This is a genomic window from Lysinibacillus sp. NPDC098008 (assembly GCF_044760715.1).
Classification (GTDB): domain Bacteria; phylum Bacillota; class Bacilli; order Bacillales_A; family Planococcaceae; genus Lysinibacillus.
In genome coordinates this window covers 57,672-101,438 of sequence record NZ_JBIWBA010000014.1, presented here as the reverse complement: position 1 = coordinate 101,438, position 43,767 = coordinate 57,672, and the positions used below count along the sequence as shown (strand labels likewise).

Genomic DNA, 43,767 nt, shown 5'->3' with positions numbered 1-43,767 from the left:
GTCACACCCGTTCCCATCCCGAACACGGAAGTTAAGCTCTTTCGCGCCGATGGTAGTTGGGGGCTTCCCCCTGTGAGAGTAGGACGTCGCTAGGCAATCTATAAAAAGTCATGGAATATATTCCATGACTTTTTTGTATGTAAAATTCTATCTCCTTGTAACTATCGTTACGTTACACTATCACTATGTTTTTACATAAAAAAATTTGCTCTGCCTGAAGATTAAGATATTAGTAGAGCTCAAATAGTTTTCCAATTCTATTAAAGTCTGCTCCTCTCTACAGATATATACAACTATAGCTTGATATAGCAACCTCTACTTGCAGTCAATAGTCAGCTATTATAAGGGCTGGCTACCGAACCCTGTTTTCAATGTTCATCCCCTCCTTGTAAAGTGGTACTATTTATAATATTGCTTAACCAGAAGATAATGATAAAAACTGTTTTCCATAACCCGTCTTAAAAAACGCTTGGTAGTTTCAAATGCTTATAAGAAACATTATCCCTTTTATAACTTGGCTTTACAATTACATATAAATAGCACAATGAGCGTCTTTTCACTTTTATTACCTGCTTCTTAAGTAACTTTATTTAATAAAACCTCAGTTCAGAATTTAATAGTATGAAAAACCTTATTATGGCTCTTTACACCCTAGTTTTATAAAGTAATAAAAAAATGATATGATAAACAAAATGTTACAATTGTCTATAACAAATGCTAATAAATAGAAATAAAAGGGGTTTTATAATGGAGGATTAAAAATGAGGCATAATATTTTTGCAAGTATATCGATTTTGTGTCTTTTATTAATAATCTTTATGTTTGGCCATGATTCGACAAAGTGGTATGGAGCTTTTTTTAAGTTGCTTTATGAACTAAGCGGGTTTATGCCATTTATTTTAAGTATAATTGGTATTATCAGTGCATTATTCGGCATTAATGGTGATTTTCGTAAGATACTTGTTGTGCTACATTTACTATTATTGTTCATTTTGTTAGGTATCTATTTTATAGCTTGACTAAAATTGGCAGCTTTTTCAAAGCATAATGAAGTTCAAATGATTAAGGTTGAAAGGAAGTCAAAATTGGGAAAAAAACAAATTTGGTATGAAGTGCAAGAACATGAATCCATTGATGAATGTTTAGCAAGAATGCGTAAGGATGGGTATATAGCGGTTGGTAGAAAGGAAGAGCCAATTTTTCATCTAGTAAATAATGAGCCGACATATTTACGCCAAAAAATTCAATTTAAAGCTATGCTCATTCAGGATATGGAGTAAATATAAATAAAATCCGAATGTTTTATATTAACATTAAAAAAATGTTCGTATTTTTGCATTGACGATAAGGGAATCCCTTGTTAAAATGTGAGAAGGAAAAACAAATAAATCCCACATATATGCTAGAGGATTGGCTCTAGTGTTTCTACCCGGCACCGTAAATGCTGGACTATGCGGGAAAGCGCTTTTGGAATGCTACAAGAGGATCGATGTATAGATTTATACATGGATATATTCTTGTCTTTATAAGTCCTCAAGTAAGCTGCTTTCGCGTGTATGGTAGAGAGTAGTTTAGTTGGGGATTTTTTTGTCAAGGAAGAGAAAAATTGCAGGCGCTATGAGAGAATAGAGGCTTGCACAATAATTGATCATTTTTCTATCGTTTAAAAGGAGCGACAATTTATGAATCCGAAAATCGGTGTCATTATGGGGAGTTCAAGTGACTGGGAAACAATGAAACATGCATGTGATATATTAGATGAATTACAAGTACCATATGAAAAAAAGGTTGTATCTGCACATCGTACACCTGATTTAATGTTTGAGTATGCTGAAACAGCACGCGAACGAGGTATACAGGTGATTATTGCAGGAGCAGGTGGAGCTGCACATTTACCAGGAATGGTAGCAGCGAAAACAACATTGCCAGTTATTGGTGTACCTGTTCAATCACGTGCACTAAATGGACTTGATTCATTATTATCTATTGTTCAAATGCCTGGTGGTGTGCCTGTAGCAACTGTAGCCATTGGTAAAGCTGGGTCAACAAATGCAGGATTACTTGCAGTGCAAATTTTGTCGACAACTGATACGGAGCTTGCTACTAAATTGGATGCTAGACGTGAGGCAACAAAACAGCAAGTAGTAGAAAGCTCAGGTGACTTAGTGTGACAAAAATAATTTACCCTGGACAAACGATTGGAATTATAGGCGGAGGGCAGCTTGGTCGAATGATGGCACTTGCTGCAAAGGAATCCGGCTTTAAAATTGCGGTGCTTGAACCAGCAATGGACTCACCGTGTGGGCAGGTAGCTGATATTCGTATTGTAGCACCTTACGATGATGAAGCTGCATTGGAAGAGCTTGCAGAAGTGAGTGATGTGATCACATATGAATTTGAAAATATCGATTATGAAGGTTTAAAACGATTATCACAAATTGCGTATGTTCCTCAAGGAGCTGAGTTAGTGCGCATTACACAAAACCGTATAACAGAAAAGGATGCCATTGTGAAGGCTGGTTGTCCGGTAGCACCTTATATTGTAGCAAGAACTTATGAAGAATTAGTAGCCAATATTGATTCCATTGGGTATCCTTGTATAGTCAAAACAGCAAGAGGTGGTTACGATGGCAAAGGGCAACAGCTTTTAAAATCAGCAGCAGACCTACCTTTGGCAGAAGAATTATTTATTCATTCACAATGTATTGCAGAAGGGTTTGTACCTTTTGTAAAAGAGGTATCGGTTATTGTCCAAAGAAATGGGGACGGTGAATCATATTGTCAGCCTGTTGGAGAGAATATTCATGTGCATCATATTTTACATGAAACGATTGTACCTGCACGTATAACAGAAGATACAGCTCAAACTGCAGAGCGTGAAGCTTTAAAAATTGCAGATTACTTACATTTAGTAGGAACTTTAGCGGTAGAAATGTTTGTATTAGAAGATGGGCGCATTGTTATTAATGAATTAGCACCAAGGCCTCATAACTCAGGTCACTATTCAATAGAGGCATGTAATATTTCACAGTTCCATCAGCATATCCGTGCGGTTTGTGGTTGGCCATTACGTAAGCCACAGCTTTGGGCACCATCCATTATGGTCAATGTATTAGGACAGCATGTCGTGCCATTAAGTAACTCAATTGCTAAATATCCTGAATGGTCTATTCATCTTTATGGGAAAGCTGAGGCTAAGGTGAACCGTAAAATGGGCCATGTAACGATTATGACAAAAAACCTAGAGGAAACATTACAACAAATTGAGCATTCTGGTATTTGGTCAGAATAAGAAGGAGATACACGATGATTGAACGTTATACAAGACCCGAAATGGGCGCAATTTGGACAGAGCAAAATAAATATCAAGCTTGGCTAGAAGTAGAAATTTTAGCGTGTGAGGCTTGGGCAGAGTTAGGCGAAATCCCAAAAGAGGACGTTGCTAAAATTCGTGAAAATGCTTCATTTGATGTAAATCGTATTTTAGAAATTGAACAAGAAACACGTCATGATGTTGTAGCTTTTACACGTGCCGTTTCTGAAACGCTTGGTGAAGAGCGTAAATGGGTACATTATGGTTTAACATCTACAGACGTAGTGGACACTGCGCTTTCTTATTTAATCAAACAAGCTAATACGATTTTACGTAAGGATATAGTAAATTTTATTGATATTATTGCTGCAAAGGCAAAGGAACATAAATATACAGTTATGATGGGGCGTACGCATGGTGTACATGCAGAGCCAACAACTTTCGGCTTAAAGCTTGGCTTATGGTATGAGGAAATGAAGCGTAACCTTGAACGCTTTGATGCGGCTGCTCAAGTAATTGAAACAGGGAAAATGTCTGGGGCTGTTGGTACATATGCCAATATCGATCCTCGTGTTGAACAATATGTATGCGATAAATTAGGGCTTACAGCATCACCAATTTCAACGCAAACTTTACAGCGTGATCGCCATGCACAATATTTAGGTGCATTAGCCTTAATTGCAACATCTATTGAAAAATTCGCAACAGAAATTCGTGGCTTACAAAAATCAGAAACACGTGAAGTAGAGGAAGCCTTTGCAAAGGGGCAAAAAGGGTCATCAGCAATGCCGCATAAACGTAATCCAATCGGCTCTGAAAATATGGTCGGTATGTCGCGTTTAATGCGTGGTTATATGGTGACAGCGTATGAAAATGTCGCTTTATGGCATGAACGTGATATTTCACACTCATCGGCAGAGCGTGTTATTTTACCTGATGCAACGATTACTCTTAACTATATGTTAAATCGCTTCGGTAATATTGTGAAAAACTTAACAGTATTCCCTGATAATATGAAACGTAATATGGATCGCACATTTGGTCTTATTTATTCTCAACGCATTTTACTAGCATTGATTGATAAGGGCTTAGTACGTGAGGAAGCATATGATACAGTACAGCCTTTAGCAATGCAGGCATGGGACGAGCAAGTTCAGTTCCGTACATTAGTGGATGCTAGCGAAAAAATCACGTCCTATTTAACAAAAGAAGAGCTGGATGAGTGCTTTGATTACAACTATCACTTACAGCATGTAGATATGATTTTTGAACGATTAGGACTGAACTAATATTCGTGAAAAGTTTCAGAGTTGAATCGTAGAGATACGGTTCAATTCTGAACATTACTACAGGTGGATTTCATAATATCAGGGGGAAAACGACATGACGAAAGGTCAACTTTTGTATGAAGGTAAAGCAAAAAGATTGTATACAACAGAGGAGCCAAATGTGCTGCTTGTTGAATATAAGGATAGTGCAACAGCGTTTAATGGTGAAAAGAAAGAGGAAATTGAAGGTAAGGGTGTATTAAATAATCGCATTACTTCATTAATTTTCGAAAAATTACAAGCTAACGGAATTGCGTCACATTTCGTAAAACAACTATCAGATACACAGCAGCTTGTAAAAAAAGTAGAGATTATCCCAATTGAAGTGGTCGTTCGTAATATAGCAGCAGGGAGCTTGGCAACACGTCTTGGTCTTGATGAAGGGGCACCGTTAAAACGACCTATCGTTGAATTTTATTATAAAGATGATACTTTAGGCGACCCATTTATTACAACAGAGCATATTGACATACTGGAGCTTGCAACACCTGCTGAAGTAACTACTATTTACGAGAAGGCACTAGCCGTTAACAAAGTTTTACAGCCAATTTTTGAAGAAGTTAATGTGACACTGATTGACTTTAAATTAGAGTTTGGTCGTGATGCAGATGGCACTGTATTATTGGCAGATGAAATTTCACCTGATACATGTCGACTTTGGGATGCAACAACAAAGCAAAAGTTAGACAAAGATGTTTTTCGTCGAAACCTTGGTAATTTAACTGAAGTTTATACTATTATACTTTCTAGACTCGGAGGCAAATAACAATGAAAAAAGTAAAAATCTATGTAACATTACGTGAGAGCATTCTTGACCCACAGGGCTCTGCAGTACAAGGTTCTTTAGCAAAGATTGGGTACGATGAAGTAGAAGATTTACGTATTGGTAAATATCTTGAATTAACATTAAAAGATACAGAACGAGATATTGATAGTCTAGTAAAAGAAATGTGTGAAAAGGTTTTAACGAACGTTGTAATCGAAGACTACCGTTATGAAATCGAGGAGGCTAATTAATCATGAAATTCGCGGTACTCGTATTCCCTGGGTCCAACTGTGATATTGATATGTATCATGCGATAAAGGACGAGCTAGGTGAAGAAGTAGAATATGTATGGCATACAGCAACAGATTTAAGTGGCTTTGATGGTATTTTAGTTCCTGGAGGTTTTTCATACGGCGATTATCTTCGCTGTGGCGCGATGGCAAACCAATCTAATATTATGGCAGAGGTTAAGAAAGCAGCAGAGGCTGGCAAACCTGTACTAGGTGTATGTAATGGTTTCCAAATTTTAACAGAATCAGGCTTGTTACCAGGGGCTTTATTACGCAATAAAAATTTAAAATTTATGTGCCGTACAGTGCAGCTAAAGGTAGAAAATAACAATACATTATTCACAAATCAATACGAGCAAGGTCAAATCATTAATATTCCAATCGCACATGGCGAGGGGAACTACTACTGTGATGAAGAAACTTTACAAGCATTAAAAGATAACAATCAAATTGTTTTCACATACTCAGGTGAAAATCCAAACGGTTCTTTAGCAGATATCGCAGGGATTATCAATGAGCGTGGCAATGTATTAGGGATGATGCCACACCCAGAGCGAGCTGTTGATGCACTGGTGGGCGGTGCAGATGGTCTAGCAGTATTCAAATCAATTGTGAAGCAGTGGAGGGAAAATCATGTCAACAACTAAGTTTGAGCCAACAGCACAGCAAATTAAGGATGAAAAGCTATACGCTGGTATGGGGATGTCAGACGAAGAATTTGCAATGGTAGAAGGAATTTTAGGGCGTCTACCTAACTGGACAGAAACAGGTCTTTTCTCAGTAATGTGGTCTGAGCACTGCTCCTACAAAAATTCAAAGCCTGTATTACGTAAATTCCCTACAAAAGGACCTCAAGTTTTACAAGGACCGGGTGAAGGTGCAGGGATTGTCGATATTGGTGATGAGCAAGCGGTTGTCTTTAAAATGGAATCACATAATCATCCATCTGCCATCGAACCTTATCAAGGGGCTGCAACAGGTGTAGGCGGGATTATTCGTGATGTCTTCTCAATGGGTGCGCGTCCAATTGCTATGCTAAACTCATTGCGCTTTGGTGAATTAAAATCAGCACGTGGTAAATATTTATTTGAGGAAGTTGTAGCAGGTATTGCAGGGTACGGTAACTGTATTGGTATTCCTACAGTAGGTGGCGAAATTCAATTCGACCCTTGCTATGAAGGTAATCCACTTGTAAATGCTATGTGTGTTGGTTTAATTGACCATAAAGATATTCAACGAGGTATTGCAGCAGGTGTTGGCAATACAGTGATGTATGTTGGTGCGAAAACAGGTCGTGATGGCATTCATGGTGCAACATTTGCCTCTGAGGAATTAACTGAGGAATCAGAAAACCAACGTCCAGCAGTACAAGTAGGCGATCCATTTATGGAGAAACTTTTACTTGAAGCATGTTTAGAAGTTGTAAAATCTGATGCGTTAGTTGGTATTCAAGATATGGGTGCAGCTGGACTAACTTCTTCTTCAGCAGAGATGGCTTCCAAGGCTGGTTCTGGTGTAGAAATGAACTTAGACTTAGTGCCTCAGCGTGAAACAGGGATGACAGCATATGAAATGATGTTGTCTGAATCTCAAGAGCGTATGCTATTAGTAGTGAAAAAGGGTCGCGAAGATGAAATTAAAGCGATTTTTGAAAAATATGATTTAGATGCTGTTGCCATTGGACGAGTAACGGATGATAAAATGCTTCGTCTTTTACACAATGGGGAAGTAGTGGCAGAAGTACCTGCTGATGCGCTAGCAGAGGATGCACCTGTCTATCATAAGCCATCCGCTGAACCTGCATATTATGCACAGTTCCAAGCAATCGAAAATGCAGAGCCAACTGTTACAGATTATAAAGAAACGTTAAATGCCCTTTTACAAGCACCAACAATTGCTTCTAAAGAATGGGTTTATGATCAGTACGATTATCAGGTACGTACATCAACAGTTGTTGCACCAGGGTCTGATGCGGCTGTACTTCGTGTACGTGGCACAAATAAGGGCTTGGCAATGACAACAGACTGTAACTCTCGCTATATCTACCTAGACCCAGAAGTGGGTGGGGCGATTGCGGTAGCAGAAGCAGCTCGTAATATCGTTGCCTCTGGTGGTACGCCACTTGCGATTACAGACTGCTTAAACTTTGGTAATCCAGAAAAACCAGAAATTTTCTGGCAAATTGAAAAATCCGCTGATGGTATTTCTGCTGCATGTATAGCATTAAATGCGCCAGTTATTGGTGGGAACGTATCACTTTATAATGAACGCTCAGGAGAAGCGGTTTACCCAACACCAACAATTGGTATGGTTGGTCTTATTGAAGACTTAGCCCATGTAACAACGCAGGAAGTAAAAGCTGCTGGGGATATTGTATTTGTCATTGGTGAAACAAATACAGAATTTGGTGGCTCAGAGCTGCAAAAGCTATTAAACGATGGTGTGATTTCAGGGAAAGCACCTGCGATTGATTTAGAGGTGGAGGCTGCGCGTCAGCAAGCACTATTAAAAGCGATTAAAGCGGGGCTTATCCAATCTGCCCATGATGTGGCTGAGGGCGGTCTTGCTGTTGCACTTGCCGAAACAACATTTAATGCAAATGGTCTTGGCATTGAGGTAACATTAACAGGCTCTGCAACAACGGCATTATTTAGTGAAAGTCAATCGCGCTTTGTTGTAACAGTAAAAGAAGAAAATGCTGCAGCGTTTGTAGAAATCGTAAAAGATGCACAGAAAATTGGTGTCGTAACAAATGATGCACTTGTGAAAATCAGCGGAGACAAAGGTGTGCTTATAGAAGGTACAGTGGAGGAATTCCGTTCTAATTGGAAAGGAGCAATCCCATGCTTGCTGAACTCAGAGGCTTAAACGAAGAATGTGGGGTGTTTGGTATTTGGGGTAACCCAAATCCAGCACACCTTAGCTACTATGGGCTTCATGCTCTTCAACACCGTGGACAAGAAGGCGCTGGTATCGTTGTTTCTGACGGACAGCACCTTCGTGCAGTGAAAGGCGAAGGATTAGTGAATGATGTTTTTAATGAAGATAAATTAAAAGCAGTGGACGGCAAAGCAGCTATTGCCCATGTTCGTTATACAACTGCTGGTGGTGGTGGCATTGAAAATGTCCAACCATTATTATTTCATTCTTCAACTGGTAGCCTTTCCATTGCTCATAACGGTAACTTAGTCAATGCGACGCATTTAAAGCAGTATTTAGAGCGTCAAGGTAGTATTTTCCATTCAAGCTCTGATACAGAAGTGTTGGCGCATCTTATTAAGAAAAGCTCGCATTCACCATTCCGTGCGAAGGTGAAAAATGCCCTATCTTTATTAAAAGGTGCCTATTCTTTCTTAATTATGACAAAGGATGAAATGCTTGTTGCACGTGACCCACATGGTTTACGCCCATTATCTCTTGGCAAGCTAGGAGATGGCTGGGTGGTAGCTTCTGAAACTTGCGCATTTGATTTAATTGGTGCAGAGTTTGTTCGCTCTGTGGAGCCAGGTGAGCTATTAATTATTAATGATGAAGGTGTTAAATCTGACCGCTTTGCAGATATGGACAAGCGTGCTATGTGTGCAATGGAATATGTTTATTTAGCACGTCCTGATTCAGATATTGATGGTATTAATGTTCATATGGCACGTAAACGTATGGGTAAACAGCTTGCGCGTGAATGTGCACATATCGAGGCAGATGTTGTAACAGGTGTGCCTGATTCAAGCATTTCTGCTGCAATTGGCTTTGCAGAGGAAAGTGGCATTCCTTATGAGCTAGGTCTTATTAAAAACCGTTATGTTGGTCGTACCTTTATTCAGCCGACACAGGAGCTACGTGAACGTGGTGTGAAAATGAAGCTGTCCCCAGTTGTTCAAGTTGTAAAGGGTAAACGTGTAATAATGGTGGACGATTCCATTGTACGTGGTACAACATCACGTCGTATTGTCAAAATGCTAAAGGATGCAGGTGCGGCAGAGGTGCATGTTGTGATTTCTTCACCACCGATGACAAACCCTTGCTATTATGGCATTGATACCTCTACACATGAAGAGCTGATTGCATCCAGTCATAATGTAGATGAAATTCGTGAAGCAATTGGTGCAGATTCTCTAACATTCCTTTCTACTGAGGGAATGGTAGAAACAATTGCACGACCATATGAAGATGACAACCGTGGACTATGTCTAGCATGTTTTACAGGCAAATATCCAACAGAGATTTTCCCGGATACCATCTTACCACATGAAAAAGAACTATTACGTTAAGAAAACAATACCACCTCTAGAATGAGGGCGATTTGGATAATAAGGAGGAACTCTGCGTGTCAAAAGCATATGAACAAGCAGGTGTAAATATTGAAGCAGGCTATGAAGCCGTGAAACGAATGAAATCTCATGTTGAACGTACAAACCGTCTAGGTGTGATGGGAGCATTTGGTGGCTTTGGTGGTATGTTTGACTTGTCAGAACTAAATCTTCAAGAACCTGTTCTTATTTCAGGGACAGATGGTGTTGGGACAAAGCTAAAGCTAGCATTTATGGTGGATAAGCACGATACAATTGGCGTGGACTGTGTAGCCATGTGTGTCAATGATATTGTAGCGCAAGGAGCAGAGCCGCTATACTTTTTAGATTATGTAGCACTTGGGAAAGCAGAGCCTGCAAAAATTGAGCAAATTGTTAAAGGTGTTGCAGATGGCTGTGTCCAATCAGGAGCTGCATTAATCGGCGGTGAAACGGCAGAAATGCCGGGGCTTTATGAGGAAGATGAATATGATTTAGCTGGCTTTGCAGTAGGCGCTTGCGAAAAGTCTGCCATTATTACAGGTGAAAATATTGTCGAAGGCGATGTGCTTATTGGTATTGCATCAAGCGGTGTGCATTCAAATGGTTATTCGTTAGTCCGTAAAATTGTTTTTGCAGATCAGCAATATGCGGTGGATGCTATTGTCGAAGGCTACGAAGATTTAGGCCCAATCGGTGAGGCGCTTCTCGTGCCAACAAAGCTATATGCTAAGCCAGTATTAGCGGCTTTAAAGGCAGCCGAAGTTCATGGCTGTGCACATGTTACAGGTGGCGGCTTCTATGAAAATCTACCACGTATGATGCCAGAAGGCTTAGCAACTGAAATTGATTTAGGCTCATGGCCAGTTTTGCGTATTTTTGAGTTTTTAAAAGATAAAGGTCAATTAGCAGATAAAGATTTATATAATGTTTTTAATATGGGGATTGGCTTTGTCATTGCTGTTGCAGCAGAGGAAGCTGAAAAGGTAATTGCGGCAGTAGAGGCAAATGGTGAAAAGGCGTATACAATTGGTCGCGTTGTAAAGGGTGATGGCGTTATCTTTAACGGTTCACATGATGGGAGTTTAGTGTAATGACTGCACCGACAAAAATCGCCGTGTTTGCGTCAGGCAGCGGCAGTAATTTTCAAGCGATTCAAGAGGCTATTGAGCGTGGTGAACTACATGCAAAAATTGAGCTTGTTGTGACAGATAAACCGGGAGCATTTGTTGTCACACGTGCTGATCATTTTGGCATTCCTGTACTTGCATTAAATCCAAAAGAATTTGCATCAAAAGCAGCCTATGAAACAGCTATTATTGAGGTTTTACATAAATATGATGTGAAATGGATTGTGCTTGCAGGGTATATGCGTTTAATTAGTGATGTACTATTAGCGGCATATCCACAGCGCATTGTCAATATTCATCCCTCTTTATTGCCAGCTTTTCCCGGGAAAGATGCCATTGGTCAGGCAATGAATCATGGTGTAAAGGTAACGGGTGTGACTGTGCATTTTGTAGATGAGGGAATGGATACAGGTCCCATTATTGCACAGGTTGCTGTACCAGTTATTGAAGGAAATCGTGAAGCAACAGAGGCAGAGATTCATAAGCAAGAGCATTTATTGTATACAAAGGCTTTGCAGCAATTATTACAGTAAGCAATGTTTTTGAGTGTGCTCAAAAAGCTTGAACTAAGATACATCAAAGGGGTTAGGTCAAGTACCTTCTTACCAACAAGACCTAACTCTACCAATCTAGCAAGTTACTTCGTGGTCAACACGATAAAAATTAGGAGGATATTGTTGTGACAAAACGTGCATTAATTAGTGTTTCCAATAAAGATGGTATTTTAGAATTTGCAAAGGAATTAGTAGCATTAGGTTATGAAATTTTATCAACTGGCGGTACAAAAAAAATGTTACAGGATAATGCTGTAGCTGTAACAGCTGTCGATGAAGTAACGAGATTTCCTGAAATTTTAGATGGTCGCGTGAAAACATTAAATCCAATGATTCATGGTGGTCTATTAGGAAAGTTTGACGATGCTTCCCATCAAGCACAAATGAATGAGCATGGTATTGAACCAATTGAAATTGTTTGTGTCAACTTATATCCATTTGTTGAAACAATTTCAAAGCCTAATGTAACTTGGGAGGATGCGATTGAAAACATCGATATCGGTGGCCCAACAATGTTACGTTCTGCTGCAAAAAACCATCAGTATGTAACGGTTATCGTAGATAGCAATGACTATGCAAATGTATTAGAGGAACTAAAAGCTAATGGTGCAACAACTATAGAAACACGTCGTAAATTAGCTGCGAAAGTTTTCCGTCACACAGCCGCTTATGATTCTTATATCTCTAATTATTTAACAGAAGAAGAGTTTCCAGAGAGCTTAACATTAACATATGAATTAAAACAAAACTTACGCTATGGTGAAAACCCACATCAGCAAGCAGCATTTTACCAAAAACGTCTTGGCTCTGACTTTTCATTGGCTTATGCTACACAGCTACATGGTAAGGAATTATCCTATAATAATATTCAGGATGGCAATGCAGCATTGCAAATCGTCAAGGAATTTGATATGCCAGCAGCGGTAGCCGTAAAGCATATGAATCCTTGTGGTGTTGGCACAGGAGATACACTCGGGGCAGCGTTTGATAAAGCATATGAAGCGGATCCAACATCTATTTTTGGTGGCATTATTGCACTAAATCGTGAGGTAGATGCGGCAACAGCAGAAAAGCTAAGCCATATTTTCCTAGAAATTATTATTGCGCCTGCTTTCTCACAAGAAGCACTAGATATTTTAACACAAAAGAAAAATATTCGTTTATTAACAATTCCATTTGAACAAGCAAAGCAAGATCAATTTAATGTTGTTTCTGTGGAAGGTGGCCTGTTAGTACAAGAGCCAGATTGTTATGGCTTTGGTGATGCAGAGATTCAAGTGGTAACAGATCGTGAACCAACAGAAGAGGAATGGGAAGCCTTAAAGCTTGGTTGGTCTGTTGTCAAACATGTGAAATCAAATGCCATTGTTGTGACAGATGCTCATATGACGCTTGGTGTAGGTGCAGGGCAAATGAACCGTGTAGGTGCAGCTAAAATTGCCTTTGAGCAAGCTGGAGAAAAAGCACAAGGAGCTGCACTTGCATCAGATGCCTTTTTCCCAATGAGCGATACGGTTGAGGCAGCAGCGGCAGCAGGCATTACAGCAATTATTCAGCCAGGCGGCTCAATAAAAGACCAAGATTCGATTGATAAAGCAAATGAATATGGCATTGCTATGGTATTTACAGGCGTACGTCATTTCAAACATTAAAATAGCAAGGTATAGACCGAGATAGTGGATCAATTATGCCTCAGCATAACTGCTGACGCTTTGCTTTCACGCAGATAAACAATGTGTCCAGATTTTTTTCGAGTGTGCTCGAAAAACTCCTTTTCAAAATCTGTGACATCCGCCGGTGCCTTTATCTTGGTTCAGTGGATGTTTAGCTATTTGTTGAACAAAGAGGAAACTAGACAGCTACCTCTATCTTAAAGAAGGATAAATACTGAACCAAGATAAAGCATCTTGGTCTTATGTACACAGAGGAGGATTTTTAAAAATGAATGTATTAGTAATTGGAAGTGGCGGTCGTGAGCATGCAATCGCTAAACAATTTAGTATTTCGCCATCCGTCAGCAAAGTATTTGTAGCACCAGGCAATGATGGAATGCGCAATGATGCAGAGGTTGTTCACATTGATACAATGGACTTTGCTGGTCTTGCACAGTTTGCCAAGGAAAATAGTATTGATTTAACATTTGTCGGTCCTGAACAGCCGCTTGCAGCAGGCATTGTTGATTTCTTTGTAGAGCGTGGCTTACGCATCTTTGGTCCAACAAAGGCAGCGGCACAAATTGAAAGCAGTAAATCCTATGCAAAAGAAGTGATGAATAAATATAATATCCCGACAGCTGCACACGAAACATTTACAGAAGCAGAGCAGGCGATTGCTTATATTAAGAAGCAGGGAGCACCAATCGTTATTAAGGCAGATGGTCTAGCAGCAGGTAAGGGTGTTGTGGTGGCGATGACAGAGCAAGAAGCGATTGATGCTGTGCAGGATATGATTGGCAACCAGCGCTTTGGTGAGTCATCATCACGTGTTGTCATTGAAGAGTTTTTAGATGGAGAAGAATTCTCCTTTATGTCATTTGTCCATAAAGGTCAAATTTATCCAATGGTTATTGCACAGGATCATAAACGTGCTTATGATGGCGATAAAGGGCCAAATACTGGTGGGATGGGCGCTTATTCACCAGTACCACAAATTGCACAAGAGGTAGTTGAACATGCATATCAAACAATTGTAGAGCCTACTGTAAATGGTATGGAGGCAGATGGTGTGTCCTTCACAGGTATTTTATATGCAGGGCTTATTTTAACGCAAAATGGTCCAAAGGTAATTGAATTTAATGCTCGCTTTGGCGATCCAGAAACACAGGTTGTATTACCACGCATGGTATCTGATTTTGGCGCATTTATGACAGCTTTAATGGATGAGCAGCCATTTGATTTACAATGGTCAGACGAGACGATGCTAGGTGTTGTTATTGCAGCAGAGGGTTATCCTGGTGATGTGGAAAAAGGACATGCATTACCAAGTCTTGAAGCACTTTCAACATCATATGCTGTATTTCATGCAGGGACAAAATTAGTAGATGGTCAATTTGTTGGTAATGGTGGCCGTGTATTGCTAGTAGGCGCAAAGGCAGCTACATTAAAAGAAGCACAAGAAAAAGTTTATGCAGGGCTTGCAACAGAAGAATGGCAGCATTTCTTCTTCCGTAAAGATATTGGCTGGCGTACATTTAAGTAGCACAAGAAAAAGTTTTGAATAATGTAGTGAAACTTATTTGTATTTCAAACGTAAGAGGTAAGAGCCGTCCCAAAAATGGATTGGGACGGCTCTCTTTTGACTTAAGAAGGATTTTGAGCTTTATTCGTTGATGAATTGCTACTGTTTGAGGAATTTTGTGTTGAAGTGCTGGTGTTACCTTCTTTTGCAGCAGTTGTTTGTGCGTTGGATGAGTTACCAGCAATAGCCGAGGAGAAATCCTTCATGAGCTGATTAATCTGTTCAGAGGACATAGAATTTTGTCCATTGAACATACTTTGCATAGAGCTGTTCATGGCATTTTGCATATTGGAGCTTAAAATTGCCTTTGTTGGGCAGTATTTAAAGAGCCCCTCAGCCATTTTCATAGCACCTAATGCAATCATTAATCGACCTCTTGTACAATCAGGATTTCGTGACACTTTAGCGATACCAAATGCTGTTAGGCTTGTCCCCATGGCAAAGCGGCAAAATGCATTTTTTTCGCTTAAATTCGTTTGTTGCATCATAATATTTCCTCCTTTAGTCATTGTGGAAAAAATAAGCGAGGTGCACTTTGCTTTATGAAAGTGCTGTGTTACGATTGAAACAAGATGATTGCATAAAGCACAAATTTTTATGAAAACATGTGATTATGCAGTAATAGTATGTGATGTCAAATTAAATTTACACAATGAAAAATTACGCAATTTAGGAAGGAGCAAATAGTGTGGAACCGCTTTGGAGGATAACAAAAATACGCCAGCAATTAGCAGTAATTGATGGTAAAAAAGCGCCAGATATTGTATTACAAAATGCACGATATTTACATAGTATGTTGAAACAATGGATAGCAGGTAATATTTGGATTTTAGGGGATCGAATTGTTTATGCTGGTGACAGAATGCCTCCATTAGTAGAGGGAACAGAAATAGTAGATTGTACAGATAAAACAATTGTACCAGGCTATATTGAGCCACATGTACATCCATTCCAGCTATATCACCCACAATCATTTGCTGATTTTTGTGGACAGCTTGGAACAACGGCATTTATTTCTGATAATTTAAGTTTTGTTTTATCTTTAACAAATAAGAAAGCGTTTTCAATATTGGATCATTTAAAAAAGCTACCTTTTTCATTTTATTGGTGGGCACGTTTTGATTCACAAACAGAAATGGAGCAGGAGGAGGAGATTTTCTCCAATACGTCTATTCTTGAATGGCTAGGACGTAGTGATGTGTTATTAGGAGGAGAGCTGACAGGCTGGCCTAAGCTATTGCATGGTGATGATCAAATGCTCTATCGCATGCAGATGGCAAAGGTGTTAGGGAAAAAGATTGAAGGGCATTTCCCTGGGGCATCTGAAAGAACATTAGCACGTATGAAGTTACTTGGTGCAGATGGCGACCATGAGGCGATGACAGTGGAAGAAGTAGAACGTCGTATTATGCAAGGCTATGCTGTTACATTGCGCCATTCGTCGATTCGCCCAGACTTACCGCATTTACTAAAAGGTATCGTAGATAAACAATTGCCTATTTTTGATCATTTAATGATGACAACAGATGGCTCAACGCCTTCATTCCATGAGGATGGTGTGATGGACAAATGCATTCAAGTAGCTTTAGATGCAGGAGTGGCACCAATAGATGCCTATCAAATGGCTTCTTACAATATTGCGCGCTATTATAATATATCTAATTTACATGGCTTTATCGCAACAGGTCGCTTTGCTTCTTTAAATATATTACAAGATGAGTATCAACCTGTGCCAGAAAGTGTTTTATCAAAGGGTGTATGGCTGAAGCGTGATGGTAAGCGTGTGTATAATCTGGCGGATGCTGATTATACGGCTATCCCACCATTTTCATTAGATTTTTCGCTCGATTCACAGGACTTCCAGTTTTCAATGCCATTTGGAATTGAGTTAGTCAATGATGTCATTACAAAGCCTTATAATTCGCTTATTACTAGAGAGGGACAGCTCGCTAATCATGATGAGTGCTATTTAATGTTAATTAATCGACAGGGCAGTTGGCATGTAAATACGATGATTAAAGGCTTTGCTACAAATGTCCAAGGATTTGCCTCCTCTTACTCCAATACAGGTGATATTATATTGATTGGAAAAAATAAAGAAGATATGATGAAAGCCTTTGAAGAGATGAAGGCGATGCAAGGTGGCATTGTGTTAGTGGAGAAGGGAGAAGTGATTGCCACTATTCCATTAACGATTGGCGGACTACTGTATAATGGAAGTGTTGAGTCATTAATGGAGAAAGAAAAGGCTTTAAAACAAGCTTTAGCAGAGCGAGGCTATCAATTAGGAGATGCAATTTACACTTTATTATTCTTGCAATCTACACATTTACCATACATTCGTATCACGCCTAAAGGTATTTTTGATGTAATGAAAAATAAATTATTATTACCAGCGGTTATGCGCTAGTTTATAAAAATAACCATTATGTACACAATTAAAGGGATAGGTAATTGCTTAAGGGAGAGGTATATTTGTGTTGAAAGCAAAAAAAATATGGATAGCAATGGCATTTAGTATATTAGTGCTTGGTGGCTGTGCCAAAGACTCGCAACAGGTCAAAGAAGACGATAATCAAGATGTGATAGATGAGCAACCAATAGCTGAGGAGCCTGTGCAACAGCAAGCATTTACTGCACCGCTTACAGGCGAAGCTCTGCAGCAAGAGGTTACACAGCGACCGATTATCGTGACGATTAATAATCATCCAGTAGCCCGTCCACAATCAGGCTTGGCTGCTGCAGATATGATTTATGAAATGTTAGCAGAAGGTGATGTAACACGCTTTTTAGCCATTTATCAAAGTGAACTACCTCAGAATGTGGGGCCAGTGCGTAGTGCCCGCTCTTATTTTATTGATATTGCAAAAGGGTATGATGCTTTTTATGTCGCACATGGTTATAGCCCAGAGGCAAAGTCGATGCTAGAAAACCATGTGGTCGATAATATCAATGGTATGGCTCATGATGGCACACTTTTTAAGCGCTCAAATGATCGTGTTGCTCCACACAATTCTTATATATCATTTGAAAATATACTAAAAGGTGCTGAAATGGTAGACGCTTCAATGAATTACAGTAAAAAAGTGCTTCAGGCTTTTTATGAATCTGATGAACGTGGTAAAATAGGCATTGAAACAAGTCAAGTTGATATTTATTATGGAAACAGTAATGATTTCCATAATTCGTATGTGTATGATCATCAAAGTAATCAATATAAACGACAATCGGCGGGCGTGGACACAATAGATATGTTAACAGGCGAAACACTTTCATTATCAAATGTTCTATTTTTTGAAATGAATCATCGAACACTCGATAATGTTGGTCGTCAAGCAGTTGATTTAACTTCTGGTGGAAATGCGTATGTATTTCAAAATGGCTATTTAAGAGAAGTCAAATGGGCTAATGTTGATGGCATACCAATGGCTGTAGAACAATCTGGAGAGCCAGTAAAGCTCGTACCAGGTAAGTCATGGATTCATTTTGTGCCAACTTCACCAGGGTTACAAGCAATGGTGAAAACGCAGTCTTAGAAGGAGGAAACCTGCATGCAAATCGAAAAAATTCGAGGGCATCAAACAGATCAATTATTTAAAGCTGTGTTAGAGCTGAGAGATATCGAAGAATGTTATAAGTTTTTTGATGATTTATGTACAATTAGCGAAATTCAATCGTTGGCACAACGTTTTGAGGTTGCACATTTACTACGTTTAAAGAAAACCTATGAATCCATTAAAAAGGAAACAGGTGCAAGTACAGCAACTATTTCAAGGGTACGTCGTTGCTTTGATTATGGAAATGATACATATGATGAAATGCTTGGTCGTTTGTATCCTGATGAAAAGCCATTTCAAGCACCAAAAGAATAGTTGAGAAGAGGCTGGGTAGAGTTTCTACCTAGTCTTTTTCATTTTTTTGTTGGGAATCATAAGCTATACTTGTAAGCGAATCAATTATGCTCCAGCGTAACTGCGTCTAGATTTTTTCGAGTGCTCGAAAAAATCTGTGACATACGAGGGGCTTCAGTGAATGTACTTTGCTGAACTACGATAAATCGAAAATGATAGGTGGGCAATAGATGGATTATTTAGAATGGAAACATGTGTTCAAGCTAGACCCAGCAAAGGAGATTTCAAATGAACATCTTGAAAAAATTTGCGAATCTGGCACAGATGTTATTGTAGTTGGAGGAACTGATCATGTGACATTAGATGGTGTATTAGATTTACTTGTTCGTGTAAGACGCTTTGAAGTACCGATAGCACTTGAAATTTCCACAATTGATGCTGTTACACCAGGTTATGACTATTATTTTATTCCGACTGTATTAAATAGCGATGATCCAACATGGATTAAAAATTTACATCATAAGGCGATTAAAGAGTACGGAGATATTATGGTATGGGAGGAGTTAGTTGCAGAGGGATATTGCATTTTAAATCCAAATTGCAAAGTAGCGCAAGTAACTGGTGCAAAGACAGATTTAACGATTGACGATGTAGTAGCCTATGCACGGCTGGCAGAAAATTTCTTTAAGCTACCTGTATTTTATCTAGAGTACAGCGGCATGTATGGCGATCTCGAAATTGTAAGTGCCGTGAAGCAAGAATTAAAGCAGACAAAGCTATTTTATGGTGGAGGTATTACATCTGCAAAGCAAGCAGCAGAAATGGCACAATTTGCAGATACAATAATTGTTGGCAATATTATTTATGAGGATATAAAAGCTGCACTGGCAACTGTAAAAGCTGTGAAAAATACGTTATAATTTTAAGAACAAATGTTTGTGAGGTGGTAGAAGGAAATGGAGCAGTTAACCAAAAATTTATTAGCAGGTATGAACCCGGAGCAGGAGAGGGCGGTTAAAACAACAGAAGGACCATTGCTCATTATGGCGGGTGCTGGCTCAGGCAAAACGCGTGTATTAACACATCGCATTGCTTATTTAGTGATAGAAAAGGAAGTATATCCATCTAAAATTTTAGCGATTACCTTCACAAATAAGGCGGCACGTGAGATGCGTGAACGTATTGATAGCATTCTCGGTAATGGTACTGGCGATAGTATGTGGGTGTCTACGTTTCACTCAATGTGTGTAAGAATTTTGCGTCGCAATATTGATCAACTCGGTATTTCTCGTAATTTTTCGATCTTAGATTCTACTGATCAGCTATCGGTGATAAAAAATGTAATGAAGGAAGAAAATATTGATCCTAAGCGTTATGAACCACGCGCTATTTTAAATGCCATCAGTGGAGCTAAAAACGAATGCATAACAGCAGAGGACTATGCGGGAAAAATCAATGCCAGCAATCCATATGAGCAAACAGTAGCACGTGTCTATCAAGGCTATGAGAAAAGATTACGCCGCAACCAATCCCTAGATTTTGATGATTTGATTATGACGACGATTACGTTGTTTAAACGTGTACCTGAAGTGCTTGAATATTATCAAAATAAATTTCAATATATTCATGTCGATGAATATCAAGATACCAATAAATCCCAGTATTTACTTGTGCAGCTATTAGCGAAGAAGTTTAAAAATATTTGTGTTGTGGGGGATTCTGACCAATCTATTTATCGTTGGCGTGGCGCAGATATTGGCAATATTTTATCGTTTGAAAAGGATTATCCTGACGCAACAGTAATTATGCTTGAGCAAAATTATCGTTCAACAAAGCGCATCCTGCAAGCAGCTAATGACGTCATTCAAAATAATACAACACGCTATCCAAAAGAGCTGCACACAGAAAATGCTGAGGGTGAAAAAATTGTCTTATATAAAGCTTATAATGAGCAAGAAGAAGCACAATTTGTTGTCCAAACAATCCAGCAATTGATCAAAAAAGAAAATCGTTCATTTGATGACTTTGCTATTTTATATCGTACAAATGCTCAATCTCGTGTAATGGAGGAAATGCTGGTAAAGTCCAATATGGCCTATCAAATTGTAGGCGGCACAAAGTTCTATGATCGCAAAGAAATTAAGGACTTGCTTGCGTATTTACGTCTTATTGCCAACAATGATGATGATTTATCACTGGCACGTATTATTAATGAGCCAAAGCGTAGTATTGGTGCTACATCCTTTGAAAAAATGGCGCGCTATGCAATTGAGCAAGATCGCTCTATTTTTGATGCAATGAATGATCTTGTATTTATGGGCTTATCAGGAAAAGCTGCCAATTCAGCAGAGCAATTTTATACAATGATTAAAGGCTTTACAGAGATGCAAAATTATTTATCGGTTACTGAAATTGTTGAGCAAGTAATTGAGCAATCAGGCTATCGTGCAATGCTGCAAAATGAAAAAACGATTGAAGCTGAAAGTCGTTTAGAAAATATTGAAGAGTTCTTATCTGTTACAAAGGCATTTGAGGAGCGTAGTGATGATAAAAGCTTAATCGCCTTTTTAACTGATTTAGCATTAATTGCTGATATTGATGCGCTCGATAAAGAGGATGCATCGAAAGGCAATATTATTTTGATGACAATGCATGCTGCTAAAGGCTTAGAGTTCCCGATTGTTTTTATTATTGGTATGGAGGAAAATATTTTCCCACATTCACGCTCCCTTGATGATCCAGATGAAATGGAAGAGGAGCGTCGCTTGATGTATGTGGGCGTGACGCGAGCAGAGGAGCGTTTATATTTAACATGCGCACAAAGCCGCACGATTTTTGGACGTTCAAGCTATAATAATGCCTCACGATTTTTACAGGAAATTTCCGAGGATATTTTAGAGCCAATTTCAAAGGCAGCTACAAAAGCAACAACACCATTTGCAGCAAGCAATCGTTCAACGGGTGGCTCTCAAAGGCGGACACTTGGAGCCGTTCAGCAAACACAGCCTGCAACAGCACGCTTACAAGCAACAGGCGGTGACCAGTTTGGCTGGAAGGCTGGCGATAAGGCGATTCATAAAAAATGGGGAACAGGTATGGTTGTTAGTGTAAAAGGTGAAGGTGATAGTACAGAGCTGGATATCGCTTTTCCACAACCAGTGGGCATTAAGCGATTATTAGCTCAATTTGCACCGATTGAAAAAGCGTAAGCGGAGGAACTTACATGAACGAAATTGAACAACGTATAGCGGAGTTAAATCAATTATTGCATGAGTATGGACATGCCTATTATGTATTGGATAAGCCTGTTGTAGCTGATAGTGTTTATGATCAATTAATGCAGGAGCTTATTGCATTAGAAGAAGCAAACCCTTCACTAATCTACCCTGACTCACCGACACAGCGTGTTGGTGGGGCAGTGGTAGAGGGCTTTAAAAAGGTAACGCATGATTACCCGATGCTTAGTTTATCAAATGCCTTTAATGAAGCGGATTTACGGGAGTTTGACCGCAGAGTTCGACAGGCAATTGGTGATCATTTCTCTTATGTATGTGAGTTGAAAATAGATGGTCTTGCTATTTCATTGAAATATGAAAACGGCGTATTTGTACAAGGGTCAACACGAGGCGATGGTGTTGTAGGTGAAGATATTACAGCTAATTTAAAGACAATTCGAGCAATACCGCTGCGCTTAAAGGAGCCTATTACAATTGAAGTACGCGGCGAAGCCTATATGCCGAAAAAATCCTTTGAAAAATTAAATGAACAGCGTGCAGAAAACGGTGAGGAGCTGTTTGCGAACCCACGTAATGCTGCTGCGGGTTCATTGCGTCAGCTAGACCCTAAAATTGCAGCAAGCCGTCAATTATCAACCTTTATTTATGCAATTGGTGGCGATGGAGAGGCATATGGTATTGATGGACATGCAGAAATGCTAGACTATTTAGAGAGCTTGGGATTCCCTTCCAACAAAGAGCGTCAACGCTGTACAACAATTGAAGAGGTAATGGCTTTTATTGAGCATTGGACAGAAAATCGTCTAAATTTAGCCTATGAAATTGATGGTATTGTCATTAAGGTTGACCGCTACGCACAGCAGGATGAGCTAGGCTATACAGCCAAAAGCCCGCGCTGGGCAATTGCTTATAAATTTCCTGCGGAGGAAGTTATCACAACATTGCTAGATATTGATTTAACAGTAGGACGTACAGGCGTTGTGACCCCAACTGCTATCTTAGCACCAGTGCAAGTAGCGGGAACAACTGTCCAGCGTGCATCATTACACAATGAAGATTTAATTCGCGATAAGGATATTCGCCTTGGAGATACAGTGATTATTAGAAAAGCAGGAGATATTATTCCACAGGTTGTAGGTGTACTACTGGAGCAGCGTCCTGCAGATTCTGTGCCATATGTAATGCAAAAAAACTGCCCCGTATGTGATAGTGAGCTTATTCGTATTGAAGGGGAAGTTGCACTACGCTGTGTAAATCCTGCCTGCTTTGCACAAATTGCAGAAAGCATTAAATATTTTGTTTCACGTAATGCCATGAATATTGATGGTTTAGGGGATAAAGTAGTTGAACAATTATTGCGTGCAGATTTAATTCATGATGTATCTGATTTATATCATTTAACAGTTGAACAGCTTGTTGAATTAGAACGAATGGGCGAAAAATCAGCAACAAATTTAGTCAATGCGATTCAGGCTTCGAAAGAAAATTCGATGGAGCGATTATTAATCGGCTTAGGTATTCGACATGTTGGAGAAAAGGCAGCAAAGATTGTATCAGAGCAATTTGGTTCAATGGAGGCATTAATGGCGGCTACAGAGGAAGAACTAGTAGCAATTCATGAGATTGGCGATAAAATGGCTTCATCTCTTGTTGAATACTTTGCAAATGAAGATGCTCGTGCAGTGATTGAACGCCTTGCTGAGGTAGGCGTTAATATGACTTATAAAGGGAAGAAAGTAGAGGCTGTAATCGGTGACAATCCTTTTGCAGGTAAAACAATTGTCTTAACTGGTAAACTTGAGCAATTGACACGTAACGAAGCAAAGGCGAAAATAGAAGAGTTAGGTGGTACTGTGACAGGCAGTGTTAGCAAAAAAACAGATCTTGTGATCGCGGGTGCGGACGCAGGCTCTAAGCTAACAAAGGCTGAGCAATTAGGCATTGACATTTGGAACGAGGAAACCTTAATTGAGCAACTTAGTCTTATTTAACAGCTTTAAAATTGATTATTCGTAAAGGAGCATTAAATAATGAAGTCTTTTCGACTCATTCCAGCAATTGTAGCAGCTGCAATGTTAGTCGGCTGTGTGCCCTCTAACGGTGGGGGAACAGAGCTTACGCAGGAAACACAGGAAAAAGAAAAAGCTGAAACAACAATTATTCCAAGCATACAAATTGATGAATCCTATTACAAAACATTGATTCCTTATAAAGAGAGTGCAAGTAGAGGGCTTGTTGTATCAAATATTTATACAAAGTATGATATGAAGGAAGTAGAAGAAGGCTTAATGCGCCTTTCGCAAAAGGAGTTTGACACTGAAAATTATTACTTCCAAGAAGGGCAATATTTAGCTGAAGATACAGTGAAGGACTGGCTAGCACGTAGCTCGCAAGTAGAAACAGGCTTAAACCCGCCAACAACAGAAACGATGACAGCTGAAGAGCGAGCGACAAAGGCTCCTGTGTACTTAGCACATATTGTAGAGCAAAATTATTTAACAAAAACAGATGATAATAAAGTTAAATTAGGCGGGGTTTCAATCGGTCTTGCTTTAAATTCAATTTATTACTATCAAAAAGAGCAGTATGGGGAATATTATGAGGAACCGATTTCAGAGGCTGAGCTTGTGGAACAAGGTAAAAAAATGGCGGCTGAAATTGTTACGCGATTACGTGCACGTGATGAGCTAAAGGATATTCCAATTGTTGTTGGTTTGTTTAAACAACAAGCACGTAATGCCATTATTCCGGGATCCTATTTTAGCTATGGTGTAGCGAAGGCTGGTCAAAATGACATCGCTGGCTGGGAGACGATTGATGAAAATTATGTATTATTCCCAACAGATGATTCCCAGGATGTTTATCGAGATGTGAGCAGAAACTTCAAAATCTTTAAGCAAGATGTTGATAAATATTTCTCAAATTATACGAGCGTTATCGGCACAGGCTTTTATCGCGATAAAGAAATCCAAAAGCTTACCATCGAAATTCCTATTCAATTTTTTGGTAAAGCAGAAATTATCGGCTTCACACAATATTTGACAAGTAGTTTAATCAATCAATTTAATAATATTCATGTTGAAGTGAGCATTACTTCAGTCAACGGTCCTGAGGCATTAATTATTAAAAAAGCGAGTGATACGGACCCATATGTGCATGTGTATGATTAATAATAGTCAGCCTTTGTGCTGGCTATATTTTTAGGAAAAACAAATATAATAACACTTTGTCATAGTGGTGAAAGTTTCTATATTTTTGCTGAAAGTTGTGATTTTTAATAGGAAAAATGTTATGATTATTTGCATGGTTAACTTTATTCAACCCTATTGTTATCAATAAAAACAATGAATTGAGTAAGTATTTGGAGGTGTGAAAAATGGCTAAATTAACAAAAGAAGAAGTAAAGCATGTAGCAAATTTAGCGCGTCTTGCAATTACAGAGGAAGAGGCAGAAAAGTTTGCAGAACAGCTTGGAAAAATTACTGACTTTGCAGAGCAATTAAACGAGCTAGATACTACAAATGTTGAACCAACAACACATGTTTTACCATTGGTCAATGTTATGCGTGAAGATGTAGCAGTCAAAGGTTTAGATCGCGAAGTAATGATGTTAAATGTAAAAGAACAAGAAGATGGTCAAGTAAAAGTACCACCTATCATGTAATACTAAAACATAGGAGGATTCCTCATGACGTTATTTGAACGTTCAGCTAAGGAATTACAAGCTGATATTAAAGCAGGTAATTTATCAATCGCTGATTTAACAAAAGAAGCCTACGAGCGTATTGCAAAGCTTGATGGCGATGTACAAGCATTCCTCGCTTTAAACGAAGAAAAAGCAACGGCACAAGCTGCTGAAATGGATCAAGTACCATTTGAAGAGCGCGGACCACTTTTCGGTCTTCCAATCGGTGTAAAGGACAATATTGTAACAGAAGGCTTAGAAACAACTTGTGCCTCTAAAATTCTTGAAGGCTTTATGCCCATTTATGATGCTACTGTTGTCAACAAGCTACGTGAAGCAGGCATGGTGACAATTGGTAAGCTCAACATGGACGAGTTTGCAATGGGCTCTTCTAATGAAAACTCATACTATAAAACAACAAAAAATCCTTGGAATTTAAACCACGTACCAGGGGGTTCTTCCGGTGCATCTGCAGCAGCAGTAGCAGCAGGCGAAGTACCATTCTCTCTTGGTTCAGATACAGGTGGTTCAATCCGTCAACCAGCCGCTTACTGTGGGGTTGTAGGGATGAAACCTACATATGGTCGTGTATCTCGCTTTGGTCTAGTTGCCTTTGCATCTTCTTTAGACCAAATCGGGCCAATTACACGCAATGTTGAAGATAATGCCCTTTTACTTGAAGCAATTGCAGGCTTAGACCCAAATGATTCTACTTCTGCAAATGTAGAGGTGCCAAATTATGCAGCAGCGCTTACTGGTGATGTGAAAGGCTTACGAATCGCTGTGCCAAAGGAATTCCTTGGTGAAGGTGTTGGTGAAGCAGCACGTCAGTCAGTGCTAGAGGCATTAGAGGTACTAAAAGGCTTAGGTGCAACAGTAGAAGAGGTATCACTACCACATTCAAAATATGCACTTGCAGCATACTATATCCTTTCTTCTTCTGAAGCATCTTCTAATCTTTCTCGTTTCGATGGTATTCGTTATGGTTTCCGTGCAGAAAACGTTACTAATTTAATGGACCTTTATAAAGAAACACGTGCACAAGGCTTTGGGGATGAAGTAAAACGTCGTATTATGCTTGGTACTTACTCATTAAGTGCAGGGACATATGATGCTTATTACAAAAAGGCTCAACAAGCACGTACGTTAATTAAAGCTGATTATGACAAAGTATTTGAAGACTTTGATGTCATCATTGGACCTACATCGCCAACACCTGCATTTAAAATTGGTGAAAACGTTGATGATCCGATGACAATGTATGCGAACGATATTTTAACAATCCCGATGAACTTAGCGGGCGTACCTGCCATTTCAATTCCATGTGGCTTTGAAAACGGTCTACCACTAGGCTTACAAATTATCGGTAAATATTTTGATGAAGCAACAATTTACCGTGTAGCGCATGCTTTTGAACAAGCAACAGCGTTCCATAAACAAGTTCCTCAAATTTGGGAGGGAAAATAACATGAATTTTGAAACAGTTATTGGTTTAGAAGTACATGTTGAGTTAAAAACAAACTCAAAAATCTTCTCACCAGCACCTGCGCATTTTGGTGCTGAACCAAATACAAATACAACAGTAATCGACTTAGGTTACCCAGGTGTGCTACCTGTACTTAATAAAAATGTAGTAGATTTCGCAATGCGTGCGGCACTTGCATTAAATATGGAAATCGAGCAAGAAACAAAATTTGATCGTAAAAACTACTTCTATCCAGATAATCCGAAAGCTTATCAAATTTCACAATTCGATAAACCAATCGGTAAAAATGGCTGGATTGATATTGAAGTAGATGGCTATACAAAGCGTATTGGTATTACACGTCTTCATATGGAGGAAGATGCTGGTAAGCTGTCACATGCTGGTGACCATTCATTAGTTGACTTTAACCGTCAAGGTACACCTCTTGTTGAAATCGTTTCTGAGCCAGATATTCGTACACCAAATGAAGCATATGCTTACTTAGAAAAATTAAAATCCATTATCCAATATACAGAGGTATCTGACTGTAAGATGGAGGAAGGATCACTTCGCTGTGATGCGAACATTTCAATTCGTCCTTATGGTCAAGAAGAATTTGGTACAAAAACAGAGCTGAAAAACTTGAACTCTTTCAACTTTGTACGTCGTGGCTTAGAGCATGAGGAGTTACGCCAAGCAGATGTATTATTATCAGGTGGCGTGATTGAGCAAGAAACTCGTCGCTTTGATGAAAAAACGGGAAAAACTATTCTTATGCGTGTAAAAGAAGGAACAGACGATTATCGTTACTTCCCAGAGCCAGACTTAGTGCGCCTATCCATTGATGACGAATGGCTAGAGCGTGTAAAATCTGAAATTCCAGAGCTTCCAGATGCACGTAAAAAACGCTATGTTGAGGAATTAGGCTTAACACCATATGATGCAGGTGTACTTGTAATTTCAAAAGAAATCTCTGACTTCTTTGAGGCAATGGTCACAAATGGTGCAGATGCTAAGCTTTCTGCTAACTGGTTAATGGGTGATGTATCTGCCTACTTAAATGCAGAGCAAAAAGATTTAAAAGATACAGCACTAACACCAGAGAACCTTGCTGAAATGGTGAAATTAATTGCCGATGGTACAATTTCCTCAAAGATTGCTAAAAAGGTATTTGCTGAATTAGTAGAAAAAGGCGGCTCTGCAGAGGAAATCGTGAAGGCAAAAGGCTTAGTGCAAATTTCTGATGAAGGTGCATTACTAGCAATTGTTACAGAAGTTCTAGATAACAATGCACAATCAATTGAAGACTTTAAAAATGGTAAGGATCGTGCAATTGGCTTCTTAGTTGGTCAAATTATGAAAGCAACAAAAGGTCAAGCTAACCCACCAATGGTTAATAAATTATTACAACAAGAAATTGCTAAACGCTAAAAAAATGGTACTGGGATGGAATAAGCCCGGTACCATTTTTGGTTTAAATTACAATTTTGTTGTCCACCAGCCTGTTTGACGGTTACTGTTTAAATTCTTGGTTTCTAATAATTCTCCATTTCCATCCAATGTATAATCATGGGTGGGCGTTGAAAAGAATACTTGCTCCTCTGGTCGAGTTGCCTGTGTTTTTATTAATTGATCTTTAATTGTGGCAAGTTGCTTTCGCTTTGTGTACATGGGATCGACATTATGGGTGAGGAAAACGGCTGCATCTGGTGGTAAATTAATATGACCTGTTTCATCCACCTCGTAATCAGTGTCGCCAATAGTAATTTTTTCGCCTTGTTTATACCCAATATCAAATAAATTATGGGACATAAACGTATTACGGCTACCCAGAACCTGTTTTTCCGAAAAAGTTCGACCATCCTCTCTTAAATAATGTCTCACAGTTTGACCACTACTTTTAACCGTAAACCAACCAGGCTCAATCCCAACGCTCTTGAACATCTCCAATACTTCCTCACCAGAATATGAATACCTTGAACCGATTAAGCCAGATCGCCCTGTAAAGCCAGAAAAAAAGTCTTCAATTTTATTGATCTTTGTTACATCCTGCTGAGAATAAATAGCTCCTGTATCAACACCTAGTCGTTCGCCCAATTCGGTGAAAGCAGTGCCAAGAATGGAACCAGAGCCATGGTAGAAGCTTTGCATAACCGTTGAAACGCCATTAAAACTAAAGCGATATAAAGCACCATTTTCAAATTCAAGCACGTTATTCTTTGCTTTTATTTCCTTTACTTCTTTTCCTTGTAAATGGGTGAGTGATTGAATAGCTTGATGGCTTGTAATCCCCTGCTTACTCGCTACCTGCTTTTGCAGACTACTAGGTGATATTTCCACCGTATCTAATTTTTCATACAGTTTTTTCATAGTCCCTTTAGATAATTGATTGTATTGACTTAATTGTTTCATCGTTGATAACATGTTTGTTTTAGAGGAGCCATTATTGAAAAGGCTTCGCATAAGAGAGTAGTGTTGCATTTTCATAGAAATTCACCTCGTATATATTATGGAATGATTGGGTAAAAATAAGAAAATCTTAATTTTGGTGTTAAACTATAGGGCTTTGTGCTATTTGAAACCTTACCTTGTAATTGAACACTCCACTGACTATGAAAGGCTTTATTTTGAACAGCAGGAATATTGGCGATCCATGAATAGGAGGAGGTGTTAATCCACGAAGAATCGGCCGCTAATTTAATTCGTCTATATTCACTTGTTGCAGAATTTACCTTAGTGCCACCAAATGTAACTTGGTAAACAATAGCTTTTTTAGGGACGTCTGCGATATGTCTAAGATCATACGTATCCTGAGCAGTATTAATTGACGTCGTTAATGTTAAAGGTGTTGTTGCTGTGTATTCATAGGAATCCACCGTATAATTGGGGCTGCCAACGGTAAAGCGATAATCCCCACCTGTTCCAAAAACACTTGAAACTTTCACATAGTAAATCCCCGCTGTGGGTACATTAAATTCGTAAGGAAAGGCGCCTATAAAAGAAGGATCTTTACTATAGTTCTCTTCAAAAATTTGCCCCAAAGTAGCATCAAATATTTCAAATTTAAAGATTGGACCTGTTTGACCATTGATAGATAAATAGGTTTCTGGATTGGCTGGTAAATAAACTTGATACCAATCCTCGTCTGTTGCACTTGTCAAATTGCCAACTAACACTTTTTGACTCGCATTATTCCCATTAATCATTTGAGCTGGATCATGATTGTTTCTCTCAATAAGCTGCGCATTTACTGATGTATCATTTGGTTCTGCCTCATCAATTATAGCTGCAGCTGCTTCTTCGATGAAAAATGGTAAAGAGATAAACAAAACAAATAGAAAAGCGTAAATCTTTCTCATTATTAAAACTCCTCGCATTTTTTATTAGAAGGACCTTCCTTTACTATATCGAACATAATATGTAAATATTTATATTATTTCGGAAAATAAATACTTAGATATTTTATAAATTAGAAGTAAATAGTACTTATATTTTTTGTAAATAAAAAGAGCTTTACAGTTGTCTTAAATGTGGATTCGTAGCAAAATATAGAATAGATTATATAGAGGGGGACGAGCCAATGAAAACAGAACAACAATATTTTAATGAAGCTATTTCTATTCAACAATATATGGACAATATGACAACACTAAAAGAAGAAAGCTTCCGCATTTATGACGGTTTTGAAGTGCCGACAAATGATGGTTTTATTGATTTACTAAAGGACAAGCAGCCAAAAATTTTAACGATTACGGAAGATTGGTGTGGCGATGCAATGTTAAATAATCCAATTATTCGTCGTGTTGCTGAGGCAGCAGGCATAGAGATGCGTGCGGTTTTACGTGATGCTGATACAAATTTAATTGATCGTTATTTAACAAATGGTGGCCGTGCGATTCCAATCTATTTGCTGTTAGATGATGCAGGTGAGGTTGTTGGAAAATGGGGGCCACGCGCACCTGAATTACAGGAGCTCGTAGTAACGAAGCGAGCAAGCTTACCAGATAAAGAAGACCCAGCATTCGAAGAAGCACAAAAGGCACTTTATACGGAAATCCGTGAAGAAAACATTGCTAACAAATCGTATTGGACTTTTGTCTATGAGGATTTTAAAAAGCAAATTACAGCAGCATTACAATAAAGTAGTGCAACATTTCAACGGCTAATTCGTTGAATGAAATAGAATCTTATGAAGCAGGAAGGTATGTTATGAAACGAGCAAGAATCATTTATAATCCTACATCTGGACGTGAAGCATTTAAGAAGCATCTCCCAGAGGTGTTAGCGAAACTAGAGGTAGCAGGCTATGAAACATCCTGTCATGCAACAACTGGTGAAGGTGATGCAACACTTGCAGCAAAAAAAGCGGTAGAGCGTGGCTTTGATATGATTATCGCCGTTGGTGGAGATGGCACATTAAATGAAGTTATTTCAGGTGTAAGTCCGTTTGAAAATCGTCCGAAAGTTGGTCTAATTCCAATGGGCACTACAAATGATTTTGCCCGTGCCGTGCATATCCCTCGAAATATTGATGAGGCAGTAGATATTATTATTCAAGGCGATACAATACCAGTAGACGTTGGTTTATTAAATGGTGAACGTTATTTTATCAATATTGCAGCTGGTGGACGAATTACAGAGCTAACATATGAAGTGCCAAGCAAAATGAAAACAATGCTTGGGCAGCTAGCTTATTATTTAAAAGCAGTAGAAATGATACCATCTATTAAAGCTTCACATATGCGTATTGAGTACGACGGTGAAGTGTTTGATGGAGATGCCATGATGTTTCTTTGTGGCCTAACAAATTCAGTAGGTGGCTTTGAAAAGCTTGCGCCAGATGCCAGTATTAACGATGGCTACTTTACATTAATTGTGTTGAAAAAGGTCAGCTTACCTGAGTTTATTCAGCTTGCTGCTATGGCTTTAAGAGGCGAGCATTTAAACGATGACCGGGTTATTTATAAGAAAGCCAGCGTTGTAAAAGTCACGACAGAAAATGAAGTACACCTCAATTTAGATGGCGAATATGGCGGGGATGCACCTGCCACATTTGAAAACTTAAAGCGTCATATCGAAATATTTGTACCACTTGCGGATATTCGTGAGGAAGATCGTATTTGAGATTAAGTAAGTGGTTTCCGCTCAAAAAGGAGTCCAAAGCGCTCAAAATTGTGTGGAAACCGCTTAAAAATATAAGGCGACCGCTCAATCGCAATAAAGATTGTGAATAAATTAAGTAAAATGTTTGGCAAATGTGCGTATATTACTTGAACAAAATTTGAAACCTTTATAAAAGACTGAAATTTCGGTCCGTTATAAAGGTTTTTTTCGTTGTAATAGTGGAAAATAAGGGTATGAATAGGGGAAGGGGAGTGTTGCCTTTGTATAAATCACAAGAAAAAAAGCTCATATGGTTAAGCTTTGGTGTGGCAATTATTATGCTACTTTCTATTCTTGGAAAAATATTTGGTAGCTAAGGGGGCAATAAGATGATTAATGAGTCAGCAGTCTTTTGGAGTCGTGCATTAACGGAGCTAACATTATCGTTCCATATTATTTATGCAACCATTGGTGTAGGTGTTCCGTTAATGATTATGATTGCTCAATGGACTGGATATAAAAAGAATGATGAGCATTATATCTTAATGGCAAGACGCTGGGCACGTGGCTTTGTTATTACTGTTGCAGTTGGTGTTGTCACAGGCACAGCAATTGGCTTACAGTTATCTCTATTATGGCCTAATTTTATGCAGCTAGCTGGTCAAACAATTGCATTGCCACTTTTTATGGAAACGTTTGCATTTTTCTTTGAGGCTATATTTTTAGGAATTTATTTATACACATGGGATCGTTTTGATAGTCAAAAAAAGCATATGCTGTTATTAATACCTGTAGCTGTCGGTGCATCAATGTCTGCTGTTTTTATTACCATTGTGAATGCTTTTATGAATGCGCCACAAGGCTTCGATATTGTGAATGGCGAGCTTGTGAATATTCAACCTTTACTAGCAATGCTTAACCCAGCAATGCCGACAAAGGTAGCACACGTACTTGTTACAGCATATATGACATCCGCATTTGTGCTAGCAGCTATTGCAGGCTATAGAATGCTAAAAGGGTCTAAGCATGTTTATCATAAAAAGTCATTATATTTACTGATGAAAATAGGCTTAATTTTCTCGATTGCTGCTGCTATTATTGGCGATTTTTCAGGAAAATATTTAGCTGAATATCAACCCGAAAAATTAGCCGCAGCAGAATGGCATTTTGAAACAGAGGGTAAAGCCTCACTTGTTTTATTTGGTGTATTAGATGGGGAAGAAGTAAAATATGCTATTAAAATTCCGTATGCTTTAAGTATTCTTGCACATTTTAATCCTAACGCAGAGGTGATTGGCTTAGACCAGTTTGCAGAAGAGGATTTACCACCGCTTTATATTCATTATCTTTTTGATATTATGGTGTCCATCGGCATGTTTATGGTGCTTGTATCACTGCTTTATGTAATCGGGCAAAGGCGTGGGTGGAAATTTATTCATACACGCTGGTACAGGTGGATTATTGTCGCTGGTGGCCCGCTGTCCATTATTGCGATTGAAGCGGGATGGTGGCTTGCAGAGGTTGGTCGTCAGCCGTGGATACTTTACGGTTTAATGCGTACACCAGAAGGCGCTACAACAAGTGACCATGTTGATTTAATGCTGCTATTATTTGCAGGCGTCTATGCTGTATTAGCAGTGGGTAGTGTTGTTGTATTGATACGTATGTTTAAAAGGAACCCAATTGAACGTGAAATTGAAGATCGCCATTCTGAAAAAGGCGGTGATATTTTATGACATTAGAGGTTTTAGGAATTTCAGTATTATGGATTTTTCTATTTGGTTATGTTATTGTCGCATCCATTGATTTTGGTGCAGGCTTCTTTAATGCATACAGTTTATTGATTGGCAAAAATCATATATTAACAAATATCATTAAACGTTATTTATCACCTGTATGGGAAGTAACGAATGTGTTTTTAGTGTTTTTCTTTGTAGGCATCGTAGGATTTTTCCCACAAACAGCCTTTTATTACGGAACAATTTTACTTGTCCCTGTCAGCATTTCACTTGTCCTATTGGCAATTCGAGGCTCCTACTATGCATTTGAGGCTTACGGAGCACGTGGGCATATTGGCTATACATTGACATATGGTGTGGCAGGCTTGCTTATCCCAGCCTCCTTTTCTGTTGTTTTTGCCATTGCAGCTGGTGGCTACGTGGATATGGTAGATGGGCAGCCTACATTAAATTATTGGACATTATATACAAGTCCATTTGCATGGAGTATTGTTGTATTAAGTATTGCTGCGGTATTGTATATTTCCGCTGTATTTTTAACATGGTATGCGCATAAAGCAAATGATATCGAAGCAACAAAGCTGATGCGAAAGTATGCACTTGTTTGGGCAGTTCCTTTAATGATTAGTGCACTTGGCATTATGTATGAAATGAAATTCATTAATCCAGAAAGTTACAATCATATGGTTGAGCTATGGTGGATGTTTACTATATCAGCGATATTATTCATTATTACTGTACTGCTTATTGCCAAACGTCAAAAGTACGGGCTTGCAGTAGGGCTGCTGATTGCTCAATTTGCGGTAGCATTCTTTGCATACGGTATTGCACAATATCCGTATTTATTGTATCCATATTTAACGATTTATGATAGCTTTACAAGTACGCAAATGGCGATTGCCTTAGTGATTGCTTTTGTTTTAGGGCTTTGTCTTCTTCTTCCATCACTGTATTTATTGATGAAATTATTTTTATTCAATAAAAATTATGTAACAGGAAAAGAAGATAATCATGCATAGGAGGGAATCAATATATGCAAAGCTTTTTAATTTTTTATGCGCCATTTATTGTTGTGATCCTTGGCATTATCGTTGCCTTCTTGTGGGCACCAAAGGATCAATATATTACAAAAACTCAAGAAAAGGGTCGCGAATAGCGGCTCTTTTTTCAGTCGTCAACACATGCTACAATAAGAGGATTGAAATGGAGTGAGTAAAATGTCAGCACCTGTGAAAAAAAATGATCGTTTGACAGTATATATAGAAGATTTAACGCATGACGGCAATGGTGTCGCTAAAATTGACGGCTATCCATTATTTATCCAAGGCGCATTACCAAATGAAACGGCTGAAATTCATGTACTAAAAACATTAAAAAATTATGGCTTTGCAAAAGTTATAGACATTCTTCAGCCATCGCCAGATCGTGTAGAGGCGCCATGTAATTATTTCAAGCAATGTGGCGGCTGTCAGCTTCAGCATCTATCCTACGAGGGACAGTTGAAATGGAAGGAAAATATGGTGCGTAATGTGATGCAGCGAATTGGTAAAATCGATGCACCTGTTTTACCTGTAAAAGGAATGAAGGAGCCTTGGCATTATCGCAATAAAGCCCAAATTCCATTCGCTACAAATGAAGCAGGACAAGCGATTGCAGGCTTCTATAAAACAAAAACACATAGCATTGTCGATATGGAACGCTGCCTAATTCAAACAGGAGAGGCAGATGCTATTCTAGCTGGCTTGAAAAAGGAATTAGCAGCATTGGGAATTCATCCTTACAATGAGCAAACACATAACGGAATGCTACGCCATGTAGTTATTCGTAAAGCACGAGCAACGGGTGAGGTCATGGTTGTTCTTGTTACGAAAAAGAAAAAGCTCTCTCAAAAAGAAGCAACCGTTGCCGTGATTCAAAAACTTGTTCCGAACGTTACATCGATTATGCAAAATATTAATAGCGCTAAAACAAATGTCATTTTCGGCGATGAAACCGTCAACCTGTGGGGCAAAGATGTGATTATTGATACAATTGGCGATGTGCGCTTTGAAATCTCAGCACGCTCCTTCTATCAGGTAAACCCTGAGCAAACAGAGGTGCTCTATAAGCAGGCACTTGATTATGCAGACTTGCAGGGGAATGAACGCGTAATTGATGCCTATTGTGGTATTGGCACAATCTCCTTATTCCTTGCACAACAAGCAAAGGCAGTGATGGGTGTTGAAATTGTCCCACAAGCTATAGAGGACGCCAAGCGCAATGCCATGTTGAATGGCTTAACCAATACGTATTTCGAGGCAGGTCCAGCAGAGAAAATCATTCCACGCTGGTATAAAGAGGGTAAGGAAGCAGATGTCCTCGTTGTCGACCCACCACGCAAAGGCTGTGACGAAGCACTTTTAAAAACCATCTTAGAGCAGCGCCCAAAACGAGTGGTCTATGTATCCTGCAATCCAGCCACACTAGCACGTGACCTTCGCATTTTAGAGGATGGTGGCTATCAAACAAAGGAGATTCAGCCAGTCGATATGTTCCCACATTCGACGCATGTTGAGTGTGTGGCGTGGATGTCTAGGGTGGTTGTAGACAAGCAATAAACTCCTGTACTTTATAATAAAGTCGCAATATCCATATTCAACCGTTTAAAATAAAGTCCTGTACCCAAAATGCCCGAAACCCTTGTAACTACTATCTTTTCTTGATTTGAATCTTACAGAACTTTATTTTAAATCGAGAAAAACGTGAACAAAAAGTGTGAAAAAAGGGCGGAAAAACGTGCAAAACGTGATTAAAAATGTGTGAAAATGAGGGAAAGATAGCGTGACTTTATTTTAAACGGCAACGGTGGAATGCGGGTTGGCGTGGGGTGAAGATGGGGTGAGATTTTTTTAAAAGAACAGTGGTGTAGATAAATATTAATCTCTTGGCAACCAAAATAAACTCTTGCTAACTTCACCACCAATACTGTCAAAATAAACATTTGCTTTTTCAATATAAAACTCATTAAAAACTCGGTTTTTCCACATCAGGATCCCGAGTTTTTTATGTCTTTTTCAATATCATTTCAATACATATATGTACCTAAACCGATTGATAATAGTGGGTTTATCCAATATACTAATCAATATAATCTCAATAATTTTTCCACTATTTTTATCTTTTTTCTTTACCTCTTATCTCAACCATTTTCTTCCCTCTATTATGGCAAAACTTTATTCCAACTCCGAAAAAACCGTGAAAAAACAGCCGAAAAAGGCCCGAAAAACGACCGATATTAATCCAAAATTGGATAAAAATGAGGGGTCTGTAGCAAAACATTATTATGAGTGAAACGGTGGAATGCGGGTTGGAGGGGTGGGGTTTTAGCAAATGATTATTCTTATGGTGGAAAATTGTCTGTTTAAAAAGTAAATCTCTCAATTAAAATAAACATTACCGACTCTGATCCGAATATCGTTAAAATGAACATTTGGAAGTTCTTAAAAGAAAAAAGAGAGAAAATATAGATAAAAAATGAAGGGTTGAATTTAAAACAAGATTCAACTCCTTATTTTGATAAAATATTTCTTTAAGAACATTTACTTGAATTATAGTTTGAAAATTCCCTCAGTAAAGTTTTTTCTCAAATGCTTTTGTTTGGTTTAATCGAGGATAAGCCCAAGGAGTAATTCCGAAAATAAGTCTTCATTTTTATTAAATACTTAATTTAAGAATTCCTACCCAACTTTACTTGGTAAACAAGGTCTTAATCTTCTTTCTTACCTGCTATGCCGTAAAAGAATAACTTGGTAAGATCCTCAGCAATTGGAAGTGTCATTGTGGCAACATCTTCACGCTGCAAATATTCTTGAAACATCTTTAAATAGAATAAAATAGCTTCATCTGATATCTCAGAGTCAATATATCCTTGTTCTCTACCTTCATTAAAAAGTTTAATGAAGAGTGGAAGGGCTTCCTTTTGATATACTTCTTCAACATAACTCTGCCCACTTGCATAATCTTTCATAAAGTCTTGAAAAAATCGTTCGCTTATTTGATTAGCGGCAATACCTTTTTCAAATATAATCTTTTTAATCTTCTCATTAAATGGAAGGTCATTAACTAATAGATGTTTTTGTTCATCCCATATCTGATCAACATAAAACTTAAAAACTAAACGAACTAGATTTTCTTTACTTTCAAAGTAATTATATATGGTGACTTGCGATACATTGGCCTTTTTAGCTATTTCTGTAATAGATACCTTTTGTAATCCATACTCCATGAATAGGGCTAATGCGGCATTTAAAATGTCTCTTTTCTTTTGTTCCCTACGTTTTTCAAACCCATCCATTTTCTTCACCTCATTGTTAGTTTAATAAAAATTATGTAATAAAACAATAAAAATAGTTCATAAGTTGTTGCAGAAAAAATAGTTTTTGTATATTATGAAATAAACGAGTTAAAATAGTTCATAATTTAAAGGCGATGAAACATGAATCTATTAAAATGCTGTGGAGGATTAATATTATGATAGGAAACTTTCCAGAAATTAAAACGATAAAACTAAAATTAAATGATATAAATGTCAATTGCTATACAGCTGGAGAATCTGGTTCTCCTGTGATACTTTTGCATGGTGCAGGAGTTGATTCAGCAAATATATCTTGGAGTGAGGTATTAGGTCCTTTATCAAAAAATCACCGTGTATTTGCTCCTGACCTTCCTGGGTATGGAGAAAGTGATAAACCTAATGTGGAATATTCACTTTCCTTTTACATTGATATATTGAATCAAATAATAGATCGTCTTCACCTTGAGAAGGCTAACTTGGTTGGACTATCTTTAGGTGGAGGAATCTCTCTTGGGTATACGCTCGAATATCCAGCTCGAGTAGAAAAGCTAGTATTAGTAGGTGCGTGGGGGCTATTTAGTAAACTTCCTTATCATCTTCTCACTTATTGGTATACACAATCATTCCTCAATGAACTTTCGTATAAATGGTCAAGTAAAAGCAGAAGATTTGTGAAGTGGACGCTGCTAAATAGTTTATTTGGAAATCCTAATAATGTATCAGAAGAACTTGTAGATGAAATTTATGGATTTTTACAAGCACCACATGCTGGTAAAGCATTTATGTCATTCCAGAGAAGTGAGATTACACGCACAGGACTTAGAACTAAGTTGGCAGAAAATCTATCTGAAATTAAAAAACGGACATTAATCGTTCATGGGTCAAAAGATACCTCAGTTCCTATTAAACATGCGTTTGAAGCACATGAGGCTATGAAGGCTTCCGAGCTGTATGTAATGGAAGGGTGTAAACATTGGCCACAGAAAGAGAGACCGGAAGAGTTTACCCGAGTTATTACAACATTTCTAGGGAAAGAGTAAAGTAAAAATATGTACTTGAACAGGAGCTATAAAGAAATGAACATAGTAATTAAACAAGAACAGGTGAAAGACTATAAAATAACTGAAGAAGTGGTAAAGAATGCATTCGCTAATGCGGAGCACAGTGATAAAAATGAACATCATTTGGTGTCTCGTATTAGAAATTCAAACGTATTTATACCAGAATTATCTTTAGTGGCGATGGATAATGATGATAACAAACAAGTGGGACATATTCTATTATCCAAGATAAAAATTAAAAATGAAGATCAAGTTGTAGAGTCACTCGCTCTTGCACCTGTATCTGTCCTACCAGAATATCAAAATCAAGGCGTAGGTAAATTATTGATTAGTAAAGCATTGCAAAAGGCAAAAGAGCTTAGATTTAATTCGGTTGTTGTTTTAGGGCATCCTGAATATTATCCGAAGTTCGGGTTCAAAAAAGCATCCACTTGGGGAATAAAAGCACCTTTTGAAGTGCCAGACGAGTCGTTTATGGCAGTGGAGTTAGGCGGAAATACCCTTGATAAAGTTTCAGGAGTTGTTGAATATCCTCGTGTGTTTTTTGAATAAAATGTAAATTAAAATTAAGAATATGACCATTAATTATATCTTTTTTATTGGTGTTCAATATGGTTTTTTCTGAAGAAGTTCTAGAATTGGAGATGATACAGCTGTTCCGTTTTTAGAGCCCCTCTATTAAAAGTATATCTTTCATGGTAGTTTAATCCATTTCTTAATTGATTCATACTTCGAGTAACATTATTAAGCATTTTTTGACTATAAAAAAATAGACTTTAACCAGTTAGTAGGGGAAATGGAAAAAACGACCGCTGCCTCGGCCTGTGTGAAATAATTCGTTGTGATTAAATTAGCAAGTCATCTTTAAACAATGATATAAAGGAGTGAGTTTATGTCTGCTAATAATTTTCCTGGACCAAATCCACAAACTCCATTTCCATTAGAAGGAAATAAAAATGTTCAATTTATTAAGCCAACTATAACAAGAAAAAATGTTTCTGTTGGGGATTATTCGTACTACGATAGTAAACATGGAGAGTCATTTGAAGAACAAGTTCTATATCACTATGAAGTAATAGGTGATGAACTGATTATAGGAAAGTTTTGTTCGATAGGTCCAGGAACAACCTTTATTATGAATGGAGCGAACCATCAAATGGATGGCTCTACTTATCCATTCCATTTGTTTGGCAGTGGGTGGGATATGTATGTACCTACCTTAGACGACCTGCCGATTAAAGGAGATACTGAAGTCGGAAATGATGTATGGATAGGAAGAGATGTAACAATTATGCCTGGAGTCAAAATTGGAGATGGAGCAATAATTGCTGCACAATCAGTTGTTACAAAAAATGTAGCCCCCTATACAGTTGTTGGAGGAAATCCTGCGATAGTTATAAAAAAACGTTATTCAGATAAAGTAATAGAGGATTGGCTAACAATAAAGTGGTGGGATTGGGATTCTAAGAAAATTAGTGATAATCTCGAGTTCATAATAGGTGGACATATAGATAAATTGAAAAAGAACAATTAAATTAAGATCGGACTGGATGCTTAATAGGTTCTTCTGATCTTTGTTCTAAAATACTTCACTCTCGAAAAGTAGTGTGGATGATGACTTACTTGGTGGGTTTTGTACCAAAAGGTTAAGAAAGTAATTTAAGTAGAAAATCTATTTTCTTATATCTGAAACTCTTTTTCTACTATGTAGATCAATAATAAACTCTTGACAGTCATAATAAACTTTTGCTAACTTTACCACCAATTCTGTAAGAATAAACCTTTGCTTTTTCAATATAAAACTCATTAAAAATTCGGGTTTTCCTCATCAGGAACCCGGATTTTTTCATGTCTTTTTCAATATCTTTTCAATACAGTAATGTTCCCAAACTATTGATGTTACTGGCTTTTTCCAATATTCGATTCAATACTATTTCAATAACAAATCAATACTTATCCAATATTTTTATCTTTCCTCTTGATCTCTTATCTCCATTATTTTCTTCCCTCTATTATGTCAAAACTTTATTCTAACTCCGAAAAAACCATGAAAAAACAGCTAAAAAAGGCTCGTAAAACGATCGATTTTAATCCAAAATTGGATAAAAATGAGGGGTCTGTAGCAAAACTTTATTATGACTCGAACGGTGGAATGCGGGTTGGAGAGGTGGGATTTAGCAGATGATTATTCTTATGGTACAGGTGGAGAAATAAGGCTATTCAAAGCACTGATAAATAAAGGGTTTCCTGACATTGAACTTTGCTCACGGCTACTTTGCCGAGGATGTTAAAGTCGGGAAACCCTCATTTTTATTCTTTGAGGAAACATATCAACTACCCTGAAAACGATAGGGTCGAGTTGACAGATTAGATTTTTTATTGAGGTTGAGGAGACAGGATAGATGTATTATTTAATCTTCTCGTACAGCATCTGTATCGAAAATTCTATCCAGTTCCTCATTTGATGTTATGCCACGAACTTTATTCCTAATCGTTGTTTTTCCCATATCTAGTCGATAGAAATGTTCACGACCATCTACACCTTTTTTAAGTCGAATGAGCTGAATCCTGCCAAATATATCCCAATGCTTCTCTGCGAATTTTGCTAAACCCACTGCCTTAGGATAATTGTCTTTAAATTGCCACCCCTTCTTACGGACTCTGAAATTGAAGAAGTTCTTTTTAAACTGTCCGACCTTACAAAGTGGGCAAATGAAATTATTGCTTATGCCACAGATGCGGCCGTTAATCACGGTAAAGAGTGGCAAGGTTTTAAGGTGGTAGAGGGCAGATCTGTTCGCAAATATAAAGACGAAGAAGCTGTGGCTGAAGCAGCCAAGACAAACGGTTATAAGGATATCTACCGCCATAGTCTTATTACCTTAACGGAAATGCAGAAGCTGATGGGCAAAAAGAAATTTGAGCAAATTCTCGGTGGTCTCATACATAAGCCACCGGGCAAGCCAACGCTGGTTCCAAATTCGGATAAGCGGCCAGCTATGAATATATCAAACGTAAAAAACGAATTTAACGAAATAACGGAGGAATTGGAATATGAATAATCAAAACAGAACTAAGGTTGTTACAAGCGTCAACACACGTCTTAGCTACTTTCACGGCTGGGAGCCTGTATCCATCAATGGCGGAGCGGAAAAGTACAGCGTATCCGTATTGATTCCCAAAACAGATAAGGAAACCATCAATGCTATCAATGCAGCAGTAGATGCAGCCATTGAAGAGGGCATTGCAAAGTTTGGTGGTAAAAAGCCGAATAAGGCGGCTATTAAACTGCCACTTCGAGATGGTGACGTAGAACGTGATGACGAGGCTTACAAAGGACATTACTTTGTAAATGCCAACAGCAAGACTCCACCCCAAATAGTAGATAAAGCAGTCAGACCTATCTTGGATCGCAACGAGGTTTACAGTGGTTGTTATGCAAGAGTATCCCTAAATTTCTATGCTTTTAACTCTAATGGCAATAAGGGTGTAGCATGTGGACTTGGCAACATCCAGAAGATAAGCGATGGAGAGCCTTTAGGCGGAAGAACCAATGCAGCTGATGACTTCACAACTATTGAAGATGATGATTTTCTAGCATAAAGAATAAATACAGACGAGGTGGTGGAGGTTGTTCTTCTGCCACCTCGTTTGCATTGGAAAGAGGGGTAATACATGAATTCTATTTCTATTGATATTGAAACATTTAGTAGTGCCAATCTTCAAAAGTCTGGAGTTTACCGTTATGCCGAGAGTGATGATTTTGAAATTCTACTATTTGGCTATTCGGTGGACGGTGGCGAAGTACAAGTTGTTGACCTTGTCAGCGGGGAGGAAATACCAGATGAAATTATAAATGCACTTATGGATAATTCCGTTACTAAGTGGGCTTTCAATGCAATGTTTGAGCGTGTGTGTCTATCAAAATGGCTTAACCTTGAAGATTATCTTGACCCTGCATCCTGGAAATGTTCCATGATATGGTCGGCATATATGGGATTACCTCTTTCTTTGGAGGGAGTCGGTGCAGTTCTAGGTTTAGAAAAACAAAAATTGACTGAGGGTAAAGACCTTATTAAATATTTCTGTACACCTTGCTCCCCTACAAAATCTAATGGTGGTCGAGTTCGTAATTTACCAGAACACGACATGGATAAATGGGAGCGGTTTAAAGTGTATAACATTCGCGATGTGGAATCCGAGATGTCTATACAACAGAGATTATCCAAGTTTCAAGTACCAGAGAATATCTGGGAGGAATATCATCTCGACCAGGAAATCAATGATCGTGGCATTGCCATTGACATTGCTTTCGTAAAACAGGCTGTTGTGATGGATGAACATTCCCGTAAAAAGCTAACGGCTTTAATGCAGGATATAACTAATTTAG

The 43,767-nt window shown here is 38.4% G+C and carries 40 protein-coding genes, 1 rRNA gene and 1 riboswitch (1 of these 42 cut by a window edge); of the genes, 36 read left to right on the top strand and 5 right to left on the bottom strand.

The genetic code is table 11. The annotated features are described in order from the left end of the window. The 14 genes from rrf to purD all read left to right on the top strand — a co-directional run. Positions 1–95, top strand: a 5S ribosomal RNA gene (gene rrf / locus ACIQVU_RS13015); the annotation flags it as partial. Positions 96–1,085: 990 nt separating this feature from the next. After that, positions 1,086–1,280 (top strand): NETI motif-containing protein, encoded by a 195-nt coding sequence (locus ACIQVU_RS13010; RefSeq protein ID WP_340807775.1) that lies wholly within the window; start codon positions 1,086–1,088, stop codon positions 1,278–1,280. Positions 1,281–1,373: 93 nt separating this feature from the next. Next, positions 1,374–1,472, top strand: a riboswitch (purine riboswitch). 210 nt (positions 1,473–1,682) lie between these two features. After that, entirely contained in the window at positions 1,683–2,171 is a 489-nt protein-coding gene (gene purE / locus ACIQVU_RS13005; protein ID WP_340807773.1) for a 5-(carboxyamino)imidazole ribonucleotide mutase, read from the top strand. Then, on the top strand, positions 2,168–3,292 hold the full coding sequence (gene purK / locus ACIQVU_RS13000; RefSeq protein ID WP_340807772.1) for a 5-(carboxyamino)imidazole ribonucleotide synthase: 1,125 nt from the start codon (positions 2,168–2,170) through the stop codon (positions 3,290–3,292). Before purE ends, purK begins: the two co-directional genes overlap by 4 nt. Before the next feature lie 14 nt (positions 3,293–3,306). After that, a complete protein-coding gene (purB, locus tag ACIQVU_RS12995; protein ID WP_340807770.1) occupies positions 3,307–4,602 on the top strand; it encodes an adenylosuccinate lyase in 1,296 nt (431 codons plus the stop codon). Positions 4,603–4,696: 94 nt separating this feature from the next. Next, a complete protein-coding gene (gene purC, locus ACIQVU_RS12990; RefSeq protein ID WP_340807768.1) occupies positions 4,697–5,407 on the top strand; it encodes a phosphoribosylaminoimidazolesuccinocarboxamide synthase in 711 nt (236 codons plus the stop codon). Positions 5,408–5,409: 2 nt separating this feature from the next. Continuing rightward, positions 5,410–5,658 carry a phosphoribosylformylglycinamidine synthase subunit PurS gene (purS, locus tag ACIQVU_RS12985; RefSeq protein ID WP_340807766.1) on the top strand — a complete coding sequence of 83 codons (249 nt, stop codon included), beginning with the start codon at positions 5,410–5,412 and terminating at the stop codon, positions 5,656–5,658. 2 nt (positions 5,659–5,660) lie between these two features. After that, entirely contained in the window at positions 5,661–6,344 is a 684-nt protein-coding gene (purQ, locus tag ACIQVU_RS12980; RefSeq protein WP_340807764.1) for a phosphoribosylformylglycinamidine synthase subunit PurQ, read from the top strand. Further along, a complete protein-coding gene (gene purL, locus ACIQVU_RS12975; RefSeq protein ID WP_340807762.1) occupies positions 6,331–8,565 on the top strand; it encodes a phosphoribosylformylglycinamidine synthase subunit PurL in 2,235 nt (744 codons plus the stop codon). The genes purQ and purL overlap by 14 nt, the downstream gene beginning before the upstream one ends. Next, the gene (purF, locus tag ACIQVU_RS12970) at positions 8,541–9,965 is read left to right on the top strand and encodes an amidophosphoribosyltransferase (RefSeq protein WP_402895893.1); all 1,425 of its coding nucleotides are present in this window, start codon (positions 8,541–8,543) and stop codon (positions 9,963–9,965) included. Before purL ends, purF begins: the two co-directional genes overlap by 25 nt. Before the next feature lie 56 nt (positions 9,966–10,021). Then, a complete protein-coding gene (gene purM, locus ACIQVU_RS12965; protein WP_402895891.1) occupies positions 10,022–11,077 on the top strand; it encodes a phosphoribosylformylglycinamidine cyclo-ligase in 1,056 nt (351 codons plus the stop codon). Continuing rightward, entirely contained in the window at positions 11,077–11,646 is a 570-nt protein-coding gene (gene purN / locus ACIQVU_RS12960; protein ID WP_340807756.1) for a phosphoribosylglycinamide formyltransferase, read from the top strand. Before purM ends, purN begins: the two co-directional genes overlap by 1 nt. A 146-nt stretch (positions 11,647–11,792) precedes the next feature. After that, a complete protein-coding gene (purH, locus tag ACIQVU_RS12955; protein WP_340807754.1) occupies positions 11,793–13,319 on the top strand; it encodes a bifunctional phosphoribosylaminoimidazolecarboxamide formyltransferase/IMP cyclohydrolase in 1,527 nt (508 codons plus the stop codon). A 289-nt stretch (positions 13,320–13,608) separates the two neighbouring features. Then, positions 13,609–14,865, top strand: coding sequence for a phosphoribosylamine--glycine ligase (purD, locus tag ACIQVU_RS12950; RefSeq protein WP_340807753.1), 1,257 nt, complete (start codon positions 13,609–13,611; stop codon positions 14,863–14,865). A 101-nt stretch (positions 14,866–14,966) separates the two neighbouring features. Here purD and ACIQVU_RS12945 read toward each other — a convergent pair whose 3' ends face one another. Beyond that, the gene (locus tag ACIQVU_RS12945; RefSeq protein ID WP_340807751.1) at positions 14,967–15,392 is read right to left on the bottom strand and encodes a YgaP-like transmembrane domain; all 426 of its coding nucleotides are present in this window, start codon (positions 15,390–15,392) and stop codon (positions 14,967–14,969) included. Positions 15,393–15,592: 200 nt separating this feature from the next. On the opposite strand from ACIQVU_RS12945, the gene ACIQVU_RS12940 reads away from it, so the two are divergent. From ACIQVU_RS12940 to gatB, 10 genes are all read left to right on the top strand, one after another. Next, positions 15,593–17,314 (top strand): adenine deaminase C-terminal domain-containing protein, encoded by a 1,722-nt coding sequence (locus tag ACIQVU_RS12940; protein ID WP_402895888.1) that lies wholly within the window; start codon positions 15,593–15,595, stop codon positions 17,312–17,314. Between the two features lie 67 nt (positions 17,315–17,381). Next, positions 17,382–18,440 carry a DUF3048 domain-containing protein gene (locus tag ACIQVU_RS12935; protein ID WP_340807748.1) on the top strand — a complete coding sequence of 353 codons (1,059 nt, stop codon included), beginning with the start codon at positions 17,382–17,384 and terminating at the stop codon, positions 18,438–18,440. Positions 18,441–18,455: 15 nt separating this feature from the next. Continuing rightward, positions 18,456–18,776 (top strand): YerC/YecD family TrpR-related protein, encoded by a 321-nt coding sequence (locus ACIQVU_RS12930; protein WP_402895886.1) that lies wholly within the window; start codon positions 18,456–18,458, stop codon positions 18,774–18,776. 209 nt (positions 18,777–18,985) lie between these two features. Continuing rightward, the gene (pcrB, locus tag ACIQVU_RS12925) at positions 18,986–19,675 is read left to right on the top strand and encodes a heptaprenylglyceryl phosphate synthase (RefSeq protein WP_340807745.1); all 690 of its coding nucleotides are present in this window, start codon (positions 18,986–18,988) and stop codon (positions 19,673–19,675) included. 36 nt (positions 19,676–19,711) lie between these two features. Then, positions 19,712–21,964 carry a DNA helicase PcrA gene (gene pcrA, locus ACIQVU_RS12920; protein WP_340807743.1) on the top strand — a complete coding sequence of 751 codons (2,253 nt, stop codon included), beginning with the start codon at positions 19,712–19,714 and terminating at the stop codon, positions 21,962–21,964. A 14-nt stretch (positions 21,965–21,978) separates the two neighbouring features. Further along, positions 21,979–23,982 carry an NAD-dependent DNA ligase LigA gene (gene ligA / locus ACIQVU_RS12915; protein ID WP_340807741.1) on the top strand — a complete coding sequence of 668 codons (2,004 nt, stop codon included), beginning with the start codon at positions 21,979–21,981 and terminating at the stop codon, positions 23,980–23,982. A 39-nt stretch (positions 23,983–24,021) separates the two neighbouring features. Further along, positions 24,022–25,161 carry a CamS family sex pheromone protein gene (locus ACIQVU_RS12910; RefSeq protein WP_340807740.1) on the top strand — a complete coding sequence of 380 codons (1,140 nt, stop codon included), beginning with the start codon at positions 24,022–24,024 and terminating at the stop codon, positions 25,159–25,161. Positions 25,162–25,367: 206 nt separating this feature from the next. Further along, complete coding sequence (gene gatC, locus ACIQVU_RS12905) at positions 25,368–25,655, top strand: Asp-tRNA(Asn)/Glu-tRNA(Gln) amidotransferase subunit GatC (protein ID WP_053995386.1); 288 nt, start codon at positions 25,368–25,370, stop codon at positions 25,653–25,655. Positions 25,656–25,679: 24 nt separating this feature from the next. After that, positions 25,680–27,143, top strand: coding sequence for an Asp-tRNA(Asn)/Glu-tRNA(Gln) amidotransferase subunit GatA (gene gatA / locus ACIQVU_RS12900; protein WP_340807737.1), 1,464 nt, complete (start codon positions 25,680–25,682; stop codon positions 27,141–27,143). Between the two features lies 1 nt (position 27,144). Beyond that, entirely contained in the window at positions 27,145–28,572 is a 1,428-nt protein-coding gene (gatB, locus tag ACIQVU_RS12895; RefSeq protein ID WP_340807735.1) for an Asp-tRNA(Asn)/Glu-tRNA(Gln) amidotransferase subunit GatB, read from the top strand. Positions 28,573–28,620: 48 nt separating this feature from the next. Here the strand turns inward: gatB and ACIQVU_RS12890 are convergent, their stop codons facing one another. Both ACIQVU_RS12890 and ACIQVU_RS12885 read right to left on the bottom strand, forming a co-directional pair. Next, entirely contained in the window at positions 28,621–29,628 is a 1,008-nt protein-coding gene (locus tag ACIQVU_RS12890; protein WP_402895882.1) for a hypothetical protein, read from the bottom strand. A 20-nt stretch (positions 29,629–29,648) separates the two neighbouring features. After that, a complete protein-coding gene (locus tag ACIQVU_RS12885; RefSeq protein ID WP_340807733.1) occupies positions 29,649–30,500 on the bottom strand; it encodes a hypothetical protein in 852 nt (283 codons plus the stop codon). 221 nt (positions 30,501–30,721) lie between these two features. Between ACIQVU_RS12885 and ACIQVU_RS12880 the strand changes: the two genes are divergently transcribed. From ACIQVU_RS12880 to rlmD, 6 genes are all read left to right on the top strand, one after another. Continuing rightward, a complete protein-coding gene (locus tag ACIQVU_RS12880; protein WP_340807732.1) occupies positions 30,722–31,282 on the top strand; it encodes a thioredoxin family protein in 561 nt (186 codons plus the stop codon). A gap of 68 nt (positions 31,283–31,350) precedes the next feature. Then, a complete protein-coding gene (locus tag ACIQVU_RS12875) occupies positions 31,351–32,265 on the top strand; it encodes a diacylglycerol kinase (protein WP_340807731.1) in 915 nt (304 codons plus the stop codon). Positions 32,266–32,633: 368 nt separating this feature from the next. Further along, positions 32,634–33,980, top strand: a complete 1,347-nt coding sequence (locus ACIQVU_RS12870) for a cytochrome ubiquinol oxidase subunit I (protein ID WP_340807730.1) — start codon at positions 32,634–32,636, stop codon at positions 33,978–33,980. Then, positions 33,977–35,002 carry a cytochrome d ubiquinol oxidase subunit II gene (locus ACIQVU_RS12865; protein ID WP_340807729.1) on the top strand — a complete coding sequence of 342 codons (1,026 nt, stop codon included), beginning with the start codon at positions 33,977–33,979 and terminating at the stop codon, positions 35,000–35,002. The genes ACIQVU_RS12870 and ACIQVU_RS12865 overlap by 4 nt, the downstream gene beginning before the upstream one ends. Positions 35,003–35,016: 14 nt before the next feature. Beyond that, positions 35,017–35,139 carry a cytochrome bd oxidase small subunit CydS family protein gene (gene cydS / locus ACIQVU_RS12860; protein WP_340807728.1) on the top strand — a complete coding sequence of 41 codons (123 nt, stop codon included), beginning with the start codon at positions 35,017–35,019 and terminating at the stop codon, positions 35,137–35,139. 61 nt (positions 35,140–35,200) lie between these two features. Continuing rightward, the gene (gene rlmD, locus ACIQVU_RS12855) at positions 35,201–36,580 is read left to right on the top strand and encodes a 23S rRNA (uracil(1939)-C(5))-methyltransferase RlmD (protein WP_340808630.1); all 1,380 of its coding nucleotides are present in this window, start codon (positions 35,201–35,203) and stop codon (positions 36,578–36,580) included. Positions 36,581–37,728: 1,148 nt separating this feature from the next. Here rlmD and ACIQVU_RS12850 read toward each other — a convergent pair. Then, a complete protein-coding gene (locus ACIQVU_RS12850) occupies positions 37,729–38,316 on the bottom strand; it encodes a TetR/AcrR family transcriptional regulator (RefSeq protein ID WP_018664382.1) in 588 nt (195 codons plus the stop codon). Between the two features lie 176 nt (positions 38,317–38,492). On the opposite strand from ACIQVU_RS12850, the gene ACIQVU_RS12845 reads away from it, so the two are divergent. From ACIQVU_RS12845 to ACIQVU_RS12835, 3 genes are all read left to right on the top strand, one after another. Next, positions 38,493–39,356 carry an alpha/beta fold hydrolase gene (locus ACIQVU_RS12845; protein ID WP_018664383.1) on the top strand — a complete coding sequence of 288 codons (864 nt, stop codon included), beginning with the start codon at positions 38,493–38,495 and terminating at the stop codon, positions 39,354–39,356. Positions 39,357–39,392: 36 nt separating this feature from the next. After that, positions 39,393–39,929 carry a GNAT family N-acetyltransferase gene (locus ACIQVU_RS12840; protein ID WP_137743049.1) on the top strand — a complete coding sequence of 179 codons (537 nt, stop codon included), beginning with the start codon at positions 39,393–39,395 and terminating at the stop codon, positions 39,927–39,929. A gap of 340 nt (positions 39,930–40,269) precedes the next feature. Continuing rightward, positions 40,270–40,911, top strand: a complete 642-nt coding sequence (locus ACIQVU_RS12835) for a Vat family streptogramin A O-acetyltransferase (protein ID WP_018664385.1) — start codon at positions 40,270–40,272, stop codon at positions 40,909–40,911. Between the two features lie 877 nt (positions 40,912–41,788). On the opposite strand, the gene ACIQVU_RS12830 is transcribed toward ACIQVU_RS12835, so the two are convergent. Further along, positions 41,789–41,992 (bottom strand): hypothetical protein, encoded by a 204-nt coding sequence (locus ACIQVU_RS12830; protein WP_033826700.1) that lies wholly within the window; start codon positions 41,990–41,992, stop codon positions 41,789–41,791. A gap of 24 nt (positions 41,993–42,016) precedes the next feature. Between ACIQVU_RS12830 and ACIQVU_RS12825 the strand changes: the two genes are divergently transcribed. The 3 genes from ACIQVU_RS12825 to ACIQVU_RS12815 all read left to right on the top strand — a co-directional run. Continuing rightward, positions 42,017–42,439 (top strand): DUF2800 domain-containing protein, encoded by a 423-nt coding sequence (locus ACIQVU_RS12825; RefSeq protein ID WP_402895875.1) that lies wholly within the window; start codon positions 42,017–42,019, stop codon positions 42,437–42,439. After that, positions 42,432–42,980 carry a DUF2815 family protein gene (locus tag ACIQVU_RS12820; RefSeq protein WP_242161860.1) on the top strand — a complete coding sequence of 183 codons (549 nt, stop codon included), beginning with the start codon at positions 42,432–42,434 and terminating at the stop codon, positions 42,978–42,980. The genes ACIQVU_RS12825 and ACIQVU_RS12820 overlap by 8 nt, the downstream gene beginning before the upstream one ends. Positions 42,981–43,052: 72 nt before the next feature. Further along, positions 43,053–43,767, top strand: partial view of a DNA polymerase gene (locus tag ACIQVU_RS12815; RefSeq protein WP_402895873.1) — the beginning only. Its footprint extends 1,220 nt past the window's final position; only the first 715 of its 1,935 coding nucleotides appear in the window; its start codon is at positions 43,053–43,055; the stop codon falls past the right edge of the window.

Coding starts and splice junctions, on each gene's coding strand:
- purE (WP_340807773.1), top strand. CDS start 1,683: ATGAATCCGAAAATCGGTGTCATTATGGGGAGTTCAAGTGACTGGGAA.
- purB (WP_340807770.1), top strand. CDS start 3,307: ATGATTGAACGTTATACAAGACCCGAAATGGGCGCAATTTGGACAGAG.
- purC (WP_340807768.1), top strand. CDS start 4,697: ATGACGAAAGGTCAACTTTTGTATGAAGGTAAAGCAAAAAGATTGTAT.
- purS (WP_340807766.1), top strand. CDS start 5,410: ATGAAAAAAGTAAAAATCTATGTAACATTACGTGAGAGCATTCTTGAC.
- purQ (WP_340807764.1), top strand. CDS start 5,661: ATGAAATTCGCGGTACTCGTATTCCCTGGGTCCAACTGTGATATTGAT.
- purL (WP_340807762.1), top strand. CDS start 6,331: ATGTCAACAACTAAGTTTGAGCCAACAGCACAGCAAATTAAGGATGAA.
- purF (WP_402895893.1), top strand. CDS start 8,541: ATGCTTGCTGAACTCAGAGGCTTAAACGAAGAATGTGGGGTGTTTGGT.
- purN (WP_340807756.1), top strand. CDS start 11,077: ATGACTGCACCGACAAAAATCGCCGTGTTTGCGTCAGGCAGCGGCAGT.
- purD (WP_340807753.1), top strand. CDS start 13,609: ATGAATGTATTAGTAATTGGAAGTGGCGGTCGTGAGCATGCAATCGCT.
- ACIQVU_RS12945 (WP_340807751.1), bottom strand. CDS start 15,392: ATGATGCAACAAACGAATTTAAGCGAAAAAAATGCATTTTGCCGCTTT.
- ACIQVU_RS12930 (WP_402895886.1), top strand. CDS start 18,456: ATGCAAATCGAAAAAATTCGAGGGCATCAAACAGATCAATTATTTAAA.
- pcrB (WP_340807745.1), top strand. CDS start 18,986: ATGGATTATTTAGAATGGAAACATGTGTTCAAGCTAGACCCAGCAAAG.
- pcrA (WP_340807743.1), top strand. CDS start 19,712: ATGGAGCAGTTAACCAAAAATTTATTAGCAGGTATGAACCCGGAGCAG.
- ligA (WP_340807741.1), top strand. CDS start 21,979: ATGAACGAAATTGAACAACGTATAGCGGAGTTAAATCAATTATTGCAT.
- ACIQVU_RS12910 (WP_340807740.1), top strand. CDS start 24,022: ATGAAGTCTTTTCGACTCATTCCAGCAATTGTAGCAGCTGCAATGTTA.
- gatC (WP_053995386.1), top strand. CDS start 25,368: ATGGCTAAATTAACAAAAGAAGAAGTAAAGCATGTAGCAAATTTAGCG.
- gatA (WP_340807737.1), top strand. CDS start 25,680: ATGACGTTATTTGAACGTTCAGCTAAGGAATTACAAGCTGATATTAAA.
- gatB (WP_340807735.1), top strand. CDS start 27,145: ATGAATTTTGAAACAGTTATTGGTTTAGAAGTACATGTTGAGTTAAAA.
- ACIQVU_RS12890 (WP_402895882.1), bottom strand. CDS start 29,628: ATGAAAATGCAACACTACTCTCTTATGCGAAGCCTTTTCAATAATGGC.
- ACIQVU_RS12885 (WP_340807733.1), bottom strand. CDS start 30,500: ATGAGAAAGATTTACGCTTTTCTATTTGTTTTGTTTATCTCTTTACCA.
- ACIQVU_RS12880 (WP_340807732.1), top strand. CDS start 30,722: ATGAAAACAGAACAACAATATTTTAATGAAGCTATTTCTATTCAACAA.
- ACIQVU_RS12875 (WP_340807731.1), top strand. CDS start 31,351: ATGAAACGAGCAAGAATCATTTATAATCCTACATCTGGACGTGAAGCA.
- ACIQVU_RS12870 (WP_340807730.1), top strand. CDS start 32,634: ATGATTAATGAGTCAGCAGTCTTTTGGAGTCGTGCATTAACGGAGCTA.
- ACIQVU_RS12865 (WP_340807729.1), top strand. CDS start 33,977: ATGACATTAGAGGTTTTAGGAATTTCAGTATTATGGATTTTTCTATTT.
- cydS (WP_340807728.1), top strand. CDS start 35,017: ATGCAAAGCTTTTTAATTTTTTATGCGCCATTTATTGTTGTGATCCTT.
- rlmD (WP_340808630.1), top strand. CDS start 35,201: ATGTCAGCACCTGTGAAAAAAAATGATCGTTTGACAGTATATATAGAA.
- ACIQVU_RS12850 (WP_018664382.1), bottom strand. CDS start 38,316: ATGGATGGGTTTGAAAAACGTAGGGAACAAAAGAAAAGAGACATTTTA.
- ACIQVU_RS12845 (WP_018664383.1), top strand. CDS start 38,493: ATGATAGGAAACTTTCCAGAAATTAAAACGATAAAACTAAAATTAAAT.
- ACIQVU_RS12840 (WP_137743049.1), top strand. CDS start 39,393: ATGAACATAGTAATTAAACAAGAACAGGTGAAAGACTATAAAATAACT.
- ACIQVU_RS12835 (WP_018664385.1), top strand. CDS start 40,270: ATGTCTGCTAATAATTTTCCTGGACCAAATCCACAAACTCCATTTCCA.
- ACIQVU_RS12820 (WP_242161860.1), top strand. CDS start 42,432: ATGAATAATCAAAACAGAACTAAGGTTGTTACAAGCGTCAACACACGT.